This window comes from Bacteroidales bacterium (assembly GCA_013141385.1).
In the GTDB taxonomy this organism is placed as follows: Bacteria; Bacteroidota; Bacteroidia; order Bacteroidales; family Tenuifilaceae; genus UBA8529.
Genome location: JABFRB010000041.1, coordinates 1 through 57,671, shown reverse-complemented (window position 1 = coordinate 57,671; position 57,671 = coordinate 1). Strand labels below are relative to the sequence as shown.

At 35.5% G+C, this 57,671-nt stretch carries 41 protein-coding genes and 1 other RNA gene (1 of these 42 running past the window's edge); 31 read left to right on the top strand and 11 right to left on the bottom strand.

What is annotated here, in order from left to right; all coding sequences use genetic code 11:
• Nucleotides 1-554: the final stretch of a CHAT domain-containing protein gene (locus tag HOO91_19345; GenBank protein NOU19718.1), read on the top strand. 2,227 nt of this gene lie to the left of the window's left edge; only the last 554 of its 2,781 coding nucleotides appear in the window; its start codon lies beyond the left edge, outside the window; its stop codon occupies nucleotides 552-554.
• Nucleotides 555-605: 51 nt separating this feature from the next.
• Here the strand turns inward: HOO91_19345 and HOO91_19340 are convergent, their stop codons facing one another.
• The 3 genes from HOO91_19340 to HOO91_19330 form a co-directional block, all read right to left on the bottom strand.
• Nucleotides 606-1,502 (bottom strand): tetratricopeptide repeat protein, encoded by an 897-nt coding sequence (locus tag HOO91_19340; GenBank protein NOU19717.1) that lies wholly within the window; start codon nucleotides 1,500-1,502, stop codon nucleotides 606-608.
• A gap of 366 nt (nucleotides 1,503-1,868) precedes the next feature.
• Nucleotides 1,869-2,435, bottom strand: a complete 567-nt coding sequence (locus tag HOO91_19335; protein ID NOU19716.1) for a hypothetical protein — start codon at nucleotides 2,433-2,435, stop codon at nucleotides 1,869-1,871.
• Between the two features lie 207 nt (nucleotides 2,436-2,642).
• Entirely contained in the window at nucleotides 2,643-3,197 is a 555-nt protein-coding gene (locus HOO91_19330) for a hypothetical protein (protein ID NOU19715.1), read from the bottom strand.
• Nucleotides 3,198-4,184: 987 nt separating this feature from the next.
• On the opposite strand from HOO91_19330, the gene HOO91_19325 reads away from it, so the two are divergent.
• The 6 genes from HOO91_19325 (at nucleotide 4,185) to HOO91_19300 (ending at nucleotide 14,117) form a co-directional block, all read left to right on the top strand.
• Nucleotides 4,185-5,927 carry a hypothetical protein gene (locus HOO91_19325; protein NOU19714.1) on the top strand — a complete coding sequence of 581 codons (1,743 nt, stop codon included), beginning with the start codon at nucleotides 4,185-4,187 and terminating at the stop codon, nucleotides 5,925-5,927.
• Between the two features lie 562 nt (nucleotides 5,928-6,489).
• The gene (locus tag HOO91_19320; GenBank protein NOU19713.1) at nucleotides 6,490-7,857 is read left to right on the top strand and encodes a hypothetical protein; all 1,368 of its coding nucleotides are present in this window, start codon (nucleotides 6,490-6,492) and stop codon (nucleotides 7,855-7,857) included.
• A complete protein-coding gene (locus tag HOO91_19315; protein ID NOU19712.1) occupies nucleotides 7,821-8,456 on the top strand; it encodes a hypothetical protein in 636 nt (211 codons plus the stop codon). Before HOO91_19320 ends, HOO91_19315 begins: the two co-directional genes overlap by 37 nt.
• Before the next feature lie 9 nt (nucleotides 8,457-8,465).
• The gene (locus tag HOO91_19310; GenBank protein ID NOU19711.1) at nucleotides 8,466-11,969 is read left to right on the top strand and encodes a hypothetical protein; all 3,504 of its coding nucleotides are present in this window, start codon (nucleotides 8,466-8,468) and stop codon (nucleotides 11,967-11,969) included.
• The gene (locus HOO91_19305; protein NOU19710.1) at nucleotides 11,966-12,880 is read left to right on the top strand and encodes a hypothetical protein; all 915 of its coding nucleotides are present in this window, start codon (nucleotides 11,966-11,968) and stop codon (nucleotides 12,878-12,880) included. Before HOO91_19310 ends, HOO91_19305 begins: the two co-directional genes overlap by 4 nt.
• Nucleotides 12,881-13,253: 373 nt before the next feature.
• Nucleotides 13,254-14,117, top strand: a complete 864-nt coding sequence (locus HOO91_19300; GenBank protein NOU19709.1) for a hypothetical protein — start codon at nucleotides 13,254-13,256, stop codon at nucleotides 14,115-14,117.
• A gap of 239 nt (nucleotides 14,118-14,356) precedes the next feature.
• Here the strand turns inward: HOO91_19300 and HOO91_19295 are convergent, their stop codons facing one another.
• The 3 genes from HOO91_19295 to rho all read right to left on the bottom strand — a co-directional run bounded on the left by HOO91_19295 (nucleotide 14,357) and on the right by rho (nucleotide 18,206).
• On the bottom strand, nucleotides 14,357-15,634 hold the full coding sequence (locus HOO91_19295; protein NOU19708.1) for a site-specific integrase: 1,278 nt from the start codon (nucleotides 15,632-15,634) through the stop codon (nucleotides 14,357-14,359).
• 251 nt (nucleotides 15,635-15,885) lie between these two features.
• Nucleotides 15,886-16,285, bottom strand: a transfer-messenger RNA (tmRNA) gene (gene ssrA / locus HOO91_19290).
• A 94-nt stretch (nucleotides 16,286-16,379) separates the two neighbouring features.
• Nucleotides 16,380-18,206, bottom strand: coding sequence for a transcription termination factor Rho (gene rho / locus HOO91_19285; GenBank protein ID NOU19707.1), 1,827 nt, complete (start codon nucleotides 18,204-18,206; stop codon nucleotides 16,380-16,382).
• A 264-nt stretch (nucleotides 18,207-18,470) separates the two neighbouring features.
• Between rho and HOO91_19280 the strand changes: the two genes are divergently transcribed.
• From HOO91_19280 to HOO91_19220, 13 genes are all read left to right on the top strand, one after another.
• Entirely contained in the window at nucleotides 18,471-19,334 is an 864-nt protein-coding gene (locus tag HOO91_19280; protein NOU19706.1) for an RNA polymerase sigma factor RpoD/SigA, read from the top strand.
• A 79-nt stretch (nucleotides 19,335-19,413) separates the two neighbouring features.
• Complete coding sequence (locus tag HOO91_19275; protein ID NOU19705.1) at nucleotides 19,414-20,058, top strand: ribulose-phosphate 3-epimerase; 645 nt, start codon at nucleotides 19,414-19,416, stop codon at nucleotides 20,056-20,058.
• A 524-nt stretch (nucleotides 20,059-20,582) separates the two neighbouring features.
• Nucleotides 20,583-21,464 (top strand): hypothetical protein, encoded by an 882-nt coding sequence (locus HOO91_19270; protein NOU19704.1) that lies wholly within the window; start codon nucleotides 20,583-20,585, stop codon nucleotides 21,462-21,464.
• A gap of 12 nt (nucleotides 21,465-21,476) precedes the next feature.
• Nucleotides 21,477-22,646: an aminotransferase class I/II-fold pyridoxal phosphate-dependent enzyme gene (locus tag HOO91_19265; GenBank protein NOU19703.1), complete on the top strand. Its 1,170-nt coding sequence runs from the start codon at nucleotides 21,477-21,479 to the stop codon at nucleotides 22,644-22,646.
• 4 nt (nucleotides 22,647-22,650) lie between these two features.
• Nucleotides 22,651-23,571: a prephenate dehydrogenase/arogenate dehydrogenase family protein gene (locus HOO91_19260; GenBank protein ID NOU19702.1), complete on the top strand. Its 921-nt coding sequence runs from the start codon at nucleotides 22,651-22,653 to the stop codon at nucleotides 23,569-23,571.
• On the top strand, nucleotides 23,510-24,604 hold the full coding sequence (locus HOO91_19255; protein ID NOU19701.1) for a bifunctional 3-deoxy-7-phosphoheptulonate synthase/chorismate mutase type II: 1,095 nt from the start codon (nucleotides 23,510-23,512) through the stop codon (nucleotides 24,602-24,604). The genes HOO91_19260 and HOO91_19255 overlap by 62 nt, the downstream gene beginning before the upstream one ends.
• 52 nt (nucleotides 24,605-24,656) lie before the next feature.
• Nucleotides 24,657-25,679, top strand: coding sequence for a 3-dehydroquinate synthase (aroB, locus tag HOO91_19250; protein ID NOU19700.1), 1,023 nt, complete (start codon nucleotides 24,657-24,659; stop codon nucleotides 25,677-25,679).
• A complete protein-coding gene (locus tag HOO91_19245; GenBank protein ID NOU19699.1) occupies nucleotides 25,676-26,326 on the top strand; it encodes a type I 3-dehydroquinate dehydratase in 651 nt (216 codons plus the stop codon). The genes aroB and HOO91_19245 overlap by 4 nt, the downstream gene beginning before the upstream one ends.
• A gap of 4 nt (nucleotides 26,327-26,330) precedes the next feature.
• The gene (locus tag HOO91_19240; protein NOU19698.1) at nucleotides 26,331-27,254 is read left to right on the top strand and encodes a shikimate dehydrogenase; all 924 of its coding nucleotides are present in this window, start codon (nucleotides 26,331-26,333) and stop codon (nucleotides 27,252-27,254) included.
• Nucleotides 27,223-28,461 (top strand): 3-phosphoshikimate 1-carboxyvinyltransferase, encoded by a 1,239-nt coding sequence (gene aroA, locus HOO91_19235; GenBank protein NOU19697.1) that lies wholly within the window; start codon nucleotides 27,223-27,225, stop codon nucleotides 28,459-28,461. The genes HOO91_19240 and aroA overlap by 32 nt, the downstream gene beginning before the upstream one ends.
• 41 nt (nucleotides 28,462-28,502) lie before the next feature.
• Nucleotides 28,503-29,480 carry a chorismate synthase gene (locus HOO91_19230; protein ID NOU19696.1) on the top strand — a complete coding sequence of 326 codons (978 nt, stop codon included), beginning with the start codon at nucleotides 28,503-28,505 and terminating at the stop codon, nucleotides 29,478-29,480.
• 136 nt (nucleotides 29,481-29,616) lie between these two features.
• Complete coding sequence (locus HOO91_19225; protein NOU19695.1) at nucleotides 29,617-30,951, top strand: PorT family protein; 1,335 nt, start codon at nucleotides 29,617-29,619, stop codon at nucleotides 30,949-30,951.
• Nucleotides 30,952-30,963: 12 nt separating this feature from the next.
• On the top strand, nucleotides 30,964-32,262 hold the full coding sequence (locus tag HOO91_19220; protein ID NOU19694.1) for a hypothetical protein: 1,299 nt from the start codon (nucleotides 30,964-30,966) through the stop codon (nucleotides 32,260-32,262).
• A 9-nt stretch (nucleotides 32,263-32,271) separates the two neighbouring features.
• Here the strand turns inward: HOO91_19220 and HOO91_19215 are convergent, their stop codons facing one another.
• A complete protein-coding gene (locus HOO91_19215; protein ID NOU19693.1) occupies nucleotides 32,272-33,492 on the bottom strand; it encodes an alanine dehydrogenase in 1,221 nt (406 codons plus the stop codon).
• A gap of 327 nt (nucleotides 33,493-33,819) precedes the next feature.
• Here HOO91_19215 and nifJ point away from each other — a divergent pair, with 327 nt between their 5' ends.
• From nifJ to HOO91_19185, 6 genes are all read left to right on the top strand, one after another.
• Entirely contained in the window at nucleotides 33,820-37,347 is a 3,528-nt protein-coding gene (gene nifJ / locus HOO91_19210; protein ID NOU19692.1) for a pyruvate:ferredoxin (flavodoxin) oxidoreductase, read from the top strand.
• Nucleotides 37,348-37,438: 91 nt separating this feature from the next.
• Nucleotides 37,439-40,450: a histidine kinase gene (locus HOO91_19205; GenBank protein ID NOU19691.1), complete on the top strand. Its 3,012-nt coding sequence runs from the start codon at nucleotides 37,439-37,441 to the stop codon at nucleotides 40,448-40,450.
• A gap of 90 nt (nucleotides 40,451-40,540) precedes the next feature.
• The gene (locus HOO91_19200) at nucleotides 40,541-41,302 is read left to right on the top strand and encodes a response regulator transcription factor (GenBank protein NOU19690.1); all 762 of its coding nucleotides are present in this window, start codon (nucleotides 40,541-40,543) and stop codon (nucleotides 41,300-41,302) included.
• 14 nt (nucleotides 41,303-41,316) lie between these two features.
• Nucleotides 41,317-41,739 carry a Holliday junction resolvase RuvX gene (gene ruvX / locus HOO91_19195; protein NOU19689.1) on the top strand — a complete coding sequence of 141 codons (423 nt, stop codon included), beginning with the start codon at nucleotides 41,317-41,319 and terminating at the stop codon, nucleotides 41,737-41,739.
• An 8-nt stretch (nucleotides 41,740-41,747) separates the two neighbouring features.
• Nucleotides 41,748-42,302: a peptide deformylase gene (gene def, locus HOO91_19190; GenBank protein ID NOU19688.1), complete on the top strand. Its 555-nt coding sequence runs from the start codon at nucleotides 41,748-41,750 to the stop codon at nucleotides 42,300-42,302.
• Between the two features lie 169 nt (nucleotides 42,303-42,471).
• Nucleotides 42,472-44,598 carry a ComEC/Rec2 family competence protein gene (locus HOO91_19185; GenBank protein NOU19687.1) on the top strand — a complete coding sequence of 709 codons (2,127 nt, stop codon included), beginning with the start codon at nucleotides 42,472-42,474 and terminating at the stop codon, nucleotides 44,596-44,598.
• A gap of 163 nt (nucleotides 44,599-44,761) precedes the next feature.
• Here HOO91_19185 and HOO91_19180 read toward each other — a convergent pair whose 3' ends face one another.
• Together HOO91_19180 and HOO91_19175 are read right to left on the bottom strand one after the other, a co-directional pair.
• The gene (locus HOO91_19180) at nucleotides 44,762-44,899 is read right to left on the bottom strand and encodes a hypothetical protein (GenBank protein ID NOU19686.1); all 138 of its coding nucleotides are present in this window, start codon (nucleotides 44,897-44,899) and stop codon (nucleotides 44,762-44,764) included.
• A 589-nt stretch (nucleotides 44,900-45,488) separates the two neighbouring features.
• Nucleotides 45,489-49,622 carry a T9SS type A sorting domain-containing protein gene (locus HOO91_19175; protein ID NOU19685.1) on the bottom strand — a complete coding sequence of 1,378 codons (4,134 nt, stop codon included), beginning with the start codon at nucleotides 49,620-49,622 and terminating at the stop codon, nucleotides 45,489-45,491.
• A gap of 471 nt (nucleotides 49,623-50,093) precedes the next feature.
• Between HOO91_19175 and HOO91_19170 the strand changes: the two genes are divergently transcribed.
• The 5 genes from HOO91_19170 to HOO91_19150 all read left to right on the top strand — a co-directional run bounded on the left by HOO91_19170 (nucleotide 50,094) and on the right by HOO91_19150 (nucleotide 55,544).
• Complete coding sequence (locus tag HOO91_19170) at nucleotides 50,094-50,708, top strand: hypothetical protein (GenBank protein ID NOU19684.1); 615 nt, start codon at nucleotides 50,094-50,096, stop codon at nucleotides 50,706-50,708.
• A gap of 402 nt (nucleotides 50,709-51,110) precedes the next feature.
• Entirely contained in the window at nucleotides 51,111-51,779 is a 669-nt protein-coding gene (locus HOO91_19165; protein ID NOU19683.1) for a Crp/Fnr family transcriptional regulator, read from the top strand.
• Nucleotides 51,780-51,920: 141 nt separating this feature from the next.
• On the top strand, nucleotides 51,921-53,789 hold the full coding sequence (locus HOO91_19160; protein ID NOU19682.1) for an HAD-IIIA family hydrolase: 1,869 nt from the start codon (nucleotides 51,921-51,923) through the stop codon (nucleotides 53,787-53,789).
• A 164-nt stretch (nucleotides 53,790-53,953) separates the two neighbouring features.
• The gene (locus HOO91_19155) at nucleotides 53,954-54,940 is read left to right on the top strand and encodes a GHMP kinase (GenBank protein NOU19681.1); all 987 of its coding nucleotides are present in this window, start codon (nucleotides 53,954-53,956) and stop codon (nucleotides 54,938-54,940) included.
• Complete coding sequence (locus HOO91_19150) at nucleotides 54,927-55,544, top strand: SIS domain-containing protein (protein ID NOU19680.1); 618 nt, start codon at nucleotides 54,927-54,929, stop codon at nucleotides 55,542-55,544. The genes HOO91_19155 and HOO91_19150 overlap by 14 nt, the downstream gene beginning before the upstream one ends.
• Before the next feature lie 91 nt (nucleotides 55,545-55,635).
• On the opposite strand, the gene HOO91_19145 is transcribed toward HOO91_19150, so the two are convergent.
• Nucleotides 55,636-56,616, bottom strand: coding sequence for a glycosyltransferase (locus tag HOO91_19145; GenBank protein ID NOU19679.1), 981 nt, complete (start codon nucleotides 56,614-56,616; stop codon nucleotides 55,636-55,638).
• Nucleotides 56,617-56,733: 117 nt separating this feature from the next.
• The gene (locus HOO91_19140) at nucleotides 56,734-57,438 is read right to left on the bottom strand and encodes a CBS domain-containing protein (GenBank protein NOU19678.1); all 705 of its coding nucleotides are present in this window, start codon (nucleotides 57,436-57,438) and stop codon (nucleotides 56,734-56,736) included.
• Nucleotides 57,439-57,671 lie beyond the last annotated feature (233 nt).

Below are 57,671 nucleotides of genomic sequence, written 5' to 3'. Positions count from 1 at the left end.
TCTATGCGCATGGGTTCGAGGACACCCTTAACCCTGCCAACTCGAAGCTTATACTGGCTGCCCCCGCTAATTCTTCCGAGGATGAGTACTTACATGCATGGGAGGTGTATAATATGCAGCTGAATGCGGAGATGGTTGTGCTTGGATCGTGCTATTCGGGTTCGGGGAGGATGTCGAAGGGGGAAGGGGTGCTAAGCATAAGCCGAAGCTTTATGTACGCAGGTAGCGAATCGGTAGTAATGTCGCTTTGGGCGGCATCCGATAGGTCGACAAACAACATACTAAATAGCTTCTATAAAAACCTGCGTAAGGGGATGCGCAAGGATGAAGCCTTACAACTTGCCAAACTGGAGAATCTTGAAAAGGCAGAACCAATTTTTGCACACCCACGGTACTGGGCGGGCATTGTGATTAATGGCAACCAGAATGGGCTATACCATTACTGGTATCTAAAAAAGATAGGCCTTGCCGGCACCATAATTCTAGCGTTACTTTTTGTTTTCTGGAAACGGAAGGCGATAAGAAACTTGTTGTATAAAGCAAAAAAACAATAGACAACCGTTCAGACTCTTTCAGATCTTGCGACGCTGAAAGGCCTAGTTGGGTTACTCGCGAAGTTTCTTTAGAATCTGCTTAGCTTTTTTATAGTTACAGTTATTCTTATTCACAATGATTTGAAAGGTATCAATTGCCTTCGCTCTATCTCCAAATTTTAAATAGCAAAGCCCTAGATACCATCTAGCCTGTGGGATAAAATTAAGTTCGCTTCGGTTCGCCAGAATTCCTTCGAAATAATTTATTGCTTCCTTATATTCGCCAATCTGCATCAGGGTGAGTCCAATGTATAGATCCCTTTCAACTTCGATGGTTACTGATGCGGGTAATCCCTTTAATAGCAATAGCGCATTTCCATAATCGCCTGACATATACTTCTGTTTGGCAACAACCAAGGAACTGTTATTTATTAAATATAAATCCTCTTCACCAAGCGGATTATAGTAATCTGCATATAGCCTGTTCTCCAACGAATCGCTAGGTTGAATATTGTAGCCTATACTTCCACCCACAATAAGTAGCACAAAGATCGAAGCAGCGGCTAACCAGTATTTAAATCGATCACTTATAGAAGTTTTCTTTATTATGGTGATGCTAGGGGTGTTGGTGCTGGGTTGTTCCTGAGATGCTTCGTAGTTTTTAAAAGCTTCCTCCAGCTGCTTTTTTAGAAGAAGTTCCTCCGAAGAGCTACTTGTTTCCTTAGGCTGGTCAACCTTACTGAAAATCTCCATATTTTTTATTAACATGCTCTCGTACTCAAATCGCTGGGTTGGGTTCATCTCATTATCATAGTAACGCTTCGTATCGATTTTAAATTTTTCTTCCTTATGGATTTTTGCTAAACGCTCATCCTTGATTAGTGCATCCGCAACTAAAGACATTTTTTCTTCTGAAAGCTCATTTAGTATAAAGGCTTTAATCATATCCCTGTTAATCTCTAAACTCATAGATAGTATTTATTATATACAGTGTATATTAATGATTACAATATTAATAAAAAACATTAAAACAACAAGCAAGCTAATTTATTTTGTTAATATAAGTAGCATTAAATACGTATTTAGTGTTTTAAAAGATTCATTTGCTAAAATATTATTTATGTGTAGGAAAAAGATGTTTTGAAAGGTCAGGGAAGTAAAAACTTGGGGAAAAGTTACAAGGTGCATGGGATTGTTAGGGTAGCAATATAGAAAGTAACCTGTGGGAAGGTTAAAGGATTTAATGAACGAACCCTGCGAAGGCAGGGTTTTTTGTTGTTTTGAAGTAGTGCGGTCTGGTCAACCGCTATTTAGTAAGGACGAAGATACGCTTCGCTAATCTACGATGAGCGAGGGGCAGATTCTATATTTTTTGCTTCCAAAGTTCTTTTTTAAAGACCAATGTTTTCCCTCATTAACTATTCCATCTTCCCAAATAAAATGATGTTCTGCAAAGATTATGCTTAATCCACGATAAGTATAATCTAATTCTCCCACTTGAAAAGAATTTAAGAAATGTCTGAATGCTGTAAGAGATTTATTGTCTGAATAAGTCTTGTCTAAATCAAACCGAGGACATGATAATATTGGGATATAACCGAAATTTTTAAAATCTGTGTAACTGTAATCGACACATTGTCTCATGAAATTAGTTTGACTGTGTAGTCGATCTAATTTTGTCGGTGATTTAAATTCTATTCCAAATGCAATGTCTTTATTTTTCCAGTCACTCTTGTCTTTCGGAGTTATTATAGCATCAATTCTCATTTTCTTTCCTGTTAAATGTATTCCAGAAACTTGCTTTTCGATAAGAAAAAACATACTTAATTTATTCAGCCAAGATTCACTGAATTCATTTTCATATGAATCATGATATTTTAAATAATTCTCTGGTCTGCCCATTTGTAACTTCTTCTTTTAGCATTGCCCATTACGAAATCCTACGAAAGTAGATTTTTTCTGTTTGATTAAATTTTGAAGAATAGAAAGATGGAGGCACAACTTTTTCCGAGGCTATTTATCGGAAGCCGTCATCTCAATCCATTCATTTTTATTTTAGTTTTACAATCTCCAGCGAACGGGGGATTTATAATGTGTTGTGCGTAGTTTTTAATTTATTTCAAATAAAAGATATTCAACTGACGTACTCACGTGAATTCCATATTGTCCTACAGGTAAATTATTCAGTTCTATCAAATAGGAACTTTGTCCATATTTCTTTGCAGAATATGTAAATGTGTCTAAATTCTTCGTTTCTGCGCCGCCAATTACTTTCGCCTCAGCCATAACAGAAGTCCTCAAATTTTTTTCTTGAGTTAATTTAAACACCTCTATTAAAGATGTTGGGTCATTTGAGTTATCTGTCATTTTGATTATAAAATGAATCTTTTCTTTACATGAGATTTTAGTAGTAGATTCTTTTCCTTGAAATACAAGTTTCGTTTTTGTTTTTCCAGCGGCTAAGTTTGCAAATGGAACATATGATGCCGCATTTGATTTTATAGATATTGTATATTTCTGTTTTTCTAGAGGAATTCCGTCCCCAATTGTGTCATTGACATATATTCCATTGTTAGCAAATTCAGGTTCCTTAATTCTAATAGTTTGTCCTAATGCTACATTTGTCGCAAATACTAACAATAAAGTCTTGATAATAATTTTCATAATTTAACTTTTTATGTTATTAATTCTTATTTCAGTTTCAAAATTCAAGCAAATTAAGTTATTTATTGCAAAATAACGCCAAACTCGCTTATATTATGATAACCCCATACTTTAACATTCATTTTGGCATGATGGGAGGTGAGATGAAAAGGTAAACTGTAGATAAGGAGTAACACCTGACCATAATATTATGATCAGTTGTTTCTATTAAAGTGTTGACTCTTTCTTTTCAGCCCACACCAAACTAGCCCCCACCGCCATTACAAAAGCAAAACTAGCTAGCCTCTATGAAATCCCAGTGGGTTTCATCAGTAATGTTTTCCAAATAATAGCATCCAAAGTGCCACTAATTAAGGAATCGTAAAGCCCAGCATGAGAGAATCATTTTCAGAAAAGAAGGAGTAATAAAGCAGGCTCAAACGATGAACCAATTCCTGCCCAAGCTTAGGATACACGGTAAAAGGATTCGGAATCCTTAAAACAAATGAGTTATTGCAAATAGGGGGGGTAATGCGCCTATAACCCAAAGAGTGAAAATCATTAGTAGCAAATCTGGCTTTGTGTTAATGTATTTTAATTAGGTTGATAATAAACGAATGCAAATTATTGCGCTAAATGTTTTTAGCCAAAATGGGTAGTATATAACTGGTTTTGTGTGTATTGGTTTAGGTGGGATGATTTTAAAAAGAGGATATCTCAAAAGTCTGAAACACTTTCTTTTGAACTGCACCCCAAATGTTGAACACAATATTTGGGGTGCAGTTCAACTTGTGACAGCATAAACTCAAATTCGTTTTTCAGTAGAAAAACATAATTTCGTTTTTTAATAGAAAAACAATTTATATACTTGTAAATAAAAACATTATTGCAAAATTAGCAAGAGCAATAATATGCGTAAATGGTTTATAATAGTGTTGGGTGTTATATTAACAAAAACAAAACCATCGTTTTTAAATAATTAAGAATATGAGTCAATCGTGGTTTGAAATGCAAGATTTAAGGAAACGAAAACTGGATAATTCTGTTTGGATCCCTCTTAGAGCAGAAAAAGAAATTCGAAACTCTGTATCTTTTGGAAAGGTTGATTACTGTGAAGAATTCATAGGCTATGGCTCAATCATGGTTTTTGTTGATAAAGAATCTTTTGCAGAAAAATTAAGTTGGACTGATATAGGAATTCGTCCTACGCACGGGTGTTCTTTTCTTGATAATGTATATAATCAGGCTGATATTTATAATGGGGCAGATTTTCAAGGAATACATTTGGTCTTAAATCAAAGTTTTGATAATAATTTTGAATCAAATGAATGGCATTTACATCAAGATTTAGTTATTAGTTTAGGTTTAAAAAGAGAAGGTGATATTTGGCTTTGTCCAAAAGAAGGTTACGTTGAGGTTGCTAAACTTGAGCGAGACGATGAAGGTAATCCTAAATTATTAGAGATTAGGAATCAATTTCTAAAAGATTATTTGTGTTCAAGAGAATGTGGTTTATATGTGACCTCTTACTTTAGTAGAGATAAAATATATAATGACACATCGATTCTTTCATGGAAAGAGGAATCAAAAAGAGTGGAAGAAGGGAAAAATATCTGGGAATGTAGAGTTTTAGAAATACACGAGGGGGGATTTCCTTTTGGTGAAAAAATAGCAGTTTCTCATGTAGGCAGAATTGACATTGATGAAAATGAAGATGTTCCTGATATGACATCTTTTCCGACAGATGCTAATGTAAAGGCAGGGTTCTATGAAAAAAGTTTTGAAGGAAAAAAGTTGTATCGAATTATGGCAGAACTTTGGAAATACGATTGGATTAATCCAGCTAAAATAAGCCCAATAGTATTAGGTGATGAACAACCGATTGATATTTTTTACATTGTTGATGCAGAAGGAAATAAGGAAAGCGGGAGTAGTTTAACAAAAGGAGGGAAATGGCTTTGGTTTAAACCAGAGTTAATTTCGACTTTGCTATCAAAACGTGGAAGTTTTTTAAAGTGGTATACAAGAGACACTGGGTGTGTGTCATGTGCTCCTGACGGAGGTATTCATTTTGGAATGAATGATTTAGGATTAATTACGATCTATGCAAAAGATATTGGAAATTTGCCTATGTGGCAACAACAAATTTGGGCAGGATTTAACATCTCTCCTGAAGGAGGTATTTCCAAAGAATTACACGCCTCCCAAGTTAAAGTTGAACCCGCATCAACACTTGCTCCAGAAGCGTTTATAGAAAGAGTAATTAAAGAAATAAATGAAGAAGCAAAAAAACAGTTAAATATTCATTTTTTTAGAGGACATAACTCAATTAGTGATATAATTCTTTCAATTAATAGGTTTAGGGCTGTTGATGAGAAAGGATTGTTTTCTCTTGCTAAAGATATTGCAAGAATAATAGTGGATGATATGGACACAGAATCTATTCAAAAGATTGCAACACCTCCGAAAAATACAAAATGGGGTTCTTTGAAATCTATTGAAAACTTTTTAGCATTAAAAATACCACTAGAAACTGCAAGAGAAATTCTAAGCCCATTTGTTGGAGTTTATGAATTAAGACATGGAGATGCTCATTTGCCAAGTAGGGACATTGAAAATTCGTTTGATTTGATTAAAATAGACAGAAATTTGCCTAATGTGATACAAGGATATCAAATGATATTTGCATGTGTTGATAATTTACATGTAATTCTAAGAATTCTTGAAAGATGGAACGATATAAAAAAATAAAACACAACACCTAGTAAGGGTTTATACGCTACTGTGGTTTAAGTGGTTAGGTGTGCTTCGCTCTCGTTTGCAAGCTTTCTGCAAGAGGGATAGGAAAGCGTCCGCATAATCCCCAACTACATGTAGCCTCGACTGTCAACCTGTGCAAAAACTAGGTAAAACAATTTTTTTTGAAAATTTATTTTATTAAATTACAATAAATTTAGCAATAGAAGATTTACCTCAAAGGAGGTTTTTGCACAAACTGATGTTATGTTCAATCCAACCTATGTCAGAGACATTGAATTTCAAAGTGAACTTCTAAAGTGAGGGTTGTAAAATGAGAAAAGTAGTATTTTAAATTTACTGATTATTAGATTAATACAAAAACGTTAGTTAGAGTCCTAAAAAACGACATAACCGACTGTAAACGAACAGAAAAATGAAAGATAAAATAACAACGCTTCAGCAAAAACAAAAGAACAGCAACCCGACCACAAGCCGAGGTAATTGCAGCACATTTGGTTTCGCTCCAACGCACTTAAAAAGACAAAGTCAACTCGGTAAAGATTAAATTTGATTAATGGAGAATTTAGATAAGATATTAGAATTATTTGCAGAAAAATTTCGATATATCGTGCCTGACAGCACCGATGCCAAGGTATTATTCTCCATATATATTGACTGTAAAAACCACACTGACATAACTTCTTTTAGCGAATCGGAAATTAGAGAACTTATTCGCAAACATCACAAAGAAGATACAGAAACTGAACGAGAACAAAGGCAAAAAGTTGAAGAAAGATTTCAAACTTTGTTAAGACAACAATTCCTTGACAGAAATAGAGAAAAAAGAATTGTCCTTACTGATTATTCTTTACAGCTATGCAATTTATTCTTCGATAAAATTCAGCCTTTAATCAATCCTTCTGTTATTGAAAAAATATTAGAAACTGTAAAAACCACACTTGAATTGAGTTGTAAAAGTATTGATGACTTAAAAGTATGGTATCAAACTCAATTCATCAAAGTTCTAAAAGTTGAAATAGCAAATCAAACCATTGCTATGGACTATCAAATTTCAGAACTTAAAAATATTTTGAATCAAAAGTTCAAAACATTACCTTATGAAGAGTTAGTTGAATACTGTCAAGAGCAAATGGACATTGTAATTGAGGATAGAAAAAAACTTACAAAATCCTTTAGCGGTTTAGATGCCATTACAGATATACTTGCAGAAACATCTTTAAACAAACTTGACAATCTTGATTTTATTGATATTAAAAGAAGTCTAAACGAAACACTCGAACATTACAAATACAAACTTGAACAAACAGGTGACAATATTTCAAAAATCAAAAATATTGTAAGAAGTTTATTTGACATCGTTGGCAAAAAGGCATTTGACAGAAAGCTGGAAACGTTTTTTTATCAAGTGTTAGAGGAATCGCAAACAGAGAGTAAGTCCAATAGAATAGATAGCGAAGATTCTCTTTTCTACTCAGTAGAAATTTCATTACCTGAATTTGCTCAAACTCTTTCATTCATTAAAGATACACCAGACAAATTTTTATATCCTGAATTTTACGAAAGTTTTAGTATATCAAAAAATCAGAAAGCAGAAACAGTTAGTCGCAATTTAAAGAACATAGAAATAGCAGCAAACAAAAGTAGAAAGCGTCAAGAACAAGCGCGAAAAATTGAAAGTTGGTTTAAAAATTTGAAGGAACAACTGTCAACAAAAGACGAAATAGACTACTCTGCCTTCTATATGGAAATGCTGACAAAGGAGAAGGATGTAGAATTGGCAATAAAAGGGACGGAGCATATTCTTAAAAAACTAAGGCAAGAGAATTTTAAAATTGAAACCACAAGTGATTTTGCTCTTGACCTTAACAATCCAAATAATGCAATATGGAATATCAAAATAAAGAAACAGTCCTTGAACTAAAGCAAGACAACATTGATAGTTTTGCAAAAGCAGACCACTATTTGCGTTCGGGTGTGCATATACAGAATTATAAGTCACAAACACGGATTTTTCAGTTCATTGAAGACAACTACCCTTACTTATATCCATTCTACGAAAGAATGTATAGGGCTAAGCTATCTTTTTATCAAAGTATAAATGGGAAGTTCTACTACCTTGATTATTTTGATGATGTAAAAAGTAAGTTGAGCAAAGAAAGTCTAAAACCCAAGCACACTTTGTTTGCAATCTTTCTTTATATGCTTCACCGAATTGAAAAACGATTTTCAACAACGCTTTCTAAACAAGAATTGATTGAGGTTCTCAATAATACTCACAAGATTAAACCTCATATTCATAGACTGTTTTTGGGAGCAGAAAAAGAAGATACAGTCCCAACTCAAACAACACTATATAAGTGGGTTAGCGAAAGTTTAAGGGAATTGGAAAAGTTAGGTTGGGTTCAGACATTGGAAGAAGATAGCGAACAATTTGAAATACTCCCATCCCTTGAAAGAATTGCTTTGATTTACGCAGATGCTATAAATAACATTGAAGAAATTAGAACAACTAATGATTAATAATTAACAATGAACTTCGTAGGCAAAAAATATCCAAGGATTTATTCTATTTCAACTGTTGGTATAACACGCCACAACAATACTGACTTGTTGGTGCATCCATTGCGAACAGATTTTACAGGACAAAGCGGGACAGGAAAATCACTCATAGCAGCAGATATACCACAGTTAATTTTAACCGCAGGAAAGTTTTACAAATCTGCAACATCATCAAACGACCCAAGAGAATATAACGAATTACCTTTGAAAAAACTAAACTCTGCTTATGCCTTTTTGAATATAGAAGTACAAAAAGGAAAATTCATTGTAATTGGCGTTATGATTAAACGTTCTCCAAAACAGTTAACTCCTTTTATTATTCAAGGACAAATGGGAATTGATGCCGAGAGAAATCCGAAATTCAAACCACTTGATAAAATCATTCGTTACAAAGATTTTTATGAAGGCGAAGAACTTTTAACCCCCGAAAACTTTCAAAGAAAATTCGACAAGCAACAAATTTATCTTGCAACTTTTTACCATAAAACATCAGTATATCATAAACTATTAAAAGAAAATAAAATATTGCATATCGATTTAAGTGAAGATGAAAATTTGCAAAAACAATATGCACACTCTCTTCAAACACTTTCAAGAGGAAAAGAAATTGCCACCGAAGGCAATGCATTTAAGAGATTTCTTTTTACTGAAGATGATATAGTTGCAAAGAAATTCAAAGAGCAATCAAAGTTGATTGAAGATGACCACCGTAGATATGAAGAAGAATGGAAAACTCAAAATGCTTTATCTAAGAAACGAATGACCTTAAATGATTTGCTGACTTTGAAGAAAGCAAAAGTTGAGGCATACGAAGAAAGATTAATCAAAGAGGCAGCGCATTTTCATCAACAACATCAACAACGTGAAAAACAACTGAAAAACGCTATTGAGCAATGTTTTGAAACAGAACTTGAAATAATTGTTGTTAACGAGAGAAAAAATGAAATTGAGTTTGAATCAGTAAAAAAAGACATTGAAAATTATTCGAGAAAGTTCAGTGAAGAAAAAAAGAAATACAAAAATGCAAAGTCAACAAATGAAGAAATTCAAAAACAATTAGACACACTTGAAAAACTGATTATAGAACTTGAAAAACCATACAAGGAATTAGAGGAGAAGAAAAAGAAAATTGAAGCAGTTGAGTCGCTTTTAATGCGATACAAAACAGTTGTGGAAATTAAAATTGCCTATGAATTACAGACGAAATCAATTCTTCAAAAAGAAAAACTGCAATCGTTATACATTTTTCTGAGTAGCAATAATTTGAAAAAAGAATTTGAAGAATCCGAGTATGCAAATTCATTCAAAGCAGCCATTGAATTTTACTCTAAGCGAAAACCACAAATTAGTATAGAAGTTTTAGAGATTCAAAAACTTAAAGACATTATAAAAACACAAGACAGTAGTTCATTTGCAGGTTGGGCGGTAAAAGAAGAAATAAAATTAAATCAGTTGCAAGAATCAGTTTTATTTCATTTCGCTACGCTTCGAACAAAGTTTGACAAAACAAAACATTATATTCCATCGCCAAAAGAATTTATTGAAGCACTTAATAAGGAAGTCGTAGAAATCGAAGCAACATTCGTAATAAATCTTTCAGGTTTACACTATCATATACAAAAAAGAGAAAACTACATTTTTGGAAATCCAAAGAAACTAAAAGGAGAGCTTGAAAGAATCGGGTATCATTATCAGGAGGAAATTGATAAACTAAATCAAGAACTAAAAACAATCGAAAACCTTGATACACTTTTCTCAAAAGAGTTTTCCTATTCTGAAGAACATTTGAATGCTTATTTATACAGAAACGACATTCAAAACTTTATTGAGGATACAAACTTGAAACTTACAAGAGAGCAACTTGAAGAACAGATTACCCATTATGAGGTAGAACAAACATTACCGCAGGAACAAAAAGTAAAAATTCTTTATACACCTGCATTAGAGGCTTATTTCGGAAAACTAACACTACAAAAAAACAGTAAGGTTGAGCTAGAGCGCAATTCAGCTACTCAAAAACTTGCTTTAGACACAGCAAAAGAAATTAGAAATAAGTTTTCAGAAAGCATCCTTAATCGTATGCGTCTAACAAATGAAAAAACAGCAAACGATGCAAAAACAATATCTTGGAAAGTAAATCTTGAATTTACATTTAAAAGTGGAAATGAAACATTTTATAATCCATTCAAGAATAATCAGGAAGATAAAATTACAAAGTTTAGAAATAAGTATAAAAGCGAAACAAATGTTCAGGAACTATTACAACGAGAAAAAAACTTGTTCCAATCCAAAGGGCAAGAAATCGGAGAAGTTGTTAGTTATAAATTAGCAATTCCCTATTTGTTGCAGCAAGCCGAAAACAAAGCCAAAGACTATAAAAAGCATTTCAACACAGAGTTCAATACTGACAGTATTTTTGAAACCATTTCAGAAGAAACTCTGAATGGAATCAGGGCAAAAGAGAGCAGCACAAAATTGGTTTATGAAAATAAATATTCAGAAACATTGACTTTGTTTTCAGACGAATTGAAAGGAAATCCTGTTCTAAAAAATCACAATCACGATTTAAATACCTTAATTCTTGAACTTATTCCACACGAAATTATCTCAAATAAAGACGACCCTGAAAAATCATTAAAATCGGATATTGAAAGTAAACTTGCTTTATTAAGTCAGCAGATTATGGAGTTGAGCAAAGAGGAAGCAAGGAAAATTTACGATACTGTGAAAGAATTAAAAAGAATTGTTCGGCAACAAACCGACTATCTTGACTATGTAAAGGCTGTTATCTCAAATTTCAAATTGGCTTCTCACAGTAAGGTTTTGCTTGATTGGAAATTTTCTAATGATTATAAACTTGAATGGATAGATGCTTTATACAAGGATATTGCAGAAGCTAATTTTACAGACAACTTGTTTGGAGAAAAAACAAAAATAAATGCACAAGAATTACTTGTAATGAATTTCAAAAAGTATTGCAATACAAAATCAGAGGTAAAAGCAAACGATATTCTTAATCCATTTAACTACTATGATGCTTCCGCAAGAATTGTTGACCCAAATGATGAAAGAAGCCCAGGCAGTTCAGGGCAAACTTATGGTATGCTTGCATTGCTTTGCATTGCAAAACTTTCAATAGTAGAAGGTAAGTCAAGAGAAGCATTTAGTAAAATTGAACCCGGTATAAGAATTTTACCAATTGATGAAGTTGCAGGGTTAGGAGAAAATTTTGATATGCTATATGATATTGCTCAACGTTTGGATTACCAAATTTTTACAATGACAATTACAGCAAACGATTTGACATTTCAGGAGGGCAGTCAAATCTACTATGAATTTATTAAGAACGCTATTGAAAAACATTTTGAGTATAATGAAGGTATTCAAGCTTGCTTTTCTAAAGATAATTTGATTGAAGACATAGAAACTCATTTCGCAGATTCAACTTTTAGTATAGAGCATATAACAGAATGATTCCTATTGAAACACCATATAAAGTTATAAAGTATTTGGTAAAAATTTCTGAGGAAAAGACTTTACCAAAGAACTATGAAAACGAAACTCTGATTCTGCATTTCGTTGAAAGAGGCTACTTGACAAGTTCAGGTGATAGAACTAAGAAATATTCCAAAACATATCTTTTTGAAAAACCATTTGTAGATGAAGTTCTCCCTTCTTTCCAAAAATACAATTCATTTATAAAGAAACACCGAATAGAGAGTTTAGAAAATCACTATTCAGTTAATGATTTTGAAGCATTAATTCAAGTTGAAAATAATAGAGCAAAAATTCTTAATGATAATTATTCATTTCAAACAATTTTGGCAAAGTATTTTGGTAGTTCAAAACATAGGAAAGTAAACAGTATTCTATCAGATGCTATTAAGAAAATTTTGAACATTGACTTTTTCCCCGAAGATGACAAAGACCAACAATATCTATCTGTTCTTTATCCCAAAATTGAAACTAAATATATTATTCTTTGCGAAAATAAAAACAGGTTAATAGTTCCAAGACTTGATTTCATTGAGTTTTGGTTTGCAGGAGGAAAAAACACAAGACAACTTCAATTCATACCAAAGCCTAAGTTTCCCATACTTTATTTATTTGATTGGGATTTTGACGGATTGAATATTTATACTGATATTAAGCGCAAATATTTGCCAACTATTGCAGCTTTTATTCCTGACAACTTTATATCACTTATGGAAAAACAGGAAAAAGTAAAAGAACATCATAGCAAATGGAAAAATAGGAATTTCTTTCAGTATTTAACTGAAAAAGAAAAAGAAATTGCAGGGATTTTGATTGAAACAGACAGTATAATTGAAGAACAAAAAATACTGTTAAACGAAAATAATTTATTGAGGAATGGTATCAATTGACAATGTACAGAATACCAAGCCAATGCACAAAATAACCTCGAAATGACAACAAAACAGACGACAAAAATAGAAGGGCAGCACACAACAAGCGATATAAAGCATTGAGGTTTAAGTGGTTATTCGAGCATCCCGCCTCGCTTCAACTTTTGTAACAATGGATGCGGACGCAGCACCACAATCCGCTTCATTTCATATACGCTACCGTCAGTCTAAGCAAAAACAAAGAAAAACAACTTTCTCTGAAAATGTATTTTATTAAATTGGAGCAAATTAAGCAACAGAAGATTTACCCCAAAGGAGGTTTTTGCACAGACTGCTGTTAGGCATAATTTTAGAAATCGACTGATAACCATTTTTTAACAGGATAATAAAAATGATTGCACGGATATTTGGAACTAATAATGCTATGCTTTATCCTTATATTAAATTGATAATTGACGAAAATATAGGAAAGAGATATTTCTTTATGAATCAAGATGAGTGGCAACGAATAATATTAAATTCAAGAAGTCATGGGAATAAAATATTTTGGATAGAGTTACTAAATCGAGTTCATTATGCGTCAATTGTAAATTTGTTAAGAACTAAAAAGTGGTTAGATTCAATTTCATTTAGCTATGAGAATAAAAATTTGCTTTCTTTTTGTTCTTCAATGAGAGGATTGATTGAATTTGGAGCAGATGCAAATTTCACATTTGGTGCTATTCCATTTCACCTTGCAGAGGAATTTGCTGAAATAAAATCTGTATTTGTTGGGGATAGAAAAGAGATTATAATAAATCAAGCTCTTGAGGACGCATTACTTCATTTCTCATTTGCTGGAAAACAAACTGAAAAAGACGAAAGGTCAAAAGTAAATAATGCCAAACAAATAAAACAGTATATTGAATATTCGGATAGAGGAGGAAAACTTTATGATTTCTATCAATATTTATCTGGATTTATTCATCCTTCAACAGAATCAGTGATATCGTATTTAGAAATTGAAAAACATGATATAGGTGAATATTTAAGAATCATTGAGAAAGACGAGAAAATGATAAATAAGCTGATTTATGATAACCATAGATTGTTTGAAAATATACTTTGTTTATCTATCTATCCATCACTTTTTAATTTAAAAATGTTGACAATGTTTGAGATAGAGGATTTTAGATGCCAGTCAATTATGGGACTCTATTATGAGCAGTTTGATACTTGGAATGAGATAAAAAGTAGAATTAAAAACTATGCCTAACAACGATGGCTGTTGCGCAACTTCCTAAAAGTTTAAAAAAGGTAAAAGATTATTGTTTTTTAAGAGGCAAACGCCTAATATGGGCGGGGTATAATGGCATTGAGGGGGGATTTAAGTAGCCTTATTTTATAAAAACACCACTTTTTTCGAATTTTAAGGCACTTTTTTGGACTTTTAGAGCACTTTTTTCGAGAATTAGAGTACTTCAAGAGTACTTCAAGAGCACTTTTAGGGTACTTTTAGGGTGCTTTTTTAGATTGTATCTCTTCTAAATTAACCTTTGTTTGTTTTACAATAATCGCATCATCCATTAGTTTTTGCTTTAGAGCAGCCATGTCAGTGCCGACTTTTTGCTCAACTACTTTAGCATAGATTTGCGTTGTCTTGATGCTTTTGTGTCCAAGCATTGCGCTTACCGATTCAATGGGAACTCCATTGGTAAGGGTTACTGTTGTTGCAAATGTATGGCGTGCTAGGTGGTAGGTTAGCACCTTGCTAATCCCACAAATATCCCCGAGCTCTTTCAGGTAGGCATTCATTTTTTGGTTTGTCATTACTGGTAGCAACTTGTCTTTACCCTGAACCGAATGATGCTCTTTGTACCTCTCAATTATATCCAAAGCCTTTGGAAGTAGAGGGACTGTTGATTTTACATCCGTTTTTGTGCGACGTATGTGTATCCATTTCTCGCCATCAATGCCTAATACAATATTACTTAGCGATAGTTTAGCAACCTCTGCGTAGGAGAGTCCTGTATAGCATGAGAATATAAAAATGTTTCGGACTACAGCAAGGCGTGGAATGGTAATATTTTTTTGCTCAATTGCAGCCAACTCCTCCTTTGATAAAAAGCCCCTATCAACCTCCTCAAGTCGGTTCGAGTAGTTTTTAAACGGGTCTTTATCTAGCCACTCATTCTTTAGGGCAAGCGATATTATCTTTCTGAAGTTGAGTATATACTTTAGGGTAGAGTTATGCGCACAACTTCTGACCGTTTTTAGGTAAAACTCAAAGCTCGTAACGAATTCGTATCTTACCTCATGCAGGTACAAATCCTTTACCTTATACTGATGGAGCATAAACTCTTTAACGTGCTTTAGCGTTGTTTCATATCTATGCCACGTTTCAACACTAAAATCCTTGCCGATGAGTTGCCGCATCTGCTCATTATGGTATTCAAAAACCTGAACCAACGTTTTGTCATTAGCCCCTTTGCCTTGAAAGATTTTTTTCACCTTCTCGGCGGTGATCGGCTCTTTCCTGTCAACCAGATCCCGTTGGATGTTGTAAACTTTAGCTTTTAGGCTTTCGAGGTACAGGTTAAGTTGCTTAGCCTCTTGGCTTTTCCCCTTAGCTCTCCCATCCTCCCAGTTGTCAGTATGAACCCTCCTGTTGATCGAGATGTCAGCTCTTTTCCCGCTAACTGTGACTCTCATGAAAACGGGGGCGGTTTTCTTATCGTCTATTTTATCAACCCGTTGATAAAATGAAACAGCAAAAGTGTTTTTATGATTCATAGTTTTTCAGGTAACCTATTTGAAACAAATGTAGTGAAACAGGATGAAATAAAAAAAAATAAATAGTGATTTATATATCAGAAATACAGATATATAATGTTAATTAGGATACCCTTTTAAAGCAACAAATTGAGGTATACGATAAGGGTAATAAAGTAATGAAAAAACATGAAAAAAAATGAAAGTATTACGAAACAAAAAAGCCTCAAATGTTTCATTTTGAGGCTTTTTGAAATTAATTGAATTAACATTTGTGGAGCTGGAGGGAGTCGAACCCTCGTCCAAACAAGGAACCAGACTGCGTTCTACATGCTTAGCATCTCTTGATTTTCGAGGTTAGACAGGCGAAATGCGACCGAACCAACCCTTATCCTCTAGTGTTTCGCCGGGTGTTAGAGGTGTCTGCCCTAGCTATCCCCGTTAGTTTGGTGCCCCATATACCGAAAACAACAGGGAGGAGTTTTCGGTGAGACATCTCGTTCCCTACCGCCTAGGGCAAGGAATTAAGCTAATTCGCATAGCGGATTAAGCAGCAAGAGCGTAATTTGATTCGCCGTATATAGTTTGTGTTCTGGGATTTACGAGCCAGCATCACCACGCTCGACATGCTTACAGACCCATTCTACTTGCTGTCAAAACCAGGTCAGCCCCAAGGTCTATTGTGATACAAAAGTAGTAAAAATGAAGATTGAAATACAAAATTGCGGCAAGTGATTGTCATTATTTCACTTACCCCTTTTCATTTCTAATAGTCGCTATTCATCGATTGCAAAAACTCTTCGTTGTTTTGTGTTCTTATCAAACGATCGCGGAAAAACTCCATTGCCTCAACTGAATTCATATCGGTAAGATAGTTACGGAGTACCCATATTTTACTTAGGGTTTCTTTGTCAATAAGAAGATCATCACGACGCGTACTTGAAGCTGTAATGTCAACAGCAGGGAAAATACGCTTATTGGATAACTTACGATCAAGTTGAAGTTCCATGTTGCCTGTTCCCTTGAACTCTTCAAAGATAACCTCATCCATCTTACTACCTGTATCAGTAAGGGCGGTAGCAAGGATTGTAAGTGAGCCACCATTCTCAATATTACGTGCTGCACCAAAGAAACGTTTAGGTTTGTGGAGTGCATTGGCATCAACACCACCCGATAAAACTTTACCTGATGCAGGTTGAACAGTATTGAACGCTCTTGCCAAACGAGTAATTGAGTCGAGCAAAATTACAACATCATGTCCGCATTCAACTAATCTTTTTGCCTTCTCAAGAACAATATTAGCAATTCTAACATGCCGCTCAGCTGGCTCATCGAATGTTGATGAGATAACCTCTGCGTTTACGCTACGTGCCATATCTGTAACCTCCTCAGGGCGTTCATCGATTAAAAGAACAATCATGTAAACCTCAGGGTGGTTTGCTGCTATGGAGTTAGCAATATCTTTTAATAGAATAGTTTTACCAGTCTTAGGCTGAGCAACTATTAATCCCCTTTGGCCTTTACCAATAGGCGTGAACATATCTATCACCCTTGCGGATAGAATATTTTGTCCACTTCCTAATAATGTGAATTTTTCGTTAGGGAAAAGGGGAGTTAGGAAATCGAATGGAACTCTATCGCGGATATATTCCGGATTTCGACCATTTATTTCATTTACTTTAATCAGCGGGAAATATTTTTCGCCATCTTTTGGGGGACGGATCGTTCCGGTTACAGTATCACCTGTTTTTAAGCCGAAAAGTTTAATTTGCGATTGTGAAACATAAACATCATCAGGGGAACTAAGATAGTTGTAATCCGATGAGCGGAGAAAACCGTAACCATCGGGCATAATTTCGAGAACACCTGTAGTGCTTACAATGCCATCAAAATCAAATCTATCGCCAGTTCTACGTTCAAATCCTTTGCGGAAATTTTGATCACGGAATGCAGGTTTTCTTTCCCCGTCAATTGTTGTTTCCGATTGATTCTGCTGAAAATCCTCTTTACCAACTTGTTCGTTAGGAATATTTGATTGTATTGAATCAACTTCTACAATGGGAGTGGCTGCTTCAAACCCATCGATATTTCCAACTATTGGTTCAATAACAGGTTCAATTTCAGGAATATCTGCGCCAAGATCTGCGTCCAATAGGGGAACTGATAATTGTTTTTTAATCTGTGGCTTTGGACGATTAATTTGAAATGGTCTACTTTCAATTTTTGGCGTTGATAGGTCTTCAAATAGGATCTCTTTTGGGGCTTCTTTTGGAATTTCAATGCGAGGTTTTTGGCTATCGTTAAAAAATTCTCTTGAACCTTCCTTTGGACGTGTAAAACGTTTCCTTTTTCCACGATCTAAAGCATGTTCATTTTTGGGTTGAATTTCGGTAATTGGCTGTGGTTGAGTATCTTCTTTTTTCTCTTTTAGTTTTATTTTTGATTCGCTTGCAGCATTTATTGCCTGTTGATCAAGTATACGGTAGATAAGTTCTTGCTTACGCAAATTTTCTATCTTCTTGATATTCATGTCTTTTGCTATATCCTTAAGTTCAGGAAGCAGTTTTTTGTTTAGTTCTAAAATATCGTACATAAAATGATCAAAAGTTTTAACTGGATTTTTAGTAGTTGGGAAAAAAAAGAATTTCGATTAAAGTTTGAAAATATGAAATGGGATTAAAAAGAAATATAAGCGGTATTTTTTGCAATGATAAGGATTTCCTTTCTAAAACAAAAAAAAAACTATAACTGTTTATCATTTTCTAATAAGTTTTTTAAAAAAAAGTTGATAAAAACATGATTTTTATCAATTAATAATTAATTTCATCCATTGTTTTTCAAATCTTATTACCTGATCATGAGACAACTTAAAATTATTAAACAGGTTACCAATCGGGAAACAGTCTCACTTGATAAATACTTACACGAGATTGGAAAAGTTGACTTACTTTCATCGGAGGAGGAGGTAAACTTTGCTCGTAAATTGAAAGAGGGTGATGAAGAAGCGTTGAATAAACTTGTAAAAGCCAATTTACGATTTGTGGTATCTGTTGCAAAGCAATATCAAAATCAGGGTCTTAGTTTGCCTGACTTGATTAATGAAGGGAATCTTGGATTAATTAAGGCAGCTCAGCGTTTCGACGAAACACGTGGTTTTAAGTTTATTTCCTATGCAGTATGGTGGATTCGACAGTCTATTCTTCAAGCTTTAGCTGAACAATCACGAATTGTTAAGTTACCCCTGAATAAAATAGGCTCTATAAATAAGGTTAATAAAGCTTTTGCCGAACTTGAGCAGAAATATGAGAGGGAGCCATCTGTTGATGAATTAGTGGAAGTTCTAGAACTTGCTACTGATGATGTAAAGGAAGCTTTAAGAAGTTCAAATCGACATCTTTCAATGGATGCGCCTTTGACTCAGGATGAGGATAGCAATATGTATGATGTACTCCTATCGCATGACTCTCCTGCTCCTGATAGAGGGTTGCTTAATGATAGTTTAAGAAAAGAGATTGAAAGAGCTTTGGCTACCTTAACTCCTAGAGAAGGAAACATAATCCGATTATATTTTGGATTGAATGGAAAACACCCGCATACTTTAGAGGAGATTGGAGAGGAGTTTGATCTCACGCGTGAACGAGTTCGGCAGATTAAGGAGAAGGCTATTAAGAGATTGAAACAGACCACCAGAAGTAAAATTTTGAAGAGTTATCTTGGATAACCTTAAAGTTTAAATATTAAAAAGTTGACAAATTAGCTTGCAACTAAAGATTTTTCTACTTTTGTGCAAAAATTAATCAATGAATCATCTAGTTGCTCCATCTCTACTTTCTGCCGATTTTGGCAATCTGAATAGGGATATTGAAATGATAAATGCCAGCCAGGCCGATTGGTTTCATCTTGATATCATGGATGGAGTATTTGTTCCAAACATTTCTTTTGGTTTTCCGGTAGTTACGCAGGTTAAAAAGTTGGCGAAAAAGCCTTTGGATGTACATTTAATGATTATTGAACCTGATAGGTATCTCGAAAAATTTAAAGAAGCTGGTGCCGATATTCTTACTGTTCATTATGAGGCATGTACCCATTTACATAGAACTTTGTCCCAAATTCGAAATTTAGGTATGAAGGCCGGTGTTTCTGTAAATCCCCATACTCCTGTTGAACTCCTGAGCGAAATATTAGGTGAGGCAGATTTAGTTTTAATAATGTCGGTTAATCCTGGGTTTGGTGGTCAAAAGTTTATTGCTAATAGTTATAGAAAGATTGAGCGATTAAGAGAGATGATTGATTCTCAAAATCTAAATACTCTTATTGAAGTTGATGGTGGAGTTGATGCAAATAATGCATCTCAACTTTACAAAGCAGGAGCTAATGTTTTGGTGGCTGGTAATGCAGTTTTCAAAGCAGAAAATCCTATTTCGATGATAACATTATTAAAATAGGATTGATAGTTCATTTTTCTAATTAACTAGTTTTATGTATTTGTAATTATCTATAAATATAATAGTTATTGTTTTCATTTTGTTATTTTATTGATTTTATTTTTTTGTTTGGATAAATGATTTAATATTGCATTCAATAATAGGCACTATGATTTCGCACAATTCAAATTTTTTTGCCAGCTATTTTTACTTCTACTTTTACGAAAGCAAGGGCTTGGCAATTGTGTAAAATTTAGAAATGAAATAAAAAGCACAAAATAAACCAAGCCCTGCAGATGCGGGGCTTTTTTATTTTTAAGCAGATTCTAAATATCAAACATAATACTAAAGGATAAAATACTAAACAAACGAACATTAGACAGTAGATGAACAATATAGGCAGAACATATTACTTTTTCTATTACTTTTTTTACCTCCAAAACTCTGGGGACTGAAAACATTGTGTAGAAAAAGTAGATTAAAAATACGCAAAGAGGTCTCCGAAAGAGGATCTCTTTTTTTGTTTCATAATATCAAATTTTAAAATGAAAAAAATTGTAGCAATTCAAGGCGTTAAAGGAGCTTTTCATCAAGAGGCTGCGATTGAATATTTTGGTTCAGGGATAGAAATTCTTGAGTGTATGACCTTCCGAGGACTTGTGGATTCAGTGGAGACCCGTAAAGCCAATTTTGGGATTATGGCGATTGAGAATTCTTTAGTGGGGAGCATTCTTCCTAATTATGCTCTTATAAGAGATTCATCATTAAGAATAACGGGAGAAATATACCTCAGAATTGTTCAGAATCTTATTGCCTCATTCGGCGAGACGATTGATTCAATAAACGAGGTTCGCTCACATCCTATGGCATTGGCGCAGTGTACAATTTTTTTTAAAAATTACCCATCGATTAAACTCGTAGAGGGCGTAGACACCGCCTTAAGTGCTAAGCAAATTGCAGAGTTTAACCTGAAAGGGGTTGCGACAGTAGCAAGTAAAAACGCTGCATTAGAGTATGGGCTTGAGATTATTGAACCATCAATTGAATCGAACAAGGAGAATTATACTAGATTTTTGATCCTTGAGAAAAAATCTTCTACTCAGGCTTCTGATACATCAAATAAAGCAAGCATAACATTTACAGCAAAACATCAACCCGGTAGTCTGCTTAATATTTTACAGCCTTTTGCGGATTATGGAATAAATCTGACTATGCTCCAATCCCTTCCAATAGTTGGAAAAAGATGGGAGTATATATTCCATGCGGATTTAGTTTTTACGGCTCTTCCCCAATTTTATCAAGCATTTAAGATAGCAAGGAAACATACATCAACATTAGATATTCTGGGTATTTATAGGAGTCAGGATTTGCCTGACGATTACAATAATCAGGATATTCCTAGTCACAAAACCTTAATTGTAAATTAAAAAACTAGAAATATGGAAATGCAAACTGCAAGGAGAATAGAAGATGTTCAGGAATACTATTTCTCAAAAAAAAGAATAGAACTTGAATCTCTTTCAAATCAGGGTGTTAAGATTATAAATCTAGGAATTGGAAGCCCAGATCTTGCTCCTCCAACCGAAATGCTTGAAGCGTTAGCAAAAGAGAGTTATAAAGATGGCAATCACGGCTATCAGGGGTATAGAGGTGCTGATGAACTCCGAAAAGCAATCTCTGAATGGTACACCAATTACTATAGCGTTAAACTTGATTATAATACTGAGGTTCTCCCGTTAATGGGTTCAAAAGAGGGAATCATGCATCTGAGTATGGCATTTTTGAATGAAAGGGATAAGGTTCTGGTGCCTAACCCTGGATATCCAGTATACCGAATTGCTTCTCAGATGGCTGGTGCAGAGGTATTGGATTACTTGTTAAAGGAAGAAAATGGGTATTTTCCTGATTTTGAAGAAATCGAGAAGCAAAACCTTAAAGGTGTTAAGTTGATGTGGGTAAACTATCCTAATATGCCAACTGGCACAAAGCCTAACATCTCGCTTTTCGAACGTCTTGTTGAATTTGGGCAAAAGCATGGAATTTTAATCTGTCATGATAATCCGTATAGTTTTATTCTAAACCATAAGCCTTTATCAATACTTCAGGTAAATGGTGGTCTTGATGTCGCCATTGAACTGAATTCCTTGAGCAAATCGCACAACATGGCTGGGTGGAGAGTTGGTATGATGGTAGGCAAGGCCGATTTGCTTTCAAAAGTATTAAGATTCAAAACAAATATGGATTCAGGAATGCCACTTCCAGTTCAACTTGCAGCTGCTGTTGCATTGGGATGTGGAAAGGAATGGTATGAGAATCTTAATGCTGAATACAAGATTCGACAGGGAATTACAAAACAGATTGCAGGTGAACTGGATTGCACCTTCAATCCAGTTCAAAGTGGGCTATTCCTATGGGCGAAGATTCCTCCATATATAGTTGAATCCGAAGCCTTCTCTGGAGAAATTCTAAGACAAACGGGAGTATTCATTACCCCTGGAACTGTATTTGGTAGCAATGGCGAAGGTTTTATTAGGATTTCGCTTTGTTCTGATATTAATACACTTCAAGAAGCACTATTAAGGGTAAGACGATTTAACATTTTTAGGTAAAGTCATGAAAAATATTTCGATAGTTGGAACAGGATTGATTGGTTGCTCAATTGCTTTGGGGGTTAAAGGGATGTTTAAATGCATTGCAGGGTTTGATATAAGTCAGGAAAATATTGATTATGCAATTAAGGCTGGAATAATCGACGACTCATGGACAATTGAAAGAATTGCCTGTGAGTCTGATGTTATAATAGTTGCCGTTCCTGTTGATGCTGCCATTTCAATTGTTTCTGATCTTTTAAGTAGAATTAAGGTCGATGCAGTTATAATAGATGTGGGATCTACAAAATCATCGATATGCAGAGCCGTTCAAAATCATCAAAATAGAGGAAGCTTTGTAGCTGCTCACCCAATGGCAGGCTCCGAAATTGGTGGGCCACAGGGCTCTGATGGAAATCTCTTTAAAGATAAAAAATCAATTATTTGTCAGGCGGAATTATCTTCCAAACTAGCTATTAAACATGCTGAGGAGATATTCAGAATACTGGGAATGGTGGTTGAATATATGGATGAAGATAAGCATGATAGACTTGTTGCATTGGTTTCGCATCTTCCACAAATTGTATCGTACGGAGTAGCCAGTACAGTGGATTGTTCTTTAGATGCAAATTACCAATGGCTGGATATTGCTGCGAGTGGGTTTGATTCATCCACACGTTTAGCAAAAAGTCCATTAGAAGTTTGGATTCCAATTCTTATTCAGAATAAAGTGTATATCAGCCAAAACCTGCAACTTTTTATTCATCAGATTGAAATCATGAAGGAGTTAATTGAATCTGAGAACATCGAAGCATTGAATCAATTTATTCGTCAATCACAAGAAATAAGAGAAAAGTTCGATAATAGTTTAAAAAGCAAAAAAAATGGAAACAAAACCATTAACTGGTCTAGTGCCACCGAGATTGTGGTTGCCAGAGTTGAATAGCCCATTATTGATTGCCGGTCCTTGCAGTGCTGAATCGCCTGAGCAATTGCTTAAGGTGGCAAATGAGCTAAAACAAGGCGGGAGGGTTCACTACCTCAGAGCTGGTATTTGGAAACCTAGAACAACTCCTGGCTCTTTTCAAGGTGTTGGGGTGGATGGGCTTGGATGGCTTCGAGATGTGAAACAGGAAACAAGTTTACCATTCTCAACTGAAGTTGGTTCCGAAAAGCACGTGTATGAAGCATTGAAATTCGGAGTTGATATGGTTTGGATTGGTGCTCGAACCGTATCAAATCCATTTGTAATGCAGGAGATTGCCGAAGCACTTCGAGGTGTAAATATTCCTGTACTTGTCAAAAACCCGCTAAGTCCCGATATTGATCTGTGGGAAGGGGCAATTAAAAGGTTGTATAATGTTGGAATTCGTAAGATTGGTGCAATCCACAGAGGGTTTTCTTGGTGGGGTAAGTCAATCTTCAGAAATCAACCTTTCTGGAAAATTCCTTTAGATCTTAAGGCAAAATATCCCGATTTACCTATTATTTGTGATCCAAGCCATATTTCTGGCAACCGAAACTTAGTTCCATTTGTTGCAAAACGTGGGGTTGATATGGGTTTTGATGGTTTGATTATTGAGGTTCACCCTGAACCTACAAAAGCTTTGAGTGATGCTTCTCAACAGCTTACTCCATCAGAATTTAAAGATCTGCTTAACTTTATTGATATTATTGGAAATCCTGAACTATCCTATCCTGATGAGCTACTAAACGAACTACGTGCGGAAGTTGATATCATGGATGACCTTTTGCTATGGGCTTTGTCCAACAGGATGGAACTTTCCGAAAGGATTGCATCGGTTAAAACGAACAGAAAGATGACTGTACTACAATCAAAAAGATGGGGTCAAGTTCTTGAACGGGTAACAAATACAGGTGAAAAATCGGGTTTAAGAGCAGGGTTTATTAAAAAACTCTATAATACAATACATAAGGAGTCTATTTCAGTTCAAAATGAATTGATTGAGAAAAGTTGAATCGAGTATATTAAATTTAAGCCTAACTTTATATGCTCAAAAAAAACATTAAATGGAATTAGTTGAGGTAAAAGGGAGTGAATCCTTTTCTCAGATATTGATTGGCGAAAGCATTGATAATCTTAAAAATTACACATCAAATAGTAAACTATTTATTATTACTGATGGAAATGTAAAAAGATTATATCGCAACCGCTTTCCTATTGCACCTATATTTTCCATAGAACCCGGAGAGACTTCTAAAAACTTTCAAATTGCCTTAAATATTTATCGGTGGTTGCTTGAAAACAATGCAGATAGAAGTTCATTTATTGTAGGTATAGGTGGTGGGGTTGTTTGCGATATGGCAGGATTCGTTTCATCAACTTTTATGCGTGGTGTGAATTTTGGATTTGTTGCAACTACTTTATTGGCTCAGGTTGATGCTAGCGTTGGGGGTAAGAATGGGATTGATCTCGATGGGTATAAAAATATCATAGGAACATTTAATCAACCTAAATTTGTAATATGCGATATCTCAATGCTTAAAACCCTTCCTACTATTGAATTTGCAAATGGAATGGCAGAGGTGGTCAAGCATGCATTGATATCTGATAAATCTATGTTTGATGATATTGAAAAGAACAGAACTGAGATTTTGGCATTAAACAAGGGGTTGATAGAATATTTGGTTACCCGTTCTGTGAAAATAAAAGCTGGCATTGTTGAGACTGATGAACGAGAACATGGTTTGCGTAGGGTGCTAAATTTAGGCCATACATGGGGTCATGCAGTGGAGAAATTAACGGGTATTCCTCATGGTCAGGCGGTAAGTATTGGTTTAGTTTTTGCGGCTAATCTGTCTGTTGAAAAGGGTCAACTTAGTTTAGACGAACGAGATAGATTGGAGAACATCCTATCAAATTTTGGGTTAGCCACTAAAACCGATGCAAACCTAAAACATGTTTTTGAGGTTTTGCTAAAAGATAAAAAGAGAGAGAACGAATTCATTCATTTTGTTTTAATGAAAGGAATTGGGAGTGTTGAGGTTGAAAGAATTAATCTTAAAGAACTCGAAAAGTTTATACAAAAATGATACGCTCAGATATCTGTGTGGTTATAGCAAATAGCTCCTTTGAGGGTATAATTAAGGTACTAGACGAGGTTGGTATGGCTGAAATCCGTATTGATTTGCTCGATCTAATGCCCAACCAACTTGAAATGGTATTTTCGAGCCATCAAAACCTTATTGCTACATGTCGCCAAGGTAGGTATGATAATGTGCAAAGGGCATCAATTCTAACTAGAGCAATAGAAGCAGGAGCCGCATGGGTCGATTTGGAGATTGAGACATCTCCGGAATGGCGTAAACCATTAATAGAATTGGCAAGGAGTAAACGATGTAAGGTTATTATTTCGTGGCACTGTTTTGGCAAAACACCCGATGAAAGGGAATTATTTAGCATAATTGATAGTCTATATGCAGCAGGAGCAGATGTTGCCAAAATAGCATGTTTATCGAATAGTAGAACAGATAGTGCTCGAATATTGGGTCTTTATTCAAAATATCAAAGATTAGTAGCACTTGGGATGGGTGAAGCGGGCATAATTACTCGAATTGCTGCATTATCATTGGGTGCACCATTTACATTTGCCTCTTCCGAAGGGAATACTACTGCTCCCGGGCAGATTGATTTTAAGGAGATGGAAAAAATAGTAAAACTAATAGAGCGGTTAGGTTAAAGTTATGAGCAAACTTTTCGCAGTGTTTGGAAATCCAGTATTACATAGCAAAAGTCCACAGCTTTTCAACTCTATATTTGAAAAATCTCATATTGATGCATACTATACTCGTATTCGAGTTCAGAAATGCGAAGATGTTGCACGAACAATTCGTTCGTTAAATATTATTGGAGCAAACATTACCACACCATTTAAGGAGTGTATTATTCCAATGCTTGATTCGCTTTCGCCCGAGGCCGAGCAAATAGGAGCAGTTAATACTATCCTGAACGATAATGGCTATTTAAAAGGATTCAACACTGACTATCTAGGTGTGGTTAAATCTATTGAAGAGGCTGGAATTGATATCTTTGGAAAACGTTGTTTAGTATTAGGAGCTGGCGGTGCTTCACGAGCTGCTGTTTTCGGTTTGATGAACTCTGGGGCTGAAGTTTTTATCGAAAACAGAACACAAAGTAAAGCGCTGGAGATTGCAAATCATCTGGGTTGTAATGTTGCTCAGTTCAATGATATTATTGATGGTGTTGATATTGTTGTTTCAACGTTGCTCCCTCATGTTGCTTTGCCAGATTTTAATTGGAATTCAGGAATAAAACTTTTTTTGGATGCTAACTATAGAAAATCAAATCTCTCTATAGAGGCTCAAAATGCAGGAATAAATATTATAAGAGGAGATAGGTGGTTGATTCATCAAGCAATTGCCTCATTTTCAATATTTACAGGATTTGAACCTTTGGTTGAGTTGCTTAGCAATTCAATATTACAAACACTTGATTTTAATCATTTAAGTGTAAAATCAATAGACCTTAATGATTTGATTGACTTTAATGATGTTCGGTTTGACTTACTTGTTTCTATCGATGGTCTAAACCCTGATGAAGTAAAAAGCATAATGGATGAAGAAAAGTATAAAGCCAGCAACGGTTAACGGAACAATCACAGCACCTCCTTCGAAAAGTTTAGCACAACGTGCTATTGCTCTTGCATCAATGTCCATAGGGCAATCTGAGATTATATCAGTTGGTAATAGTGATGATGTAATTGCTGCAACAGAAGTTTGTAAGGCTTTAGGTGCAAAAATTGATGTTAAAGCCGATAGTTTACTGATTTCTGGAGGTCTTTCTTTACCAATAATTCCTTTGAATCTTGGAGAATCTGGACTTAGTGTAAGAATGTTCTCTGCTATTGCTGCAACGCTTGATGGCGAAGTAGTACTTACCGGGCGTGGTTCTTTGCGGGATCGTCCGATGAATATTGTTGAAAATTCATTAAACCCACTTTGTGAGTACTGTCGAACAAACAATGGGAAGTTACCCATTACAGTAAAAGGCCCTTTAAAAGGAGGTAAGGTTACGATAGATGGTTCGATTAGTTCTCAGGTTTTAACTGGAATTTTAATGGCCTCACCCTATGCAAAAAAGGATGTCGTAATAAATGTTGAAAATTTGCAAAGTCGCCCATACATCGATATCACCATTGGGATGATGAAATATTTTGGAGTTGATGTTGAAAACAAGGACTACAAAGAATTTAAAATTAAATCGGGACAACTATATCAACCTAGGAGTTATAGGGTAGAAGGTGATTGGAGTGGAGCTTCTTTCTTACTTGTTGCTGCTGCTATTGCAGGAAAAGTAAGAGTGGAGAATTTGCAGATTAGTTCATCCCAGGCGGATAAAGCAATTATCAATGCCTTGATTTATGCTGGTGCCAAGATATCGATGAACGATAATCACATGGAGGTGAGCAAACACCAATTAAATGGATTTCATTTTGATGCAACCCATTGCCCAGATCTATTTCCTCCGCTTGTTGCACTTGCAAGCCATTGTATTGGAGAATCTAGAATATTAGGCGTAAGCCGTTTGCGAGTAAAAGAGAGCGATAGAGCTGCAACACTTTTGGAAGAATTTAGTAAAATGGGAATTGAACTTAAGGTTGAAGGGGAGTTAATGATTATTAAGGGGGGAAAACCGCAATCAGCAAAGGTTTGCTCTCATCGAGATCATCGAATTACTATGGCAACGGCAACAGCAGCTTTGGCTGGTGAAGGAATTATTGAAATTGATGGTATTGAGAGTGTTAATAAGAGTTATCCCGATTTTTTTGTAGATTTAGAACATCTTACAAGGTGATAAAACAATTTGTTTATAAATAAACGAACAACCATTTCGCTATGAACACATTTGGTCGCATATTCAGAATAAGCATTTTCGGAGAATCGCATGGGCAAATGATTGGGGTTGTGATTGATGGTTGTCCCCATGGAATCCCCTTAAAAATTGAAGACTTTCAGGCTGATTTAGATCGACGTAAATCCGGAGCTTTCGGAACAACTCCTCGTAAGGAGGATGATACACCTGAAATTGTTTCTGGATGGTTTAACGGTTTTACAACTGGTGCACCATTAACTATTATTTTTAGGAATAACAATACCCAATCATCAGATTATGCTAATTTAAAGGAGCACCCAAGACCTGGACATGCCGATTTTGTTGCACGTCAAAAGTTTGGTGGATTTAACGATTATAGGGGCGGTGGGCATTTTTCAGGACGATTAACATTAGTTTTAGTTGCAGCTGGTGTTGTAGCAAAAAAAATAATACCAAGTATATCTATCAATGCATTGCTTATTGAGGCAGGGGGTAGTACCGATATTATTAATGCAGTAAAAGAAGCAAAGGATAAAGGAGATTCAATTGGTGGAATTGTAGAGTGTAGGGCTGGGTATATATCTGTAGGCTATGGCGAGCCTTTTTTCGATTCTGTAGAATCTGTAATTAGCCATTTAGCATTTTCAATCCCTGCAATTAAAGGTATTGAATTTGGCTCTGGATTTTCATCCGCTAAAATGCTTGGCTCACAGCACAATGATCCAATTATCGACGAAACGGGTAAAACATCAACTTATAATGCAGGTGGGATAACTGGTGGATTAACTAATGGAAATGAGTTGTTATTTAGGGTAGCAGTAAAACCAACCTCAAGCATATCCCAAACACAGCAAACCTATAACTTTGCAAACGGAAAAATTGATGAACTAAAAGTCGAAGGAAGACACGATACCTGCATAGCACTTCGGGTTCCAGTAATACTCGAGGCTATTACTGCAATTGCACTAGCTGATTTCACATTAGTTTCAAAGAAAAAATAGCATACAAAAATAATTTACGCAACCTATATTCCTGCCTTAGCATCTAATCTATAGTTGTTGAGATTTTCTCAATTCTACCTTTTATATTGTTTTCAAAATACAATATTATTAACTGTAAATAGATAATATGCAATCTTTGAAACCATTAATAATAATACTCTTTCTGATTATCTCAGTTCAGTGTTATTCTCAGAAGTTTTCTGTTGGAATTCTAAATGGTGTAAATAGATCAAATATTAATGGAAACCAAGAATCTGGAAGATGGATGAACAAACCAGGGCCAGTATCTGGAATTTTCTTTAACTATTCACCCTTTCAGATGTGGTCAATACAAACCGAGATTAGCAAAATGACCATCTATTACGAAGAAAAAACCTATTATTATCCAATTTATTGGTTAGATAAGAGTTTGAGTGCTAATTCAATTATGCCTTATTATTATATGAATCATAATTGGAATTACTCCTTTTATAGGATTCCGTTTCAGTTAAAATTTAGCACACCAACCCGCATAAAATTTAACCTATCCGCAGGTATCTATTTTTCTTATCGATATGATTATAGTGAATCACTTAACAACACCCCTCCAAAACATGATTTTGGATACATTTATTCCGCTGGGTTTTCATACCCAATAACAAATAGTCTTAAAGTTTTTGTCGATGGTCGGTATACAATTGGACGCAAGGTGTTTATCGATCAGATAAATGGTAGAAATGGTACTGCCGAAATGATTTTTGGAATTGGCTATTATGCCTTCGGGAAGAGAAAAAATCATTCAAAAGATTTTTTTCCTTCCGATTCATCAAATCGTCAAGTGTTATTCCTAACCTATAAAGGAGGGTTTAGCGAGTCAAGTAATAACGGGCACCAAAGTAGAAATGGCTATAGTTCAAATGGAGGTTTTATTGGTGGTGTATCGTTTGATTATTACTTGAATAAAAATTTTGCAATTAGTTCAGGGCTAACTTTTGAACAAAAGGGTTATAGATTTAAAGATTCTTCTGCAACACGTTTTATCTACAATCCAGTTAATTATCCAGCATCTATCTATAACAATTGCAAGGTTGATATAAACTATATAGTTATCCCTTTATTATTAAAGTTAAAATTTGGAGGCAAACTTAAATATTACATAAATGGCGGCTTGTATTCAGGTTTAAGACTAAATGCTAGGGTAACTGGGAAGTCTAAATTAGAATTACGTGGGGAATCTTATACGTTAAACGAGTATACTGTTTATGACGATATTGATGGAAATATAAAAGATAACGATTGGGGCTGGGTACTTGGTGGAGGTATATTAATTCCATTTTATAATAAATACTCATTGGAAATAGGGTGTAATTATAATTCAGGATGGAAGAATATATTAGATGTCCAACCATCTATACTTAATTCTGGAGCAGATAAAACATTAAAGAATAAATCTTTAAATTTTACAGTTGGATTCCAAATCCCAATCCTATAAAATACTTGAAAAATGACCTTAATAAAAAGCAATTCTAGTATATTTAGTTACCTGATAGTCTTATTAATAGCACTATTCTTGGTTTCGTGCGAAAAGTACCCAGATCCATCAGTAAAAAATTTGATTTCCTATTATTTCTCCAAAAACGGGTTCGATCAAAGAGCATTGGCAGGAAATTTCCTAAAGGATAGTATTACAACAAAGGTAATGGGTAATGACAATACAACTGATTCAGATTTTGAAGTTCATTATAAGGTTATTAAAGGCGGAGGAAGTATTGAGAACGAATTTTTTCTAATAAAACAAAATGAGAAGGCCAGCACAAAATGGAAGTTAGGTAACACTTCAAACCAGCAGATTCTAAAAGCATCAATATATGAAAAGGGGGGAAAGTTTTTAAGTTCTTTTAACTATTACGGTACTAGTTTTAGGAGTAATATGTGCGATACTGTTGCAACTTACCCCGAGGTTTCAATTTTTCATATGGTGGCAGATACCACCAACAAAGTAACATTTCTAAATACCTATAATCAACTTTTCAAACAAGATACAAACTATTTTGATTGGATTCCTGTTCAATCAAACCTTTGGACTTCTGTTTTTTCAATTGAAATGAGTAAGGATAACATAATATATTTGACTACTTGGGGTGGCGATTTATTTAAAAGCCTTGACCATGGTGATAGTTGGGTGGGATGTAATAAACCATTCCCCTCTTACTCAAACTATTTTTATATTCAAGTTACTTCCGATGGAACAGTTTGGGCTAATACCTGGAACTATCCCCTTCGATTTTCAAAAGATGGTGGGGTAACTTGGACTATTACAAGTTTACCAGTAGATCAACAACCTAATCATATTTGTCGATTATCTGATGGTACAATACTCGCTTTAACATTTGACACCAAACTCTGGAGATCCGAAGATGGTGGACTAACTTGGACAAACTTGAATACACCTGGGTATCCTTTATATCTTTATGTCACTGATTCCGATGAGGTAATTATTGAAACTCAGGAGGATGGTATATCAATTAATAAATCCATTGATCGTGGAGATCATTTTAATCGCGTATATTATTCAAACCGTAGTTTTAGTGGTACTATTTGGCATAGTATTCATAAGAAAGGAGATACCTATTATATTATGATTCAAGGCAAAAAAATTATTACCACTAAAGATTTTCTACATTTTAGCGATTTATGGAATAACGACCTTATTTTCGATCTCTTTATGGATCATCGTGGAACTTTAGTTTCCTCCGAATTGAATAGAGGAAAAGCTTATTACTATGTTCCAACTCCAAACTAACAACTAATATTATTCTTTCCCCTCAAGGTAGTTCTTCAGATAAGAGTATTTTTCGGTTAGTTTTCCGTCTTTAAGGATGGTCGCTCTCTCTATTACCCCTTCGCAATCGCCGCAAAGGAAATGTGGAAAAATCTTTTCAATTAAAGTTTTACCAAAATCTTCGCTAGCATCTCTGGGAAGTTCTCCTGGAAGATTATCTATAGACATTACAGTAATATTTTTTCCTCCAGAAAATGCAGATTCTTCTTTCCCTGTTATTGGATTAAAGTCGAAGAATGGATTGGCAATGGTTGAAGCCCTAAGTGTAGAAGGAATTGGACCTGGAATATCGCAGCTGATATCAGCAATAATGCTTATTTTAAAATCAGGCAATAACATTTCTTCTTTTGTGAAAAACATTGGCGAACGGAAATCCCAGTAATGACAAGCAACTAGGATGTCCGTAACCTTAGTAAAGGGTAGGAATGAAGATTCATGCTCCATTGGGGATTTTGACCAATAATCCCAGTCGAATGGTTTCCCATCTTTCCTTTTTGCATAGTGCCAAGGATCTATTCTGCAAATTACGGGTTCATTGAACTCCTTTGTAAGAAAATCTTCAGGATTTACCTCTTTTAGGTGAACGACCTTAAAGATTTCCATTGCCCCGTTTGCAACACGGCCACCACCGGTAACTAGAATCTTTTTAGGATCAAGTTTAACCTTACGGAGTTCACTAATCAATTCCTTGTAATCGTGGCATTGATGGGCAGCAGGGAGGTAGTAGCGATTAGTTCGAATTCCTCGTGCCCTTAAGGCATTGTAGGCACCTACAACACCCGCCCAATGACCAAAAGCAACTAGCCTTATTCCACTACGATCTGTTAGATATTCATGATCCAAAAGCGTAATTCCCTTTTGAGCTATTGCTTGAATTAGTGGTTGATTGTGAGGTTGTTTTTTTGCAACATGAGCAAAGAACAGGTAACTTTTATTTGGTACTAAGTATGGTATTTTAACTTCTTTTACTCCTAATAGTAAATCGCAATCGCTTAGATCGTCCTTTAAGGTTATTCCAACGGATGAGTACTCGGAATCTTTGTAACATCTTATATCACTGGGTTGAACATAAACCTCAACATTAGGAAAAAGCCTTTTTAGTTCAAGAGCTTGTGCGGGAGGTAAAGCCACTCGTTTATCGGGTGGAGTTTTAGTTTCTTTAAGAACACCTATTTTAAACTTAGTATCCATAGCTATAATTTGATAAAAACTGATAATTTTTAACCATTGCGAAAATAATCATTCCAATTTATTATTTCTTGAGTTTTCTAATTAAATAATTGGTTTATGATTAATGTAAGTTCAATGTTTATGGTTTTTATTAGGAAAAGTTGAGATTTAATTATTTTGATAAACGTTAAAGTTGCAGATAATCAGATTTCAAGCGATTTCACAATAATCCTAATATATAGAATCATTTCAAATTGTTTAACAACATGCAACTTTATCTCTTTTTCTATTAACTTTGCTAGGTTTTTTTTAGTATTCAATTCAAAATCAATAAAATTCAAATTTACAATGACAAAAAATAAAAAATTCATTTCTTGTGATGGGAACTACGCTGCTGCCCACATCGCTTATATGTTTAGCGAAGTTGCTGCAATTTATCCTATCACCCCTTCATCCACCATGGCAGAATACGTTGACGAATGGTCTGCTTTTGGTAGGAAAAACATTTTTGGAGAAACAGTAAAGGTTGCCGAAATGCAATCTGAAGCTGGTGCTGCTGGTGCTGTTCATGGTTCATTGCAAGCGGGCGCCTTAACCACAACTTATACTGCATCACAGGGTCTTTTGCTGATGATTCCTAACATGTACAAGATTTCTGGTGAGTTATTACCAGGTGTTTTCCATGTATCTGCACGTAGTATTGCAGCTCAGGCTCTATCAATCTTTGGCGACCATAGCGACGTAATGAGCACCCGTTCATGCGGTTTTGCTCTTCTTGCTACAGGAAGCGTTCAAGAGGTTATGGATCTTGCTGGTGTTGCTCACTTAACATCAATTAAAACAAGAGTTCCTTTCCTTCATTTCTTCGATGGTTTCAGAACCTCACACGAGATTCAAAAAATCGAGGTTTTAGGAAATGATGATCTTTCACCATTAGTAGATCGTAAGGCTCTTCAGGAATTCCGTGACAGAGCTTTAAATCCTGAGCATCCTGTTACAAGAGGTACTGCACAAAATCCTGACATCTATTTTCAATCACGTGAAGCTGCTAATAAGTTCTACGATGTAGTTCCTGATGTTGTTGAAGATTACATGAAGGAAATTACCAAGTTAACAGGACGTGAGTATCATCCTTTCAACTATTATGGTGCTGCTGATGCTGAGAATATTATTATTGCAATGGGTTCAATCACTGATACTATTTCAGAGGTTGTTGATTACCTAAATGCAAAAGGCGAAAAGGTTGGTTTGATTTCAGTTCACCTATATCGTCCTTTCTCTGCGAAATATTTACTAAAGGTTCTTCCAAAATCAGTTAAGCGGATTTGTGTACTTGATCGTACCAAAGAGCCAGGTGCTAATGGTGATCCATTATATTTAGACATTAAAGAAGTTTTCTATACTCAGGCAAATCAACCTCTAATTGTAGGTGGTCGTTATGGTTTGAGTTCAAAGGATACAACTCCTGCCCAGATGATAGCTGTTTACGAAAATCTTAAGCTAAAGGAGCCTAAGAATCAGTTTACAGTTGGTATAAACGATGATGTTACTTTCAAATCAATTCCAGTTGGTGCTGAAATTAACTTATCTTCTAAAGGTACATTCCAAGCTAAATTCTATGGTTTAGGTTCTGATGGTACTGTAGGTGCTAACAAGAATTCCATCAAGATTATTGGAGATAATACCGATAAGTATTGTCAGGCATACTTCGCATATGATTCAAAGAAATCGGGTGGTATTACAGTTTCTCACCTTCGTTTTGGTGATAAACCAATCCGTTCACCCTATTTGGTAAATACTCCTGACTTTGTTGCATGCCACGTTCCTTCATACTTAGGAAGATATGATGTATTGAAAGGTCTAAGCGAAGGTGGTACATTCCTATTGAACAGTATTTGGGATGTTGAAGAGACAAAATCAAAATTACCAAACTCAATTAAAAAATATTTAGCTGAGAAAAAAATCAATTTCTACATCATGAATGCTACTCAAATAGCAGAAGAGATTGGTTTAGGTAACAGAACAAATACGATTATGCAGAGTGCATTCTTCAAAATCTCTGGCGTTATCCCTTACGAGATGGCGGTTAAGGATATGAAGAAAGCAATTGAGAAATCTTTTGGTCGTAAGGGTGATGAAATTGTTCAGATGAACAATGCTGCTGTTGATAGAGGTGGTGTTGTTACCAAGGTTGAAGTACCTGCTGAGTGGGCAAAGTTAACTCCAGAGAAACCAATCGAAATCCAAGGTGCACCCAAGTTTATAAATGATGTGGTTGTTCCTGTAAATAATATGATGGGTGATGATTTACCAGTTAGCGCATTCCTTGACCGCGAAGATGGTACTTTCCCAAGCGGAACAACCGAGTACGAAAAACGAGGAATTGCTGTTAATGTACCTGAATGGATTCCTACCAATTGTATTCAGTGTAACCAGTGTGCTTACGTTTGTCCTCACGCTGCTATTCGTCCATTCCTATTAACAGATGCTGAATTGGCAAAAGCTCCTAAAGGAACTGAAACTGTTAAAGGTAACGGTGGAATTAAAGAGTATAACTTCCGCATACAAGTAAGTGCCCTAGATTGTACTGGTTGCGGTAACTGTGCTGATGTATGTCCATCAAAAACTAAGGCTCTTGTAATGAAACCACTTGAGAGCCAGATGGCAGAAGCTGAGCGTTTTGTATATATGCATAAGAATGTTGGTTATAAAGATATTCTAGGAAAAGAAAAATCAGTTAAAAATAGCCAATTCGTTCAACCATTATTCGAGTTTAGCGGAGCTTGCGCTGGTTGCGGTGAAACACCTTACATCAAGGCAATTACTCAGCTATTTGGCGATAGAATGATTGTAGCAAACGCAACAGGTTGTTCATCAATCTATGGTGGTTCTGCTCCATCTACTCCATATTGTAAGAATAGTGAAGGTCAAGGTCCTGCTTGGGCTAACTCACTCTTTGAGGACAATGCTGAATACGGTTTTGGTATTGCAACGGGTGTTGATAAATTACGTCAACGTATTGCAGAAAGAATCGCTGTTGCTCTTAATGGTAACTATAGCGATACTGCAAAAGCGGCAATGAAGGAATGGGTGGATACAAAAGAAATTGCTGCTACATCAAAAGTTGCTTCTGAAAAACTGATTGCTGAACTTGAAAAAATTAATGATGATTTTGCAAAAGAACTTCTAGCCCTTAAGCAGTATTTCATCAAAAAATCGGTTTGGATCTTCGGTGGTGACGGTTGGGCATATGATATCGGATTTGGTGGCTTAGACCATGTTCTTGCTACAGGACAAGATGTTAACGTTCTTGTTATGGATACCGAGGTTTATTCAAATACTGGCGGGCAGGCTTCAAAGTCAACTCCAATTGCTGCAGTTGCTAAATTTGCCGCTTCTGGAAAACGTATCCGTAAGAAAGATCTTGGTATGATGGCTATTAGCTACGGTTATGTTTATGTTGCTCAAGTTTCGATGGGTGCAGATCATAACCAATATTTCAAGGCTATTAAAGAAGCTGAGGCTTTTCCAGGTCCTTCAATTATTATTGCTTATTCACCATGTATTAACCACGGTTTACGTAATGGTATGGGCGCAACCCAGAACGAAGCTAAACTTGCTGTTAAATCAGGTTACTGGCATCTATTCCGCTACAACCCTCTACTCGAACAAGAAGGAAAGAATCCTTTCCAACTTGATTCTAAAGAGCCTGAATGGAATACTTTCCAAGATTTCTTAAAGGGTGAAGTACGTTATACTTCTCTTCAACTTTCATTCCCAGAAGCAGCTACTGAGTTATTTAAGGCAGCTGAGGATAATGCTAAGTGGAGATATAAGTCATACGTAAGAATGTCATCAATGGATTTTTCAAAATAATTGAAATTAGAAGTAATGAAAAAAGGGTGTCAAAAGACACCCTTTTTTTTATTAAATTAGCAAATAATTTATCGATAAAATCCCTCTTTCCTTGATAGCTATCCAAAATATTGAATTGAATGTTCAAAAATGGAAATTGATAGTAGTTTTTCTCCTTTCATTTTCATTTTTATTTTCCATTCAATCTTATTCCCAGAATCCAGAACCAGTTTTTCGAAGATATACTGTTGATAATGGACTGCCCTCTTCGGTTGTTTATCATGTATTTCAAGATACAAATGGATATATTTGGTTTGCAACAGCCAATGGGGTAAGCAGATACGATGGTTATAAATTTGAAAACTTTGATCTTCAATCAGGGTTGGTTGACAATGATGTTTTTGAGATTTATGAAGATTATAAGCAAAGGATTTGGTTTATTCCGATGTCGGGTAAATTATCCTATTTTGAAAATGGCAAGGTAGTTAGCTATCAGTACAACAATAAAATAAAAGATCACCTACCTTCAAGCAGAGGACCTATAAAATGTTCATTTTATGTTGATAGCCTCGATAACGTTTACCTTGGTCTTAAACAATTTGGACTAATAAGTATAAGCCCCGAAGGTATTTATAGAAAGCATGAGGTTGCAAAGGAAATAAATATAAGCGCGGAGGAACTACCCAATCGGAGAATATTAATATCTAGCCCTAATCATTTTGATCAAAAATATTTTCGCTTTCACGGTGTATATCAAAGTTTTAAAATATCGCTATTAAATCTGATTCCCTATAATGGATATACACACCATCATTTATTTTTTCAAACGACTCCAGATAGTTCTTTAATATGCAGTTTAATGCAATCAATTTTTAAAGTTAAGAATGGCAAAGTAATTAGCAATATAAGAAAGGATCAGGAAATAATTTGGATGAGTATTGATAGCAAAAATAATCTTTGGGTTGCTCCTCAAGGTGGAGGAATTGAATGCTATCCAAATTATGAGATAGAAGGAAGTCCTCAGATGAATTTTCTTCGTGACATTCAGGTCACCTCTGTTCTTCAGGATAGGGAAGGTGCCTATTGGTTTAGTTCGCTAAACGATGGCGTTTTTTACTGCTCTGAAATAAATTTGGTTAACTATTCTAAAGAAAACGGTTTATTTGATAATCGGATAAATGCAATTACAGCGAATCATGATGGAGCCTATATTGGGTACGAGTTTGGCTTTGTTGATCTGCTGAAAAATAATAAAATAAAACATTTTTACTCAAACAACAATTTAGTAAAATATTCATCTGTTCGAAGCATATTAATCGATTCATTAAGTAAAAGTATTTGGGTAAGTTCTATTGATAAAATATATTTAATTAAGAACAATCAAGTTATGGGTCTTGGACGAACTCCAAATAATATAACTATTTACCCGAGAGAGGTGATAAAAAGTTCATTTGGTGGTTATTGGATAGGATCAACTACAGGATTGGTCAAATATGTTGATGATAAATATGTTTATGACTCTGAATTTAAAAAAGACTTTACCGGTTTAATTTACAATCTTGTTGAGGATAATCATGGGGTTGTTTGGTTTTGTACCATTAATGGACTTTGGAAGTATTTTAATGGTAGTTATCTGTATCAAGGTACTGAAAATCAACTATTGGCTCAAATTATTGTTAGTATAATTCAAAACCCAATTGACTCATCTTTATGGTTGGGTACAAATGGAAATGGAATTGTGATATATAAAAATGGAAAAACTTCACAGCTTACTCAAAGGGATGGGCTTATTTCAAACTCAATACATAAACTTTATTATTCAAGGAATAATGTCTGGGCGGCAACCAGACAGGGACTTTCAAGAATTATTATCAACCACGGAAAGTATACAATTCATAATTTTACAAATGCCAATGGACTACCAACAAATGAAGTAACTGCCGTTTATGAAGTTAATAATAAGGTATACGTTGGTACCTCAAAGGGTTTAACCGTATTTGATAAGAGAAAGGTTACAGAAGATAAAACTGCGCCTAAAGTAATTATTAAAGCCTTTAGCGTTAATAACAAGCAAATCGATTTAACATTAAAGCACATTGACTTAAAATATGATCAAAATGTATTAAACTTTGACTTTGTAGGATTTGTTTATCGAAAACAAGGAAATGCTTTATACAGGTACAGAATGCTTGGCGTTGATACAACTTGGGTTCAAACTCAAACACCAAATTGTCTTTTCAGCGGCTTATCCCATGGTAATTACAAATTTGAGGTTGAAGTTCAGAGTTATACTGGAATTTGGAGTTCAATTCCTGCATCTATTTCGTTTACCATTCAACCCCCTTTTTGGAAAAGAACTTGGTTTTTACTTACTGGGACACTTTTTTTTACCATTATTATATTTTTTATTTTCAAAATCAGGGTGAATTCTATAAAGCGTAGAAACGATTTACTTCAAAACATCAACCTATACAAGCAGCAATCATTAAGGCAACAAATGAATCCCCATTTTATTTTTAACACTTTAAATTCTATTCAGCTTTACATTCTGGAAAGAGATCCAATTAGTTCACATAAATATCTAACCAAATTCGCACGATTAATGCGCGTAACATTAGATAATTCTTTAAATTCCACAATCCCCTTGCGAGACGAAATAGAGGCTCTTCGGTTATACCTCGATTTAGAAAAGATTAGGTTGGAAGGAAAATTCGACTATACAATAGATTATGGGGAAAAAGAATCGATTCTATTATATAGAATACCTACATTGCTAATTCAGCCCTTTGTTGAGAATGCTATATGGCACGGGATTATGCTTAAAGAGGATAAGACAGGATGGGTGAAAATATCATTAGTTGATAATGGTAGAATTATAAGTTGTACAATTGAGGATAATGGCGTTGGTCGAAGACATGCAGATACTATACAGCAACTTCGTACTAGAGAGTACAAATCAAGAGGTTCACAAATTACACAGCAAAGAATTGACTTGCTAAGTTTAATGTATAAAGAGCAATTTAATATTATATACGAGGATCTAACCGACAATTTAGGACTACCATTGGGAACAAGAGTTCTTATATCAATACCCAAAGAAATTAATACAAATATTCAGGTGTAACTGAATATTTTATATGTTTTAACAGATCAAAAATTGTATTTTTACACGATTTTTTCTAAACCGTATTATTAACTTGAAGTAATAATCTACATGCTGAAAGCATTACTGGTTGACGATGAAATTGCATCAATAAGATCACTTCAGATACTTTTAAGCCAATTTTGCCCTCAAGTTGAGGTAATTGGTGTTGCTCGGTCGGTAGACGAAGCCCTTGAACATGTTGTAAGGTTAAAACCTGATCTTATTTTTTTGGATATTGAAATGCCCAACGGAACAGGTTTTGACTTTCTGGAAAAATGTACCACATGTAATTTTGATATAATATTTATTACAGCTCATAACAACTATGCTATTAGAGCCTTTAAGTATAGTGCCATTGACTATATTCTAAAGCCAATTGAAATTGAGGAGCTAACTAAAGCCGTTGAGAAAGTTTATGAGTTGAAAAAAAATAACTTCAATAGTCAAAATAAATACAATGCTCTTTTTGACAATCTCAAAGAAATAATACCACAAAAATTAGTTGTTGCTGCAAACGGAGAATATATATATGTTGATTTAAGAGAAGTTCTTTTCTTTGAAGTCGCCAAAGAAAAGTTAATTGTTCACTTAGAAAATGGATCAAACCTTAGTATTGATGAAACAATTAACACAATGGAAGAATCGCTAAACGAAAGAAATTTCTTTAGAGTAAATCATAATATTTTAGTGAATATACAAAAGGTTCAAAAAATTGTTAAAACAGGAAATGGGAGCGTAGTACTTATTGATGGAACACTTTTAGCATTAAACCCTTTAAAGAAGGACGATCTAATTTCGAGATTAACGGAAAGAAATATTCACTACTCTTAGCAGCAAAACTAACTATGGGAAGAATTTTGGCACTTGATATTGGGAGAAAACGTACAGGAGTTGCTGTAACCGATCCATTAAGAATAATTGCCAATGGTATTGACACAATACCCACCCATACTGTAATTGAGTTTTTATCAGAATATTTTAGTAAAGAGAGTGTTGACACAATAGTAATTGGTTATCCACGGCAGATGAACAATCAGTTGTCCGAAGCTGTTACTTACATTCAACCGGTAATTAATCGGATTAAAAAAGTTTTTCCAAACATGATCATTGAGCTTGTTGATGAGAGATTTACTTCAAAAATAGCTTTTCAAACTATGATTGATGGTGGTGTAAAGAAAAAGGATAGACAAAATAAGGCTCTTGTTGATACAATAAGCGCCACAATAATATTGCAGTCCTATATGGAAGGCAGGAACTTTAAAAAATAAATGTTTTTATGATTCGTCCTGTTTATATCTATGGTTCTCCGATTCTTCGAAAAGTCGCAGTAAATATCGATTCAACATACCCAGATTTAAAGCAGATTATTGAAGATATGTTCGAAACAATGCACCATTCCGATGGAATTGGACTGGCTGCTCCTCAAATTGGCTTATCAATACGATTGATTGTTATAGACGCCTCACCACTTGAAGAGGATGAAGCAACAATGAAAGACTTTAAAAAAGTGCTTATCAATGCTAAAATTATTGAGCGATTTGGTGAGAAAAAGCTATATAAAGAGGGCTGTTTGAGTATCCCAAACCTCCGCGAAGAGGTTGAACGTGAGGAAAGTATTCGAATTCAATACCTCGATGAAAATTTCATTCCACATGATGAGGTTTTCGATGGAATCCCTGCTCGGATTGCTCAGCATGAGTACGATCATCTTGAAGGTATGCTTTTCCCTGATCGTATCTCGGCCTTACGTCGTAAGCTACTTACTGGCAAACTAATGTCTATCTCTAAGGGTAAATTTGATGTTGACTACAAATATAAGCTTGCTAAGTAGCTAGGAAACTTTTTAAACTTAGAAATAGCTTTTCTTCAAACTAATCTTGTAAATCGAATATTCCATTTATTAGAATATTCGATTTTTCTTTAATCTCATTTATTTCCTTCTTCCTTTATAGGCAATTCAAAAAGAATTTGTAACTTAGATATAGGAATTAGAATATTAAATGAGTTTACCAATCAGCATAAAAGAAGTCCCTTTCTTTAAGTTAATATTGCCGTTTATTGCAGGTATTGCTTGCCAGTATGGGTTTGAGATATTTTCATATTCGCTATGGAATTATGCTTTCCTCATATTCCTATTAGGAGTAGTTCTCACAACCTTTTTGTTAGCATCCAATTGGATGTATCGTTGGGTTTTTGGAATAGCAATTTATTTCTTCATATTCTTCACAGGAGTTATTCTTACTATAAAACAACCAACCACCAATAAACTCTTGACCAATAGCAGTAATCGAGCAATAATTTACCTGCTCGATAGCCCTCAGCTAAGAACAAAATCGATTAGAGCTCAGGTTGAGGTAAAATACATACAAAGCGATAATAGCTGGTGGGCTACCAATGAAAAAATGCTTGTTTACTTTAGCATTGGCGATAGTTTGGCTGCAAATCTCACCTATGGCTCAGTATTGGCAGTGGAATTAAACCCACAGCCAATAGCACAATCGGGAAACCCTTACCAGTTCGATTATAAAAAATATTTATCCGATAGGGGAGTTAATTATACTGCATATTTAAAGCCTGGGAAATGGGTACTGCTCGAAAATCAAGGGGTAGCAATTAAAAAAAGCGCATTGTTTTTGCGCAATAAACTAGTCTCGTTATTCAGAACCAATGGTTTATCCAACGATGAGCTTGCAGTTGCATCGGCATTAACACTGGGTTATCAGGATCTGCTTGATGATGAGCTAAGGCAGGTATATTCCAGCTCAGGGGCAATGCACATACTCTCGGTATCGGGGTTGCATATTGGGATTCTCTACGTGCTACTATCGTTTCTACTTACATTCCTAGATAAAAGGGTTGTTACACGAGCAATTAAAGCCCTTATTCTACTCGCTTTTTTGTGGTTTTTCTCCCTTTTAACCGGCTTACCGCCATGTGTCCAGCGTTCTGCTTTAATGTTCTCGTTTTTGGTGATAGGAGATTTTTTCGAGCGAAAATCGAATATCTACAATACACTTGCTGCATCGGTATTTGTGCTACTTGTTATCAACCCCTATAATTTGCTTGATATTGGATTTCAACTTTCGTACCTAGCAGTAATTTCCATCGTTTTTTTCTACCCATACGTTTACAAAATAATCTATGTCAAAAATTGGGCATTAGAAAAAGTATGGTCATTAATTGCAGTATCCATTGCTGCCCAGCTGGGAACTTTTTCCATAAGCCTATTCTACTTCAGCCAATTCCCAAACTATTTCCTTCTGGCCAACCTAGTTGCAATCCCACTATCAACCATTGCCTTATACCTATCTGTTTTATTGATGATAGTTTCACCAATTCCAGCAATTGCGGGGTTTGTTGGAAAAATCTTTTCACTCACAATTAGCTTGCTCAATCATAGCCTTGAGTATATCGAGAAACTTCCATATTCAGTATCGGAAGGCCTTCATATATCGGCACCACAAATGCTTTCTATTTTTGGAATAATACTCTTCCTATCAATCTATGTAATCTCAAAAAGGGTTAAATACATCTTTGTATCACTTCTACTATTATTTGTATTTCTGGGCCTGAGGCTAAACATTTATATTGATAAATCGGAAGCAAAGGAGCTAGTAGTTTATAACATCAACAAAAAATCGTTGGTTAGCTTTAGGGCAAGTGAAAAATTGATGTTTATTGATGTTGATACATCAAGTGAACAATTCTCCGATAAGTATAACTTCTATGTTAAAGGCTATATCTCAGCAGTAGGATCTGTAAATGAGTACGATGTAATTAACCCCGAACTAAAGGCAAAAGCAAGCAATGATGATTCATTTGTAAAAACCACAAATCACCAAGGGGTTACAATAATCGCATTTTGCGATAAAACAATTGCAATCCCCTTCAAACCCGATCTTGACAAAATGGTTAGCAAAGGCAGGTTAGATGTTGATTATTTGGTAATCAACAAATACTATCCTTATAAAATACTAGATTTCTTTAAACCCAAGATGATAATAATCGACTCATCAGTCTCAAAGCAAGCACTTGCCACCATTACCCAAAAGTGTAAACTCGATGGAACACCCTTTTACATCACATCCTCACAGGGTGCATTTGTGCTAAAATCAAAGGGAGGGTGAAAACTTTACTGAACACTAACCTTGACTCTAACTCCTTTTTAACTTGTAGCCAGAAACTGAATGGATGAGCAACAAGGTTGGAATAGACTGGTATATAAAAATAGAAAACTTTCTCAAGCAGTGATAACTGCCTAAGAAAGTTAGGTTATTTCTTAAAAGAGTTTTAACCTCTTGCTGCTGCCGTTGAATTTGTAACAACTTGGCTATAAGCGGGACATGTTTTCTTTGCACAAGAGCTAAATACAACTGCCACTACAATCAGAACAAGTAAAACTGCGAAAAATTTCTTCATTGCTTTCATTGAATTTCGTTTTGAGAGTCCGGTGCTAATATATTTAAAAATTATTACTAACAAAAATTTAACTTTTATGATCTTGAACCTTATGGGTCGTACTGGCATAAGCAGGGCATGGTATATTATTCATGCACGAAACCATTCCAACCATAAATACAATAAACAAAACTAATGCCAAAGCGATTCTCTTAAATTTCATGATTTTTAAATTCAAAGTTTTACAATCTTATTATATTTTAAAGACAACAAAAGTATTAAAAAAAAAGTTCAAAATATTTAATAAATTAAGATATATATCATTTTTTTTGCTAAAAACCCCTGATCTACTTTTGAATAGCACATTTGGTTGGATGAACTGATATTTGGGGATATTATACCAAACCGCTAACATGATAATAAATATCTTAATGCTAATATGTTTGGTAAACTAAGAGAGCAACGCGAACGAACTCATGAACAAAGTGAATAATGCCGATCGACTAACAATTTCAATTTATGAGTTGGCGAAATAAATTGAATAACTTGTTAGCGAATCGGTATAAAAAAAACAAAGCCCCGGTTTTCCGAGGGCTTTGTAGATATAAAAGTATGAAGCCTATTGCTTAACCATCTTCTGGGTTGTTTTTTCGCCTTTACTATTCATAAAGGTTACAAGGTACATACCCCTTGGTAAATCCTGAGTATTTACAAAATTAACCTGACCAATTTCAACGTTCTTAAGAACCTGACCAGTAATGCTGGTTATTACAACGCGTTTTATGCTTTGTGAGCCTTCAAATCTGATCTCGTTGCTGAATGGGTTAGGATAAATGCTTAGGCTAGAATTAAGGTTATCATCAATTCCAGTTGAGAGGAAGTCTGCTAGGTTACGTGCAACAATCTGCATTACAACTTTAGAAAAGTTATTCTTTTTGTACATTACAACTAAAACATTTGCACTTTTTGGTGTAGTTGGTATTGCAGTAGTAATGTAATTAGCTTCAGAGAAAGCAGTTCTGAATTGACAAATGGTATCACGTGCCACTCCATCGGAAATTGTATAGTTCTTTGAAGCAGCAAAATTACCACTTGCATCGCCTTCAGTTGCTGGATTGGTGAATGTAAAATTCTCAACCTTAACAAGTTTGCTTTGATCTGCAGTAGTTAAGTTTGCCAATGTTTTAACCTCTGGGGTAATTACTGGATTGCCTGTACAAGTTGCACCAGTTTGTACCGTTGGTGTTAACTCAACTAATCCGTAATAAAGAACAATTTTACCCTCAATATTTGTAATACCATCACCAACAGCATAGGTGCCAGTTATGAAACCCGGTGCTGTTGTTGGATCATCAATAAGAACTGCTCCAGTTGCATCCTGAATGTACTTCTGGTTACGAGATGTTCTCATATAAGTAATAGTGGCTTTGCCAGTATACTTTACAGGAGTATTAGCAGGTAATGCAATTAATGCAGCCAAATTGTCAACTATTGTAGTTGCAATTACAGTTGTAATAGTATATTCCTGGCTGGTAAGATTCTGTGCTGTAACCTTAATAACCATTGTATTGGTAACAGTACTTGTTCCTGTTGCAGGAGCACCTCCAGTAGCAACCAAAACATCAAAAGTTGCGTTTGCAGAAACTGTAATTGCGGCTTTTAATGCAGTAACAGTTGTTGTGGAAGGAATGCCGGTAATCTTCTTATTTGCTGCATCTAATGTGCCAATAGTTGTAGCAGTAATATCCTTTGCTGCGCTATTTGTTGTTGCATTTGCAGCAGGAGCACTTGTGGTGTTATAGTTTGGAATATTATCTACATTCTTAGCTAAAGCATAAATTTTAAAGTAGTAAGGTGTGCTTGCTGGCAAACCTGTCCAAGTAAATGAGGTTTCACTTGCTAAACAAACCTTAACACCATTGTTATCGCCAATAACCAGTTGATCGCTTGGAACTGTTGTAAAATCAACAGGATCAGTAACATTGTTGGTTGTACTTGCTTTGATTAGATAATGGGTTGGTACAACTGCTCCATTATTATTTACCCATGAGATAACCAAATCAGTACCATTTGGAGTTACTGCAAAAGTATTAACCTGATTAGTTGGTTCATCACTATAGGTAGTGAATGATTTTTCAACACCGTATTCAGTACCTACAGAGTTGGTTGCATAAGCTCTAACGTAATATAGAGTGTTTGGTAATAATCCTGTCATGCTACCTGTGATTGTACCAGTACCTGCTGCTTCCGTTGTTATATTATTTGCTGTAGTAGGTAAAGTAGTTAAACCCCAGCATAAACCTTTTACGGTTACAGCCTCACCACCAGTTGCAGAAACGTTTCCACCCCATGTGGCTGTAGTTACACCATTTGATGCAATTGAAGCATCTGTAGTTACGGTTGGAGCAACTTCAACAGTAGCAGTAAGCGTAATATCATTGCTGGTTAGATCTACTGCACTTGATAATTCTGCTGCGAGGATTTTAACGTTGAAAGTAGTAAAATCAGAATCAAAATCATTATTCGCATCATCATAGGTAAGTGTTAGATTTGCATGGGTTGCATCAACAGAAGCAACGGATGCTACACTAAGACCAGCTGGTGCATTTATTGTAAAATTGGCTTTATCAAAAGTACCTACGAAAGTAGCATTTTGTAATGTAATGTTAACGACAGCACCTTCAAGTGAATGCTCTGAAATAGTTGTAGGAGAAATAACTGCAGTTGGAGCTGTGGGTGCTATATAAGATAATGCACTACCAAGGTTTGTTGTTCCATCGTTCAGCTGAACCTGAACTGAAATACCATCATCACCATCAACAACACCAGGAACAGCTATGTCAAAGGTAGCTACACCTGAAGCATTAGTAGCGGTAACAGGTATGTCTGAGATGCTTGCAGTTCTTGCAATTCCATCAATTGTATAAGATTCTGCTGTAGTAACAGTTGTGTTTGTAATGGTAACATCGTATTTAAATATGTAGCCAGATACAAGGTTTTCGAACTGATCCTTTGCAGTTAAGGTAACTGTAGATGTTACGCCAAGGCCCATTGCAGGAGCATTGGATATAGTTGCATGGGTAAAAACGCCCGGTTTGATTATCTGTGTAACAGTAGCATCAGCATAGCCAGTTGCAACAACCGTAATTGTTCTGGAACCTGATACCTTAAGGCTATTGGTTGATGCTGGGATAAGTGTTAATGTTCCCGATGCAATGGTATAGTCGGTTGTTAAAGTTAAGGTTGTAGCATCATCTTTAACAGCAGTAATGGCTGCACGCCATGCTGCATCATCGGTAAAGGTGATATCAAAACTGTGATCAACATCATTATTGCTAGTTGCAGCACTTAAAGCAGGGGTTACTACTAGGCTGTAAGTGTTTGTAGTAGTACCATTCTCAGCAGTAACCTTTAGTTTATAGCCATTTAAAACAGTACCAGTAGCTGGTGTTGTGCCATCAGCCTCAAAGGTTGCAATAGTTGCACCTGCTGCAGGGGTAAGTTTTCCTTCGAATGTTGCAACAGATACGCTACTTGGAATATTGGAAATTGTCCATGTTGGACCATCGGTTACGGTGTAATCTGCTGAAGTAACTGTAGCAGCTGTAGATGCTAAGCGTGAGGTGAAATTCCAAGTTGTTTTATCGCTAATACCTGCAAAATTGTTATTTGCTAAATCTTTAATAGCAGTTGCATCAATGTTAATGTAGTAGTCAGTATTGAATGCAAGAGTGCTAGTTAGAGTTACAGTTGCGGTGCTATTACTAATAGCCACAGCACCGGTAGTAACATCAATGGTTTCAATAACAGAATCATCAGATACTTTTTTAACTACTATATTACCTGTTCCTTTAGCGATATCTTCTGAAAAAGTTAAACTCAAAGATGAGAGGTTAAGAGCTATTCCAGTAGCCTCATCAGCAGGTGTTGTTGAGGATAGGGTTGGAGGTGTAACATCTGGAACGGGAGTTACATCTGCAAATGTTGTTCCTACTCGAATTTCGTCAATCTCAACTTTAGGCGTTGTCGCTGAATTCCTAAGACATACTGAACCTAATGTAGTAACCGTGCTTGTTCCTGAATTGTTTGACACAGAGCCAGCAGGCTCTGTGCTACCTAAGGTTGCAGGATTAACCCACATTGTAGCAGCCGTTGGGATTGCAGTTCTGTCATACTTTACAACAACTAAATATGTTGTTCCAAAAGAAAGATCAGAACCATTGTCGGTCCATGTTGGTGTTCCACCTGACGTATTTTGAATAACAAATCTAAAATTTAAGCCGCCGTTGACAGATTTTGCCCCAAGTCGACCTCCCAAACTTCCTGCTGAGCTACCTGAACTTGCTCCGAAACTCATGAAATAATCACCAGTAGTGTTAATTTGGGAATTGTCTACAATGTTTGCAAGGGCAGAAAAATACAAGGTGGTAGCTGTAGATGTAAAAGCAGTATTTATATCCCTAGATGTCGCATTTGCATTACTAAATAAATAAACTTTATTTCCAGTTGAAGCAACCAATCCAGTATAAGATAAACTGACATCGTTAATATCAACAGTGGTTGTTTGACCTGTTGTAATACTATGAGTGGTCCATCCATTTGATGATGTTCCAACAGCTCCATTGCCACCAATATAAGCTGGTGTAGCATAACTAAAGGTTTCAGTAAGAATTGCTTGCCCCCAACCAACTTTCCCTGCAATAATTAGCAAGAGTGTGAGAGCTGTAGTTTTGAGTAAATGTTTAAATTTCATAAGCATTGTTTTAGTTAATATTTTGGTTACTAGTTAATTATTTAAGTTTTTTTAGAGCACAAAGTTAATAGGTAGATAGAATATGGGGCGTTAAGATAGAGTTAAATTTTTAATGATTTAAAGTTGTTTTCTGAATAATTATGAACAGGGTAGCAAGATATTATAAATCAGCAAAAAAATAAAATAAAGGGAGGGATATTGGAAAAAACTACTAGTGTTGTAAAGTGGTATTGCAGAAACCCAAAAGCGTCTGAATAACCTTTTGGAGTTTGGTAGGTGGGAGGCAAAACTCCTTCAGGTACTGCGTACGCCGAAGGGTTATGGGGAAAACCCAAAAGCGTCTTCGAGACCTTTTGGAGTTTGGTGGGTGAATAAAACGCCTTCGGGTACTGCGTACTCCGAAGGGTTTTGGGTGTAAAACTTCTTCGTGTATTAAATATTTAGAAAGAAAGTTTTAATTTTAAAAGAAAAATGAAACATCAACCGCCTATTGAATTTGGAAAGTATTATCACATTTACAATAGAGGTAATAATGGTGAAAATCTATTTTTGACTGCCCAAAATTATTACCATTTCCTTTCTCTTTATGATAAGTATATTAGTTCGGTTGCAGAAACCTATGCTTGGTGTTTAATGCCAAATCATTTTCATTTGTTGGTAAGAATTAAGGATGAAGTTGATATTGACTTTCTTAAATCAGAAAAAGAACCGAAAACTGCTCTTAAAAAAGCCAAGCCCGAAAATCAGTTTGGTCATCTTTGCAATGCATATGCAAAGGAATTCAATAAACAGAATAATCGTCATGGTAGCTTGTTTGAACATCCTTTCAAAAGAATTGAGGTTACAAACGAGACCTATTTAAAACGTTTGATTTACTATATTCACTCAAACCCTGTGAAACATGACTTTGCAGATAGTATGATAGACTATCCATGGAGTTCTTACCTTACAATTATCTCTGTTAAACCGACTAAAATCAAACGTGATTCTGTGTTGGGATGGTTTGATAGCCGGGCGAATTTTATTGCATTTCATGAAGAGCAACAAGATTTAGATTTAATAAAGTATACTTTACTTGAGGAGTAAGAAGTGGGGTTTGGAAGGAAGGTAATAAAACTCCTTCGGGCGCTTTGCACGCCGAAGGGTTATGGAGAAGACCCAAAAGGGTCTCCGAGACCTTTTGGAGTTTGGTGGGTGAATAAAACGCCTTCGGGTACTGCGTACCCCGAAGGGTTTTGGAAGGTAAGAAACAAAACCTGTTCGAATACTCTGTACGCCGAAGGGTTATGGAGAAGACCCAAAAGTGTCTTCGAATGACAATGGGGTCAGTTTTTTAAGTGGTAATATTTGCGGATACTTATAATCTAATAATCAAGGTTATGGCAGTAATAAATGGAATGTAACTGGATTGTGGTGTTGTTCAGCAGAGGAGTGGCTTGATTATAAAAAAACAGCTAGATTTGGTTGTTGAATAAATTGTACGAATCGATGTATGACATAATATCAAATTCCCCTTTTTTTAGAGGGTTGAATCCTTCGGAAGTGGAATCAATACTGGGTAAGATATCCCATTCCATAAAAACATTTTCAAAAGGGCAAACCATCGCACAACGTGAGGAGGAGGTTAAAAATCTTTGCATTGTGGTTGCTGGAAGTGTTAAAGGCGAGATGGTCGATTTTTCTGGAAAAATCCTTAAAATAGAGGAGATGTTTGCTCCGCAACCCATTGCACACGCTTTTCTGTTTGGTGAACGGAATCGTTACCCAGTTGATGTGATTGCTTTAGAGGATTGTAAAATCCTTTTTATACCTAAACCGGATGTAATTCGTATGCTACAGCAGAGCGATGTAATACTTCGTAACTACCTAAATGCAATTTCGAATCGAGCACAATTCCTATCGAACAAGCTTTGGTTTCTCTCATTTAAAACGATTAAGGAGAAAGTGGCGCATTACCTGTTAAGTTTGACCAAGAGCGATTCTAAGGCTACCATTTTACTGCCCAAATCACATCAGGAGCTAGCAGAGCTTTTTGGAGTTACACGCCCCTCGTTGGCTAGGGTTTTTGCTGAGTTACAAGATGAGGGAATAATAACCGTAAATAGGAGGGAGATATCAATCATTAATAGGAATAGGCTGTTGGAGATGATAAGGTAAGTTAAAAGTGATAAGTTAAAAGTGAAAAGGAGACAGAAGACAAAGTAAACTAATAGTCCAATTTTTCACAAACAATGAACAACAACGAACACCCCTCAATAATTAGTGAATTTTGCTAACTTTACATCTTATTCTATTTGAATGAAAGCGTTTATCCTAGCCGGAGGAAAAGGTACTCGTTTGGGTGAAAAAACCCAATTAATTCCCAAACCAATGATTCATATTGGGGGAAAACCTGTACTTCAACATCAGGTCGAACTTTTTAAAAGTTATGGAGTTACTACCATTACCATGCTTGTAAATCATTTGAGCGATACAATAATCCAACATTTTGGTGATGGAAAGGATTTTGGCGTTTCAATCACATATCACAATGAAAATGAACCTCTTGGTACGGCTGGTGGGTTGAAGGATTTGGAGGAGAATCTTGGCGAAGATTTTTTTCTGCTTTACGGGGATGTGATGGTTAATATGGATTTAAATCGTTTGTTCTCGTTTCATAAAACAAAAATGAGCGAATGTACCCTCGTTGTTCATCCAAACGATCACCCACAGGATAGCGATTTGGTTGATATTGATGATAATGGTAGAGTCGTAGCATTCCATTCAAAACCACATAAAGAAGGTGCGTACTACCGAAATCTTGTAAATGCTGGGTTATATGTTATGAACCCATCAATTTTGAGGTTTATTAAACGAGGTAAAAAGGCTGATTTTGGTCATGATATATTCCCATCTATATATAAGAAAATAAGCATATTTGGCTACAATACTGCTGAATATTTGAAAGATATGGGAACGCCTACCCGTCTGGAACATGTTTGTAATGATTTTCAATCGGGCAGGATTGAGCGTTCAAACTATAAATACCAGCGTGCTTGTATATTCCTTGATCGTGATGGGGTTTTGAATGAGGATACCGATCTAATTTCTCGCCACGAGGATTTAAATCTCTTTGATTTTGTTCCAACAGCCATTAAAAGGATAAATCAATCGGAATACCTTTCGGTTGTTGTTACAAATCAAAGCGTTATTGCTAGAAATTTGTGTTCGATTGATGAGCTACAGATAATTCATAATAAATTGGAGGCGTTATTGGGGGAGGAGGGAGCATATCTCAATAGAATTTACTATTGTCCTCATCATCCAGAGGGAGGCTTTCCTGAGGAGAATAAACTGTATAAGATTAACTGTGAATGCCGTAAACCAAAACCGGGGATGTTGCTTGATGCAACAAAGGAGTTTAATATCAACCTTAAAGAATCTTGGTTAATTGGCGATTCCGAAAGGGATATCAAAGCTGGTCAAGCGGCAGGGTGTACAACTATTGCTGTTAGATCTGGGCGAAGCAATTATACCACCAAGGCAAAACCCGATTTCTGGTTTGAGGATTTAACAGAAGCAGTTTCATTTATCATTGATAAGCCCTATAAGGATTTACTTACAAGGGTCGAGTTGAAGTTAAGCGAGAATGAACGAGTTCCAATGATTATTGCTATTGGAGGTCGATCAAGAACAGGGAAGAGTGTAATTAGCAAATTTCTTGCTTTAAATTTTGAGTCGAAAGGAAGGAAGGTTCTTCGAGTTGAATTGGATAATTGGCTGTTAGCAGAATCGGATAGGCTAAATGCAAAGAATGTTTTCGATAGATTTCAGCTACCATTACTCACTAAAGATTTAATTAAAATCATAGAGGGGAAAAGAGTTTCTGCACCTGGCTACTCTTTCAATCCATTAATTGAAAAAGAGAGCATTGCTTATGATCCTACTGGTTGCGATGTAATTATAATTGATGGCGTTGTTGCACTTTCCATGGCGGAGATCAGGGAATTGTCGCATTTGAAAATATTCGTTAATATTGAACCTGCATTTCATAAACAGCGAGTTTTTGATTATTACCGATGGAGAGGTAAGGCCGATAATGAGATTTACAACTTATACAATTCAAGGTTATTGGATGAGTATCGGTTAATTGATAAGGATATTGATTTTGGGGACATAGTGGTTTAGTTATTAACCGCGCAGAGTGCACAAAAACTTTAATATTCTTTACTAAAAAATGGGATTAAATGGGTTGTTGATAAATTATAACAGATAAGGCGATTTGAATTATTCTTTGCAATCTTTGCGTAAACTTTGCGTCCTTAGCGGTTAAATAAAACAATAAAAATTCAATGATAATCACCCGTACACCTTTCAGAATTAGTTTTGTTGGAGGAGGCTCTGATCTTAGAGATTTTTACTCAAAAAGTCAGGGTGCGGTGCTCAGCACCTCAATTAATAAATATATGTACATCTCCTCTCATAAATACTTTGAGGAGGACAAGATACGTGCAAAATATTCTCAAACTGAAACGGTTCAGAATATCGAAGATCTTAAGCATGAGATAATCCGCGAAGCTCTGAGGATGGCAAACATCAGGGGTGGTGTTGAGGTTAGCTCAATTGCCGATATTCCTGCTGGTACAGGCATGGGCTCTTCATCTGCATTTACCGTTGGTTTGCTTCATAATTTAAATGCAATAAAAAGACAATACTCCTCAAAGGAGATGCTTGCCGAAGAAGCTTGTCGAATGGAGATAGATATTCTTAAGGAACCAATTGGGAAACAGGATCAGTACGCAGCGGCTTTTGGCGGGTTGAATATTTTTCGGTTCAATGCAAATGAAACAGTTACTGTTGAACCACTTTATCTTAAGCAGGATGTTTACAATCAGCTTGAGGAAAACCTTGTACTTTTTTATATTGGGAACGAAAGGAAAGCTTCAGAGATTCTTGTGGAGCAAAAGAATAATATTGGAAATGCCGAAAAATTTGCAGTGCTAAAGGATATGGTTGCGCTGGTTGATGTTCTAAAAGATGTTCTTTATAAGGGAACATTAGATGAGTTTGGATTGTTACTTAACCAGAACTGGTTGTTAAAGCAGCGTTTGGCATCAAAAATCAGCAACAATCATATCGAAGATCTTTACCAGTTGGGTTTAAAGAATGGTGCTATTGGTGGAAAATTACTAGGAGCTGGTGGTGGAGGATTTATCCTTTTTTACTGTCCAAAGGAATTGCAGCAAAAGCTGATTAGCGCTATGCCAGCAAGGCATTTCGATTTTAAATTTGATAACGAAGGAACTAAATTAATTTATTTTGGCGATGAGTGGGCATAATCATTATAAAGGGTATTTCAATCAGGTGAGCGATACGCTTACTAAAATCAATATTTCGGAGCTTGAAGCCGTTGTTCAGTCTATAACCGATTGCTATAATCGTGGTGGAATGATCTATATCTTTGGAAATGGTGGTAGTTCTGCTACCGCTTCGCATGTTGCAGGAGATTATTTAAAAGGTATAACCTTTGGAATGGAGAAGCGATTGAGAATTATCTGCCTAAGCGATAATATCCCCGGATTAATGGCTATTGCCAACGATATCTCCTATGATGATATTTTTGTTGAGCAGCTTAAGAACTTCATTAAATCTGGCGATTTGGTAATTGGAATTTCAGGTAGTGGAAACTCTGAAAATGTACTTAAGGCTTTAAATCTTGCAAAGGAAAAAAAGGTTGAGACAATCGCTTTTGTTGGCTTTTCTGGAGGTAAAGCAAAAGTCATTGCTGATGTATGCGTTCACATTCCTGTAAACGATATGGAAATGACTGAGGATTTACACCTATTGTGCTTCCATGCCATTAAACAAAATCTGATACAGAAAATTAATACTAGTCACACAAGCGTGGGAAGTAAATATGATGAGAGGATGAAGGAGTGTTGAGAGGAGTGTATGGTGTTTAGTATTAAGTGTATAGCATTTGGTGAAGTATATTATTCCAAATTCCTTAACTTCTGATTAACTTCTTTTCAAATTACACCAATGATTTTTCTCTTTTGAGAACCAATAGTTGTACAAAGTTTGCAATAAATCCACTTCCATAACCGCTAAACTGTGTAATGACAGCAAAGATTGATAGTAGCCCAACTTTCGGGCTTTTGTTTTTTATAGTTGACCCAACAAAAATTAGTAAGAAGTATAATATAAATAGAGCCAATCCTACTAAAAACAGTGTTTTACTCACTATAGGTATTAGCAACAGAAGGAGGAATGCTATTAAGAATGCTGCTGGGAAAAAGTGGGTAATTTTAAGTTCGTTTGAATACAACTTATAAATATTTATTCGAGCAGCACCAAATCTATAAACCTGTTTGAAGAATGCTTTAAAAGTTGTTCTCCGTTTATGGTAAACGTAGGCTTCGAGGATTAATCCCGTTTTGAAGCCGAGATTTATTATACGGATGCTAAATTCAATATCTTCGGCACACTTAAGGGATGAGTAACCATTCGTTTTTTCGAAAACCTCCCTCGAAATGCCCATATTAAACCCACGAGGATGGAATTGTCCAACGTGTTTTTTCTTGCCTCTGATACCTCCAGTTGTTAAAATTGAGGTCATGGAATAGCTAATAGCTTTTTGGAGAGGGGTAAACGATTCATTAGCAGCATCGGGACCTCCGAAAGCATCAAACCCATTGTCAGTCAACCCTTTTAAAACATTTTGAAGATAGTTTTCTGGAAGAACACAATCAGAATCCAAGAAAATGAAATATTGTCCCTTTGCATGTTGACAACCAAGATTCCTTGAATCGCTAATGCCTAAATACGGTCTATGTAAATGCTGGATGGTTAACCCAGATCTGTACTTATCAATAATCTTAACCAATGATTCATCGGGCGTTCCATCTGCTAGGATTAATTCAAATTCTCGGTAAGATTGATGGGTTAAACTTGCCATCAGTTCATCAACCTCATCGGGTCGGTTAAATGTTGGAACAATTATAGAAAAGTATATGGGTTGCATTGATTTCACTAAGTTTTTGGTATTAAAATTAGACTATTAGATTTTTAAGTTGCCATGTCTCTATCTTCCTTCTCACTTTTAACTTTTCACTTTCAACTTTCCACTTTCTCATACCATCTCCATTAAACTCGGTAAATCACTTGGCGTAATTATCCCAGTTAATGGGCTATTAGGTTGACCATTACGGGTAATCAAAACGGCTTGAAGGTAATTCCCCTTTTTAATGGAATTCTTAAACTGTCCAATTAGCGATACAATATCGGCATTCTCACTAACAATAATAAAGTCATTTGGATCTGCAAATGGGATAACCACTTCGAGCGTGGCATTCTGAAAATCTGTTGGCTTGGTGATTATCCAACGAGCAAGGGTTTTTGCCGTTATTAAGCAAATAATTTTATCCTTATCAACCACGGGGCAACGCATGAATCCTTTGTTTGCAAAAGTTTCAAGCATCTCCATAATAGGTGTTTTTGGGGTGGCAAAGAATGGTTTATCCTTCATCACCTTCGATACCCTTGGGGGATTATATAGCAAATTGCGAATATGCCTTATTTCAGTGATAACATCGTTATGAGGTTCAGCAATAATGAAGTTCTCGCGGCGGGTATGGATTATGGCATTCCTAAGCTGAGCGTATTCCCTGAGATCATTTGCATATTGATGTAAAATAGGGTTGATATTACGGGCTTTGCGCAGCAATTCCGAAAAATTTGAATGATATGTATCCCCACATATCTCCTTGAGTTTTTGCTCGATCTCGGTAAAAAGATCAATGAATACTTCGGAATTGGGACGGTTATCGGTTTGCATATTTATGTTTTATTACATCCGAAAGGTAATGATTATTTTTTGGAGGTTAGTTAGATGCTTCTCTATGCGTTTTATTGAAGTTATCAACTTATTAACTTGGAGTTACTTGTTAATGCGAATTAAGGGTTGAAACTACTTTACTAATAATTTAGTTAAATATTTGAAAATCAATAAAATAACATCAGAAATATTTGTTTAAAACCCTGGAAATCATTATCTTAAGCGATTAATCT

Bases quoted from the DNA above. Each gene is read 5' to 3' on its own strand.
- HOO91_19340 (NOU19717.1), bottom strand. From the start codon at position 1,502: ATGAGTTTAGAGATTAACAGGGATATGATTAAAGCCTTTATACTAAAT.
- HOO91_19335 (NOU19716.1), bottom strand. From the start codon at position 2,435: ATGGGCAGACCAGAGAATTATTTAAAATATCATGATTCATATGAAAAT.
- HOO91_19330 (NOU19715.1), bottom strand. From the start codon at position 3,197: ATGAAAATTATTATCAAGACTTTATTGTTAGTATTTGCGACAAATGTA.
- HOO91_19325 (NOU19714.1), top strand. From the start codon at position 4,185: ATGCAAGATTTAAGGAAACGAAAACTGGATAATTCTGTTTGGATCCCT.
- HOO91_19320 (NOU19713.1), top strand. From the start codon at position 6,490: ATGGAGAATTTAGATAAGATATTAGAATTATTTGCAGAAAAATTTCGA.
- HOO91_19315 (NOU19712.1), top strand. From the start codon at position 7,821: ATGGAATATCAAAATAAAGAAACAGTCCTTGAACTAAAGCAAGACAAC.
- HOO91_19310 (NOU19711.1), top strand. From the start codon at position 8,466: ATGAACTTCGTAGGCAAAAAATATCCAAGGATTTATTCTATTTCAACT.
- HOO91_19305 (NOU19710.1), top strand. From the start codon at position 11,966: ATGATTCCTATTGAAACACCATATAAAGTTATAAAGTATTTGGTAAAA.
- HOO91_19300 (NOU19709.1), top strand. From the start codon at position 13,254: ATGATTGCACGGATATTTGGAACTAATAATGCTATGCTTTATCCTTAT.
- HOO91_19295 (NOU19708.1), bottom strand. From the start codon at position 15,634: ATGAATCATAAAAACACTTTTGCTGTTTCATTTTATCAACGGGTTGAT.
- rho (NOU19707.1), bottom strand. From the start codon at position 18,206: ATGTACGATATTTTAGAACTAAACAAAAAACTGCTTCCTGAACTTAAG.
- HOO91_19280 (NOU19706.1), top strand. From the start codon at position 18,471: ATGAGACAACTTAAAATTATTAAACAGGTTACCAATCGGGAAACAGTC.
- HOO91_19275 (NOU19705.1), top strand. From the start codon at position 19,414: ATGAATCATCTAGTTGCTCCATCTCTACTTTCTGCCGATTTTGGCAAT.
- HOO91_19270 (NOU19704.1), top strand. From the start codon at position 20,583: ATGAAAAAAATTGTAGCAATTCAAGGCGTTAAAGGAGCTTTTCATCAA.
- HOO91_19265 (NOU19703.1), top strand. From the start codon at position 21,477: ATGGAAATGCAAACTGCAAGGAGAATAGAAGATGTTCAGGAATACTAT.
- HOO91_19260 (NOU19702.1), top strand. From the start codon at position 22,651: ATGAAAAATATTTCGATAGTTGGAACAGGATTGATTGGTTGCTCAATT.
- HOO91_19255 (NOU19701.1), top strand. From the start codon at position 23,510: ATGGAAACAAAACCATTAACTGGTCTAGTGCCACCGAGATTGTGGTTG.
- aroB (NOU19700.1), top strand. From the start codon at position 24,657: ATGGAATTAGTTGAGGTAAAAGGGAGTGAATCCTTTTCTCAGATATTG.
- HOO91_19245 (NOU19699.1), top strand. From the start codon at position 25,676: ATGATACGCTCAGATATCTGTGTGGTTATAGCAAATAGCTCCTTTGAG.
- HOO91_19240 (NOU19698.1), top strand. From the start codon at position 26,331: ATGAGCAAACTTTTCGCAGTGTTTGGAAATCCAGTATTACATAGCAAA.
- aroA (NOU19697.1), top strand. From the start codon at position 27,223: ATGAAGAAAAGTATAAAGCCAGCAACGGTTAACGGAACAATCACAGCA.
- HOO91_19230 (NOU19696.1), top strand. From the start codon at position 28,503: ATGAACACATTTGGTCGCATATTCAGAATAAGCATTTTCGGAGAATCG.
- HOO91_19220 (NOU19694.1), top strand. From the start codon at position 30,964: ATGACCTTAATAAAAAGCAATTCTAGTATATTTAGTTACCTGATAGTC.
- HOO91_19215 (NOU19693.1), bottom strand. From the start codon at position 33,492: ATGGATACTAAGTTTAAAATAGGTGTTCTTAAAGAAACTAAAACTCCA.
- nifJ (NOU19692.1), top strand. From the start codon at position 33,820: ATGACAAAAAATAAAAAATTCATTTCTTGTGATGGGAACTACGCTGCT.
- HOO91_19200 (NOU19690.1), top strand. From the start codon at position 40,541: ATGCTGAAAGCATTACTGGTTGACGATGAAATTGCATCAATAAGATCA.
- ruvX (NOU19689.1), top strand. From the start codon at position 41,317: ATGGGAAGAATTTTGGCACTTGATATTGGGAGAAAACGTACAGGAGTT.
- def (NOU19688.1), top strand. From the start codon at position 41,748: ATGATTCGTCCTGTTTATATCTATGGTTCTCCGATTCTTCGAAAAGTC.
- HOO91_19185 (NOU19687.1), top strand. From the start codon at position 42,472: ATGAGTTTACCAATCAGCATAAAAGAAGTCCCTTTCTTTAAGTTAATA.
- HOO91_19180 (NOU19686.1), bottom strand. From the start codon at position 44,899: ATGAAAGCAATGAAGAAATTTTTCGCAGTTTTACTTGTTCTGATTGTA.
- HOO91_19175 (NOU19685.1), bottom strand. From the start codon at position 49,622: ATGAAATTTAAACATTTACTCAAAACTACAGCTCTCACACTCTTGCTA.
- HOO91_19170 (NOU19684.1), top strand. From the start codon at position 50,094: ATGAAACATCAACCGCCTATTGAATTTGGAAAGTATTATCACATTTAC.
- HOO91_19165 (NOU19683.1), top strand. From the start codon at position 51,111: ATGTATGACATAATATCAAATTCCCCTTTTTTTAGAGGGTTGAATCCT.
- HOO91_19160 (NOU19682.1), top strand. From the start codon at position 51,921: ATGAAAGCGTTTATCCTAGCCGGAGGAAAAGGTACTCGTTTGGGTGAA.
- HOO91_19155 (NOU19681.1), top strand. From the start codon at position 53,954: ATGATAATCACCCGTACACCTTTCAGAATTAGTTTTGTTGGAGGAGGC.
- HOO91_19150 (NOU19680.1), top strand. From the start codon at position 54,927: ATGAGTGGGCATAATCATTATAAAGGGTATTTCAATCAGGTGAGCGAT.
- HOO91_19140 (NOU19678.1), bottom strand. From the start codon at position 57,438: ATGCAAACCGATAACCGTCCCAATTCCGAAGTATTCATTGATCTTTTT.